Origin of the sequence: Pseudomonas sp. MN1F (assembly GCF_009391885.1) — a bacterium.
Classification (GTDB): Bacteria; Pseudomonadota; Gammaproteobacteria; order Pseudomonadales; family Pseudomonadaceae; genus Aquipseudomonas.
Genome location: NZ_VZII01000003.1, coordinates 56,031 through 110,177 on the forward strand (window position 1 = coordinate 56,031; position 54,147 = coordinate 110,177).

Sequence of the window (54,147 nt, forward strand, 5' to 3'; positions counted from 1 at the left end):
GCTGGACGGCAATGTGCTACGTGGCGAGGTGCAGGGGCCGGCGTCGAGCCTGTTGCGCATCGAGGTGTTTGGCAATGCCCAGGCGGGTGGGACCGAGGCAGAGCAATACCTGGGGGATGTGCTGGTGAACAGTGATGGCCAGGGGCAGGCGCGGTTTGCCCAGGTGTTGGAGCACATCGGTGAGTTCAAGAGCTTTACTGCGACGGTGACCACTGCGGACGGGGCCACTTCCGAGTTGAGCCTGCCGATCAGTCGTTAAGGCTACTGGCCTCTTCGCGGGTAAACCGGCGAAGAGGCCCTGAAACCTTGCTAGGCCCGGTGCCACCCCTCACAATGCAGCCCTAATCAAGCGTCAACCCGCAGGAACCTGCATGAAACTCGACAAACCCACCGCCATCGCCCGCCGCAACCAGGCCCTGGCCAACCCGGTGCTGACCAGCGCCAACACCCTGTTCGCCATCCTCGACCGCAAGCGCAACCTGTGGTGGTTCGAAGTGCCGGTGGCACTGCTGCGCAAGGGCCAGCCCGACTGGGTCAACCTGCTGCTGCACACCCCGGAAAGCGACGAGCTGCAGCACCTGAAGGTGCCGGTCAACTTCCTCCGTGCTCACCAGGAACAGATGGAAGTGCGCAACCCCGGCAAGCGCCGCTCGACCATCAGCCTGGCCCTGAGCGCCGACCGTGACTCGCTGCTGCGCGACACCCGCCCGGGTGGCGAGCAGCTGGACTTCCGGACCTTCGTGCAGGCCTGATCAGGCTTTTACGATGCGATCGTCATGGATGACGATGCGGCCCTGCTTGAACAACCCGCCAATGGCCTTCTTGAAGTTGCCCTTGCTGACGTTGAACATCTGGCTGATCACTTCCGGGGCGCTCTTGTCGCTCACCGCCAGCACCCCGCCTTCGGCCTCCAGGCGTGCCATGATGCGCTCTTGCAGGTCGTCGCCCAGCGCCTGGCCCACCGGCTGCAGGCTCAAGGCGATCTTGCCGTCATGGCGCACTTCCTTGATGAAGCCATCCACGTGCATGCCCGAACGCAGGAACTTGAACACCTCGTTCTTGTGGATCAAGCCCCAGTGGCGGTTGTTGATGATCGCCTTGAAGCCCATCGGCGTTTCGCCGGCCACCAGCAGTTCGACCGGCTGGCCAACCTGGTATTGAGCCGGGGTAACGTCCAGGTAGCGGTCCAGGCGTGAAGTGGCGGTGATGCGGCGGGTGCGTTTGTCGAGGTAGACATGCACCACGCAGTAATCGCCGATTTTCAGCTGCCGGGCTTCTTCGGAATACGGCATCAGCAAGTCCTTGGGCAGCCCCCAGTCCAGGAAGATACCGGCACCGTTGATGTCCTTGACCTTGAGGCTGGCGAACTCGCCCACCTGCACCTTGGGTTTCTCCGTGGTGGCAATGAGCTTGTCATCGCTATCCAGGTAGAGGAATACGTTCAGCCAGTCGTCGACCTCGGTTTCGGCGTTCTTCGGGATGTAACGCCCTGGCAGCAGGATCTCACCGTCGGAGCCGCCATCCAGGTACAGGCCGAATTCCACGTGTTTCACGATTTGCAAACTGTTGTAACGCCCAAGTAGAGCCATTTCCGATGTTCCTCAAGACAAGGCGGCTATTCTACACCTGAAGCCACTGCGCTGCCCGATCGCTGATGCGGCGGAACCGCGCCGGCTCGCGCTACGTCTATTGAATGTCCGCCACAACCAGGTCCTGAACATGCCGGTACGCCTGTCCAAAGCCCTGCTCATCGCCATCGCCTGCACCGTGACACTGGCGGCCTGCAGCCGCATCGACCTGGCCTATCGCAACCTCGACCGCCTGGTGCCCTGGTCGCTGGGCGACTACCTGGCGATGAACCGTGAACAGAAGGCGTTGCTTGACGAACGGCTCAAGGAGCACCTGGCTTGGCACTGCCAGACCCAGTTGCCCGGCTACCTCGACTGGCTCGACCGCGTGCGCGACATGGTCGCCGAGGATCAGGTGACCGACCAGGCGCTGCAGCAACGCACGGTCGAAGCACGTCAGGCGATTGGCCGGGTGGCCGAAGAGATCACCCCTTCGGCCACCGAATTGCTACGCGGCATGAGCGATGCGCAAGTGGCGGAAATGCGCGATGCCTTCCGCGACGATATCAACCAGCGGCAAAGGGAATATGTCGACACCCCCATGGCCAAGCAAGTCGCCCGGCGTACCGAGCGAATGGAAAAGCGCCTGAGCAACTGGTTCGGCGAACTCAATGCGGCCCAGCGCCAACGTGTGCAGGCCTGGTCGCAGGCGCTGGGTGACCAGAACCGCCAGTGGATCGCCAACCGTCAGCACTGGCAGCAACAGTTGATGTTGGCCATGGCCCAGCGCAACGACGCCAGCTTCGAACCGCGCCTGGCGACCTTGCTGCAACGCAAAGAGAGCCTGTGGACGCCGGAGTACCGTGCGGCCTACCAGAATACCGAGCAGCAGGCGCGCAGCCTGTTGGTCGACCTGGTGCACCTCAGTACGCCGGTGCAACGCCAATACCTGCAAGAGCGGCTGGCCAAGGTGCGCACCGACTTCAGTGAGCTGAAGTGCCTGAAGGCCCGGGCCTGACGAACCACAATCACCGAGCCTTGCGCCGATACGGAAACACGTCGATCACCTTGCCTTCGCGAATCGCCGCCTGCAGCCCCTTCCAGTAATCCGCGTCATACAACTCCCCGTGCAACCGGCTGAACAGTCGGCGCTGGCCGATATCGGCAAACAGGAACGGCGGGAACTCCTCGGGGAACACATCGTGCGGCCCGATCGAATACCACGGCTCACCGGACATCTCATCCTCCGGGTAGCGCGGTGGCGGGATGTGCCTGAAGTTCACCTCGGTCAGGAAGCTGATCTCGTCATAGTCGTAGAACACCACCCGCCCATGCCGGGTAACGCCAAAATTCTTCAGCAGCATGTCCCCCGGGAAGATGTTTGCCGCCGCCAGTTGCTTGATGGCCAGCCCGTAGTCCTCCAGCGCTTCGAGCACCTGCCCTTCGCTGGCGTGCTCCAGGTACAGGTTGAGCGGGGTCATGCGCCGCTCGGTCCAGCAGTGGCGCACCAGCACCGTGTCGCCTTCAAGCGCCACGGTCGAGGGGGCGACCTCCAATAGCTCGGCCAGGCATTCAGGCTCGAACTTGCCAAGCGGGAAGCGGAAATCGGCGAACTCCTGGGTATCGGCCATGCGCCCCACCCGGTCGACACTCTTCACCAGCCGGTATTTGTCGATCACCGTGGCGCGGTCCACGGTCTTGGACGGCGAGAAGCGGTCCTTGATGATCTTGAACACGGTATTGAAGCCCGGCAGGGTGAACACGCTCATGACCATGCCGCGCACCCCCGGCGCCATGACGAAGCGGTCGTCGCTGCTGGCCAGGTGGTTGATCAAGGCTCGGTAGAACTCCGACTTGCCCTGTTTGTAGAAACCGATCGAGGTGTACAGCTCGGCAATGTGCTTGCCCGGCAGGATGCGCTTGAGGAAATTGACGAACTCCGCCGGTACCGGCACATCGGCCATGAAGTACGAACGGGTGAACGAGAAGATGATCGACACCTCGGCCTCGTCGGTGATCAACGCATCGGCCTCGATGCCATGGCCTTCACGGTGCAGCAACGCGATCACCAACGGCCACTGCTCGTCGCTGTTGTACAGGCGGCCGACCAGGTAGGCGCCCTTGTTGCGGTACAGCACCGGCACGAACAGCTCCACGGCGAGGGCCGGGTCCTTGCACACCCAGTCCGGCAGGCATTCACGCAATTGCTCCTCGAGGCGGGCGAGGTCGCCTTCCAGGTCGCCATAGGGGGCGTCGAACGGGTAATCGGCGAAGATCGCCCGCAGCAGGCTCTTCAGGCCGGCCGCGAGCGTATAGGTGCGGGTCTGCGCCGCGCGCTCATGGGCGCGGATCGATGGCCGGGTGGTGTGGATGAACATGCAGCCGTCGCTGATCTGGTCGTGGCTGAACAGGCTGCAGAACAGCGAGTTGTACCAGGTCTCCGCCAGCTCGTCGTCCAGGCGCGGGTCGATCAGGCGGATGTAGGCGTTTTTCACCAGCGGCCACTGTTCCACATCCAGCAACACCGGCTCCGGGAAGGCCTGGCGCAGCCAGCCGTTGACCTCGGCGACTTTCTCTTCATAGAGGTTGATGCGCGCAGCCGAGGCACGCTGGATGTCCTGCCAGCGCGCCTGCTCGAAGCGCTCGCGGGCGCCCAGGGTGATCTGCTGGAAATGTTCGCGGTAGCTGTCGAAACCGTCGAGGATTGTCCGGGCAATGTCGGCTGCGGGCCAGGGCTGGGGCATGCGAGGGTCCTCGGGCTTGATGAGATAAAGAGCTTAGCCTGTACCGGCCTCTTCGCCGGCGCGCCGGCGAAGAGGCCGGTACAGGTATACACCGCAAGAAAGCACAAGAATCGCCCAAGCGAGTCACGTACACTCGCGCCCTGCCCTGTACCCGGAGACCGTTGTGAGCCCCATCGCCCTAGCCCGCCTGCTGACCCTTGCCGCTGTCTGGGGGGCGAGTTTCCTGTTCATGCGCATCATCGCGCCGGAGTTGGGCACCCTCCCCACCGCATTCTTCCGTGTCGCCATCGCCTGCCTGGGCCTGATCGCCATCCTCGCCGCCACCCGGGTGCGCTGGAACTTCGACGGCAAACTCGGTGCCTGCCTGGTGCTGGGCATGATCAACTCGGGTATCCCGGCCACCTTCTACTCTGTAGCTGCGCAAGTGCTGCCCGCTGGCTATTCGGCCATTTTCAACGCCACCACCCCGCTGATGGGCGTATTGATCGGCGCGCTGTTCTTCCGCGAGGCCATGACGCTGCCCAAGCTTGGCGGCATTTTCCTGGGCCTGCTCGGTGTCGGCATCCTCAGCGGCGCCGGCCCGGTAGCCCTGGACATGGCCTTGGTGCAAGGTGCCCTGGCCTGCCTGGCGGCCACCACCTGCTACGGCTTTGCCGGCTTTCTCGCACGGCGCTGGATCAGCGGCCTGGACAGCCGCCTGTCGGCCCTGGGCAGCATGCTTGGCGCCACCTTGCTGCTGAGCCCGCTGTTCGCCTGGAGCGCCCTGATCCAGCCACCGGCAAGCTGGGGCGGCTGGCAGGTGTGGCTGTCGCTGCTGGGCCTGGGCCTGCTGTGCACCGCCTTCGCCTACATCCTGTACTTCCGCCTGCTGGCCGAGATCGGCCCGGTCAAGGCCAGCACCGTGACCTTCCTGATCCCGGTGTTCGGTGTATTGTGGGGGGCATGGCTGCTCGACGAACCCTTGTCGATGGCCCATCTGTATGGCGGTGTGCTGATTGCCCTGGCGCTGTGGCTGGTGCTGCGCCCGGCGCGCACGTGAGGCGGTGCGGACCATGAGTGACACATTCAAGAAGGTGCTGTTCCGCCTGGAGCAGGACGCGAGCGGCTACCCGCCAGCCTCGGTGGAAGGCTTGTGGACACAGGCGGTCGCGGGTGGCTATCGGGTCGACAGCATCCCCTTCCACGTCTACGGCATCGCCCCCGGCGACATCATCAGCCTTCGCCACGAGGGCGACCAGGCCTGGTTCGACGCCCTGCAGCAGAGCGCCGGGGCGTCGGTGTTCCGGGTCGTCGTCAAACCACCAGAAACCCTGGAGCAGGTGCACGCGGCCCTGGCCGAGTTCGGCTGCACCTGCGAGGTGGAAAAGGCGGTCAGGATGCTGGCCGTCGAAGTGCCGGCAAGGCAATCGGCCGACACCCTGCTCTACTACCTGCTGACCCAGCGCGAGGCCGGCACCCTGGACTTCGAGGAAGGCGTGTTGCGCCACGCCATCCCCGAAGAGTTGCGCTAGGCCTTACGCCTCGGCCAGCCGCGCCGCCGGCTTGCGGAACACGAACAGAAGGCCGACCACGATCAGCCCCATGCCCAGCAGGCTCAACGGTGCCAGGCGGTTGCCGAAGATCATGAAGTCCATCACCGCGGTCACGGCCGGCACCAGGTAGAACAGGCTGGTGACGTTGACCAGGTTACCCTTGGCGATCAGCCGGTACAGCAGCAGGGTCGCCAGCAGCGACACCACCAGCCCCATCCACAGCAGCGCACCGACAAATCCGCCGGTCCATTCCACCTGCAGCGGTTGCAGCGGGGCGAACACCGCGCACAGGGCGAAGCCGGCGATGTATTGCAACGGCAGCGTGCCCATCGGGTTGTCGGTGATGCGCTTCTGCAGGATCGAGCCGAAGGTCATGCTGGCCAGCGCCAGCAGGGCGAACAGCATGCCGAGCAGCGACACCCCGCCGAGGTTGATGCCCTGATAGACCACCATCACCAGCCCGCCAAGCCCAAGGCCCAGGCCGAACAGGCGGCTCCAGGAGCGCTGGCGCTCCATCAGCACCACGGTGAGGATCGGTTGCACGCCCATCACCGTGGCCATCACGCCGGGGGTGACATGGGTGTTGAGCGCCAACAGGTAGAAGATCTGATAGGCGCCAAGCAGCACGCAGCCGGTGCCGAGGGCACGCAGGATCGCCCCCCGTGTACGCGGCCAGCGCAGGCCGAGCAACGGGCCAATCAGCAGCAGGCCGGTGAGCGCCAGCGCCGAGCGCAGCAGCAGGAAGGCAAAGGGGCTGGCATGGGCCAGGCCGAGTTTGGAAACGATCGCGCCACTGCTCCAGAGCAGGACGAACAGGCTGGTGGTGGCCGCCGAGGCCACGGATGCTTTGTTGAAGACAGACATGTATTGCCACCTGATATAAGGCAAATAAGCCAGACGGCGGGCGTGAACTTCAGCGAGGGAAGGTGCCGACCGTGTTCAGTAGGTTGCGAGTGCGAAGGGATGCGGCCAGAAGCCGATCAGCCCAGTACGACCACGCAAGGAGGCGGAGCTACGCCGCCTACGACGCCACTGACAGGTGGTGGTGGGTAGTGACTGATCATGACCGGCTGCTGGCTGCCACGCACGACCATGCCCGCGACTGGCGCGCTGGCAAAGCGAGTGGTGGAAGGGATGGCTGGCATGATCGGGTCTTCAGGGAAGAGAAGTGTTCGGAATATAGCGGTGAATCAGAGGATGAGCAAGCCTGACCGGGCCCCTTCGCGGGACAAGCCCGCTCCTACAGGAATCGCATATCCCTATAGGAGCGGGCTTGCCCGCGAAAGGGCCGGCCCTGCTATCAGAAGAGCCAGCGGTACAGGAAGTACGCCACCACCACTGCCAGCACCGGCCGCAGGATGCGGTAGGCCTTGGGGTTGGCGCGCTTGAACTGCTTGACGCGGGTGCTGATCTTGTTGCTGAAGCGCTTGCTCCAGGCATACGCCTGGTTGATCCCGCCTACCCGCTCGTCATCGGTATTCTGCGGCGCGGTGGCGCGGCCGAGGAAGGCACTGACCTTGCGGTTGATGCGGGTCATCAGCGGGCTGCTCAGCGGACGTTCGATATCGCAGAACAGGATCACCCGAGTCACGTCGGTTTCGTTCTTGACCCAGTGCACGTAAGTCTCATCGAACATCACGTCCTCGCCGTCACGCCAGGCATATTCCTCACCATCGACGTAGATGCGGCAGGCGTCGGAGTTGGGAGTCGACAGGCCCAGGTGGTAGCGCAGGGAGCCGGCAAACGGGTCGCGGTGCGGGTTCAGGTGGCTGCCACCGGGCAGCAGGGCGAACATCGCCCCTTTCACGTTGGGAATACTGCTGACCAGCTCGACGGTTTTCGGGCACAGGGCTTCGGCAGACGGCAGCGGCTTGTCGTACCACTTCAGGTAGAAGCGCTTCCAGCCTTTCTTGAAGAACGAACCGAAGCCGGCATCGTTGTCCTTTTCGGCGGCACGGATGTAACCCTCGTCGAACAGGCGCATGGCCTCCTCGCGGATCACCTGCCAGTTGTCCTTGAGCACGTCCAGCTCGGGAAAGCGCTGGCGGTCCAGGTAAGGCTTGGACGGCACGCCGGAGAACAGGTACATCAGGCTGTTATAAGGTGCAAACAGCGCCGAATGGTTGACGAACTGGCGCAGTACCGGCAGGCGCGCCTTGCCGCGCAGGTGCACATACAGCACGCTGCCGAAGAACACCAGCAGCACACCTGCCTTGGCGAGGAAGGAAAAGGTCATGCAACACTCCTTGGAGTGGAAGCAGGCCAGCGCTGCCTGCTCCCAGAAAAATCATCCGGCCATCATAAACCCATCCCGCCCCGGTAAAAACAACCAGGGCGGGATCTCACTCATGAAGATTTTGCAATAAACCACGCCGCCGAATGTTGCGCCGGATCAGCGGCAAGGCTGATTACTGCTGGTTTTCCTGCTCGCTGAACAGGTCGCTGAACAGCATGCTGGACAGGTAGCGCTCGCCCGAGTCGGGCAGAATTACGACGATGGTCTTACCCTGCATTTCCGGCTTCTCGGCAAGGCGCACCGCGGCAGCCATCGCCGCGCCACAGGAAATACCGCAAAGGATGCCTTCTTCCTGCATCAGGCGGATGGCCATGGCCTTGGACTCTTCGTCGGTCACGGTCTCGACCTGGTCGACGATCGACAGGTCGAGGTTCTTGGGCACGAAACCGGCGCCGATGCCCTGGATCTTGTGCGGGCTGGGCTTGAGCTCTTCACCGGCCAGAGTCTGGCTGATCAACGGCGAAGCCACCGGCTCTACCGCCACCGAGAGGATCGACTTGCCCTGGGTGTGCTTGATGTAGCGCGACACGCCGGTAATGGTGCCGCCGGTGCCAACACCTGCAACCAGCACGTCGACCGCGCCGTCGGTGTCGTTCCAGATTTCCGGCCCAGTGGTCTTTTCATGGATGGCCGGGTTGGCCGGGTTGTCGAACTGGCCCGGCAGGAAGTACTGGGCAGGGTCGGAGGCGACGATTTCGTTGGCCTTCTCGATGGCGCCCTTCATGCCCTTGGCCGGCTCGGTCAGCACCAGCTCTGCACCCAGCGCCTTGAGCACCTTGCGGCGCTCCAGGCTCATCGAGGCCGGCATGGTCAGGATCAGCTTGTAGCCACGGGCGGCGGCGACGAACGCCAGGCCGATACCGGTGTTGCCCGATGTCGGCTCGACGATGGTCATGCCCGGTTTGAGTTTGCCGCTGCTCTCGGCGTCCCAGACCATGTTCGCGCCGATCCGGCACTTGACCGAGTAGCCTGGGTTGCGCCCTTCGATCTTGGCCAGGATGGTCACCCCACGCGGGGCGATGCGGTTGATCTGCACCAGCGGCGTATTGCCAATGGAGTGGGCGTTGTCTGCAAAGATACGGCTCATGGCAGGGTCCTTGAACATGAGAAACAGCATGGAAAGACTTAAAGGGTAAGCCCGCCCCGATGGCCAGTAAAGCCTGTTCGAACTCCCAGGCGCTGCCTGCGGTCAACCGTGCAACCCGCTGCGGAGAGCCCTACAATGAAAGCTCGCTATCGCTGGCCGATGATTGGCCTGGGCAGCCTGATCGTGGTGCTGGTGGCCTTGCAGCTGGCCCTGCCCTACCTGGTGCGCGATTACCTGAACGACAAGCTGGCCCACATGGGCGAGTACCGCGGCCAGGTGACCGACGTCGACCTGGCCTGGTGGCGCGGCGCCTACCAGATCAACGGCCTGAAGATCGTCAAGGTCACTGGCAAGGTACCGGTGCCGTTGCTGGATGCGCCGCTGATCGACCTGTCGGTGAGCTGGCACTCGCTGATCTACGACAAGGCCGTGGTGGCCAAGGTGACCTTCAAGCGCCCCGAGTTCAACTTCGTCGACGGCGGCAGCAAGCAAGCTTCGCAGACTGGCCGGGGGACCGACTGGCGCCAGCAGCTGGAAAAACTGCTGCCGATCACCCTCAATGAAGTGCAGATCGAAAATGGCACGCTGACCTTTCGCAACTTCACCTCCAAGCCAGCGGTCGACCTCAAGGCCACGCAACTTGAGGCCAACATCCGCAACCTGACCAACGTGCGCGACGAAAAAGGCCGGCGCGATGCCAGCTTCGACGCCAGCGCTCTGCTGCTGGGCGATGCCAAGGTCGAAAGCCGCGCCACCTTCGACCCGTTCAGCGATTTTGACGACTTCGAATTCCGCCTGCGTGCGACCGGCATCGAGCTGCGCAAGCTCAACGACTTCTCCAGCGCCTACGGCAAGTTCGATTTCAAAGCCGGGCACGGCGACCTGGTGATCGAAGCCCAGGCCGAAGACGGCCGGCTGCACGGTTACATCAAGCCGTTATTGCGCGATGTCGATGTGTTCGACTGGCAGCAGGACGTGGAGAACAAGAACAAGAACATCTTCCGCTCGGTCTGGGAGGCGCTGGTGGGGGCCAGCGAGACGGTGCTGAAGAACCAGCCGAAAAACCAGTTCGCCACCCGCGTCGAGCTCAATGGCAGCGTGCACAAGCAGGACATCAGTGCCTTGGAGGCGTTTTTGCAGATCCTGCGCAACGGTTTCATCCAGGCGTTCAATGCACGCTACGAGCAGCCCCCACCCAAGACTGACTGAATTTTTGTGACGGGCCATTCAGGGACTGAATACCCGGTCTGCGTTTCCAGCTGCCTGGGCCCGCGTTATAGTCGTTGGCAAACTATAGGCACCCTGCAGAGGACAGACCCATGAAGTTCGAAGGCACCCGCGACTACGTTGCCACAGACGACCTGAAACTGGCGGTCAACGCGGCCATCACCCTCGAACGCCCGCTGCTGGTCAAGGGCGAGCCCGGCACCGGCAAGACCATGCTCGCCGAGCAGCTCGCGGCCTCGTTCGGCGCACGCCTGATCACCTGGCACATCAAGTCCACCACCAAGGCCCACCAGGGCCTCTACGAATACGACGCAGTCAGCCGCCTGCGCGACTCGCAGCTGGGCGTGGACAAAGTCCACGACGTGCGCAACTACCTGAAGAAAGGCAAGCTGTGGGAGGCCTTCGAGGCCGACGAGCGGGTGATCCTGCTGATCGACGAGATCGACAAGGCCGACATCGAGTTCCCCAACGACCTGCTGCAGGAACTCGACAAGATGGAGTTCTACGTCTACGAAATCGACGAGACCATCAAGGCCAAGCAGCGCCCGATCATCATCATCACCTCCAACAACGAAAAGGAGCTGCCCGACGCCTTCCTGCGCCGCTGCTTCTTCCATTACATCGCCTTCCCTGACCGCGGCACCCTGCAGCAGATCGTCGACGTGCACTACCCGAACATCAGCCAGTCGCTGGTCAGCGAGGCACTCGACGTGTTCTTCGATGTGCGCAAGGTACCGGGCCTGAAGAAAAAACCATCCACCTCCGAGCTGGTCGACTGGCTCAAGCTGCTGATGGCCGACAACATCGGCGAAGCCGTGCTGCGCGAACGCGACCCGACCAAAGCCATCCCGCCGCTGGCGGGCGCCCTGGTGAAGAACGAGCAGGACGTGCAACTGCTGGAGCGCCTGGCCTTCATGAGCCGGCGCGGCAACCGCTGACAGGAGCCGGGCCATGCTGCTCAACCTGTTCAATGAAATGCGCGCGGCCAAGGTGCCGGTTTCGGTGCGCGAACTGCTCGACCTGCACCACGCCCTGCAAAAAGGCGTGGTGTTTGCCGACATGGACGCCTTCTACTACCTCGCCCGCGCCATCCTGGTGAAGGACGAGCGCCACTTCGACAAGTTCGACCGCGCGTTCGCCGCCTACTTCAAGGGCCTGGAAAACCTCGACCGGCACATCGAGGCACTGATCCCCGATGAATGGCTGCGCAAGGAATTCGAACGCTCGCTGACCGACGAGGAACGTGCGCAGATCCAGTCGCTGGGTGGCCTGGACAAGCTCATCGAGGAGTTCAAGAAGCGCCTCGAAGAGCAGAAGGAACGCCACGCCGGTGGCAACAAGTGGATCGGCACCGGTGGCACCAGCCCGTTCGGCTCGGGCGGCTTCAACCCCGAAGGCATCCGCGTCGGCGAGGCCGGCAAGCGTCAGGGCAAGGCCGTCAAGGTCTGGGACCAGCGCGAGTACAAGAACCTCGACGACCAGGTCGAACTGGGCACGCGTAACATCAAGCTGGCCCTGCGTCGCCTGCGCAAGTTCGCCCGCGAAGGCGCCGCCGAAGAGCTCGATATCGACGGCACCATCGACCACACCGCGCGTGACGCCGGGCTGCTGAACATCCAGATGCGCCCGGAACGGCGCAACACGGTGAAGCTGCTGTTGCTGTTCGACATCGGCGGCTCGATGGACGCCCACGTCAAGGTCTGCGAAGAGCTGTTCTCGGCCTGCAAGACCGAGTTCAAGCACCTGGAGTACTACTACTTCCACAACTTCGTGTACGAGTCGGTGTGGAAGAACAACCTGCGCCGCACCTCGGAGCGCTACTCCACCTTCGACCTGCTGCACAAGTACGGCGACGACTACAAGGTGGTGTTCGTCGGCGATGCGGCCATGGCACCGTACGAGATCACCCAGCCGGGTGGTAGCGTCGAGCACTGGAACGAAGAGGCCGGGTACGTGTGGATGCAGCGCTTCATGGAGAAATTCAGGAAGATCATCTGGATCAACCCGTATCCCAAGCAGGCCTGGGACTACACCGCTTCGACGCACCTGGTGCGGGATTTGATCGAGGACAAGATGTATCCGCTGACCCTGCAGGGGTTGGAAGACGGGATGCGTTACCTGTCCAAATAGCTAAAGCCCTGGGGCCGCTCTACGGCCCCAGAATCTCAACGCCAACGCCGCCCATAAGCCTGCTGCTCCCGCCAGGCCTCGTCCTGCACCACCGCCCTGAACCGCACAGCCGCCCCCGGCATGCATTGCGCCAGCTGCGCCAACGCCAACGGCGTCAACGCCCCCAACCGCGGATAGCCACCAATGGTCTGCCGGTCATTGAGCAACACGATCGGTTGCCCGTCCGGTGGCACCTGCACGGCCCCCAGCGCAATCCCTTCGGAAATCATCGGTGCCCCTTGGTAGGCCAGCTCTGGGCCCAACAAGCGAATACCCATGCGGTCGGCGCGGGTGTCCAGCGTCCAGTCACGGTTGAACGCTTCAAACAGGCTGGTCCCGCTGAAGTCACCGATTTGCGCGCCCATCACCAGGTCGAGCACGGGCTTTGCCACATGACGCGGACACAGGGCCGTGGGCACTTCGCGCAAGGCCGGCGAATCACCGGCAAAAGTGAGCATCTGCCCTTTCCCCAGTGCTGATCCTCGCCCATCGATACCACCCAGCGCCTCGCGCACGACCGTTGCACAACTGCCCAGCACCTCCTCACCGAGAAACCCGCCCGGCGCCGCCAGATACGCCCGCACGCCTTGCTTCGGCTGCTTCAGGGTCAAGCGCTGCCCTTTGCCCAGGACGAAGCTGCGCCATGGCAGCAGTGGCTGATCATCCACCCGTGCATCCAGGTCGGCCCCGGCCAGCGCCAGCACGCAATCCTGCTCGGCCACCAGCGCAAAACCACCCAGCGCCACCTCGACCACCGGCGCCCCCAGCGCGTTACCCAGCAACCAGTTGGCCCAGTGCATCGCCACCCAATCCAGCGCCCCGCCCTGGGTAACGCCCAGGTGACGCACGCCAAAGCGCCCGGCGTCCTGCAACTGGCACAGGGCGGTACTGGCCTCGATCTGCAACTGCTTCATCCTTGTGCCTCCACATCGCCGCCCAGGGCCAGGAACTGGTCACGCGATACCGCCACGAAGCGCACCCGGTCGCCCGGCTGCAGCAGGCTGTAGCCCTGGCGTTCGCGGTCGAACAGGCGCACCGGCGTGCGCCCGATCAGGTTCCAGCCACCCGGCGACACGGCGGGGTATGCCGCAGTCTGGCGTTCGGCAATACCCACGCTGCCTGCTGCCACGCGCTTGCGCGGGGTGCTCAGGCGCGGGCTGGCCAGGCGTTCGTCGACCAGCCCCATGAAACCGAAGCCGGGCGCGAAGCCAAGGGCGAATACCGGGTACTCGCGTTCGCTGTGCAGGCGGATCACTTCGGCTTCGCTCAGCCCGCTGCGCGCGGCCAGCACGGGCAGTTCAGGGCCGACGCTGGCGTGGTACCACACTGGGATTTCATGGCGCCGGCCACCACTGCCGGTGTCCGGTTGCAAGCCGAACAGCGCCTGGGTGATCAGCGCCCGCGCCTCCCCCGGTGGCAGATCAAACTGCACCATCAACGTGGTGTAGGACGGCACCAGATCCACCAGGTGCTTGCCGAACGCCACGTTCAGGCGCTGGCTGGCGGCGAGCATCCACGGCATGTTGGCTTCGTCGATACGGTCGAACAGGCGCACCATCAGGCTGTCGATGGCCGCCACTTCGATACGCAGCTTCATTGCGCCTCCAGCGCATCAAGGGCCTGGCGGATCTGCCGCACGGCCGCCACCGAACTGTCGTTGTCGCCATGCACGCAGAGGGTGCTGGCCACCAACTGCAGCGCGCTGCCGTCAGCCGCCACCAGAGTTTCGCCGCGGGCCAGGCGCAAGGCCTGCTCGACCACCAGGGCCGGCTCATGGTGCACCGCGCCCGGCAGGCGCCGCGACACCAGGTGGCCGCTGGCGGTGTAGGCGCGGTCGGCGAAGGCTTCGAACCACAGCGGCACGCCGACTTCATCGCCCAGGGCCTGGGCCGCACGGTTATCGGCAGTGGCCATGAGCATCAGCGGCAGGCCGCTGTCATAGGCCGCCACGGCTTCCAGCACGGTGCGCAGCGTGTGCGGGTCGGCCATCATGTCGTTGTACAGCGCGCCGTGGGGCTTCACATAGGCAACGCGGCCGCCGAGCACTTTGCAAATGCCGTCCAGGGCACCGATCTGGTAATGCAAGAGGTCGCGGATTTCTTCCGGGCTGCAGGCCATGGAGCGGCGGCCGAAGCCGACCAGGTCCGGGTAGGCCGGGTGTGCGCCGATGGTCACGCCGTGTTCCAGCGCCATGGCCACGGTGCGGCGCATGATGCTCGGGTCGCCGGCGTGGTAGCCGCAGGCGATGTTGGCGCAGTCGATGTAGGGCATCACTTCGGCATCCAGGCCCATGCGCCAGCTGCCGTAACTCTCGCCCATGTCGCAATTGAGTAGCAGGGGTTTCACCTGACGTGCTCCCGTGTCGATGTTCATAGGCCTACCTTAACGCGCCTGAAGTTGTTTGCCGCGTGTTTCCGGCAAGCTCAGCGCCGCCACGATCACCACGCCATAGGACACTGCAGAGAACACGCCGATGCCCAGGCCCAGGGGGATCTTCTCGCCGAGCAGGCCGATCAGCAGCGGGAACAGCGCGGCGATGACCTTGCCGATGTTGTAGCAGAAGCCCTGCCCCGAGCCACGTACCCGGGTCGGGAACAGTTCGGTCAGGAACGCGCCCATGCCGCTGAAGATGCCCGAGGCGAAGAAGCCCAGCGGGAAACCGAGCCACAGCATCACGCCATCGCTCACAGGCATTTGCGTGTACAGCAGCACGATGATGAACGAGCCCACGGCGAACAGGATGAAGTTCTTCTTGCGCCCCAGCAGGTCGGACAGGTATGCGCTGACTACATAACCGATATAGGAACCGACGATCACCATCGCCAGGTAGCCGCCGGTGCCCAGCACGCTAAGGCCACGTTCGTTCTTGAGGAAGGTCGGCAACCACGAGGTGATGGCGTAGTAGCCACCCAGCGCACCGGTGGTCAGCAACGAGGCGCGCACGGTGGTCCAGAGCATGCCGGGGGCGAAGATCTCGTAGAAGTGCGACGGCGCTTCGGCGCTTTCCCCGGCCTTGGCCTGGCGATATACCTCCGGGTCCTTGACCAGGCGGCGGACGAAGATCACGAAGATCGCCGGCACCAGCCCCAGCAGGAACAACGCACGCCAGGCCTGCTCCGCTGGCAGCCAGGAGAACAGCAGCGCATACAGGATCGCCGTCAGCCCCCAGCCAATGGCCCAGCCCGACTGCACCATACCCACCGCCTTGCCGCGGTCCTGAGCCCGGATTACCTCGCCGATCAGCACAGCGCCGGCAGTCCACTCGCCGCCGAAACCGAAGCCCATCAAGGTGCGCGCGATCAGCAGCTGCTCGTAGCTTTGGGCAAAACCGCAGAGGAAGGTGAAGAAGGCGAACCACAACACCGTCAGCTGCAGGGTGCGCACGCGGCCGATGCGGTCGGAGAGGATGCCGGCGATCCAGCCACCGATGGCCGAGGCGATCAGCGTGCTGGTGTGGATCAGCCCGGCTTCTGCAGTGCTGATGCCCCACAGCATGATCAGTGTCGGGATGACGAAGCTGAGCATCTGCGTGTCCATGCCGTCCAGGCCATAGCCGATCTTGCAGCTCCAGAAGGTGCGCCGTTGCTGTTGGTCGATGTCGCGGTACCAGGCGAACGGCCCGGTCGAAGGAGGGGATTGCACCTGCTGCTGCACGCCGCTTGGGTTCATGCTTGCCTCGGCTTGTTGGTATTGTTTTATGGGCGACGTCGAGCGTCGCGGCCTGGGCGTCATGTTCAGAGGCCGTGCTGCCTGAGTCCAACGAGAAAAACCGCCGGTCTGGAACAAGAAAAACTGATCATGAACCTTCGCTTCCTCGAAACCTTCGTCTGGGTCGCCCGACTCAAGAGCTTCCGCCTTACCGCCGAGAAGCTGTTCACCACCCAGGCCTCGGTGTCCAGCCGCATCGCCGCGCTGGAGGCCGACCTTGGGGTGAAACTGCTGCTGCGTGACTCCCGCGGCGTCAGCCTGACGCCGGAAGGCAGCAAGGTGCTGGAGTACGCCGAGCGTATGCTCGACACGGCCAAGGCCATGAAGCAGTCGCTGGACAGCGACCGGGCCAAGGTCGGGCGCATTCGCATCGGGGTGATGGACACGGTGATCCACACCTGGATGAGCGCGCTGGTGGCGGAGTTGACCGAGCGCTACCCGCAGGTGGAGATCGAACTGGTCGCCGACACCGCGCTGAACCTGCGTGAGCAGCTGCAGAAGGGTTTTCTCGACGTAATCCTGCAAACCGACCTGCTGCGCGAGCCATCGATCCGCAGCCAGGACCTGGCGCGCTACCCGATGGGTTGGGTGGTAGCGGCCGGCTCCGTGTACCAGCGCGACTTCGCCTCGCTGGCCGAACTGGGCCGCGAGCGGATAGTGACCTTTTCCAAAAACTCACGGCCGCACCAGGAGGTGCTCAGCCTGCTGCAAAGTGCCGGGGCCGAAGCGCCGCGGTTGAACTGCGTGAACTCGGTGGCAGCGATTACCCGGTTGCTGCGTGATGGTTTCGGGATTGGCGCCTTGCCACCGGCGTTGGTGGATGCCGAATTGAGCCGGGGTGAGCTGGTGCTGCTGCAGGGTTTGCAGCCACCGCCGAGCCTTGAGCTGGTGGTGGCCTGGCAGACCGGGGTGGCATTGGTCGATGAGGTGGTCGGCGTGTGCCGGCAGGTGCTGGAGCGCTATGCGCGTGATGTGGGTGGGCAGCGGATTGTGCTGGTCTGAAAAATCAGCGCCAGCTCTCTTTCACCGCCCCACGCCGCCCGCCAAGGATCACCCAGCCAATCCCCAGCAACAGGCTCTCGACCACGAAGGCCAGCACAAACCCGGCCCCGACGCCCCAGCCGATCGCCTCGGGCACCAGCAGAATCTGATAGCTGTAGCCCTTGAGCGTCTCTTCGCGCAGCTGCGGGTCCGGTTGCACCAGCACATGCCAGGTGCGGCTCAGCCACGACCCTTGCAGCGCCTGCCATTCGTCTTCCAGCAACTGATTGCGAATCAGCAGGCTTTCGATACTGTTGGCATCACTGAGGAACACCGGGTCGTCGCTGGTCCGGTAATGCCGTATCAGCGCCTGCAGGTCACCGTTGAAGAAGCGCTCGGCGGTCTGCTTGAAGCCATCCAGCGCCTGACGCGATTCGAACAGGTGCGCCTCAGCCCGCTGGCTGTAGTCCTTGACCAGCCCGGGCACCTGGATACCGGCCAGCAGGCCGAAGGTGAACAGCAGCAACCGCAGGTAACTTCTGAACATGCCGCGTCCTTAGCTCTGGCCTTGCGAAACGCACTCGCCGTGCCGCCACAGGCCCCATTGGCCGGGCTCGTAGCGCCGCCAGGTCTCGTTCTCGGTCAAGGCCTCGGTGGCGATGACCGTGACCACGTCGTTGGGCGTGGTTTCGGTGTGAAAATCGACGATCAGGTCGACATCCTTCAAGCGTGCCGCACCAAACGGCGCACGCCGGGTAATGTGTACCAGCTTGGTCGAGCAGAAGCAGAACAACCAGTCGCCGTCGCTGAGCAGGCAGTTGAACACGCCCTTGCCGCGATACTCGGCACAGGCTTCGACCAGCACGGGCAGCAGCTGTTCCACCTCGACCGGCTCGGGGAACGCCGCACGAATGCGGTTGAGCAGGTCGCAGAAGGCCGCCTCGCTGTCGGTATCGCCCACCGGCCGATAGAAGGTCGCTTCGCCCTTGAACTCACCGAGCTGGCCGTTGTGCGCAAAGCACCAGTTGCGGCCCCACATTTCGCGGACGAACGGGTGGGTGTTGGACAGGCACACCCGCCCGACGTTGGCCTGGCGGATATGGCCGATCACCACTTCACTCTTGATCGGGTAGCGCTGCACCAGGTTGGCGACTTCCGACTCACTGCTCGCGGCCGGGTCCTGGAACAGGCGCAGGCCGCGCCCTTCGTAAAAGCCGATGCCCCAGCCATCGCGGTGCGGGCCGGTACGCCCGCCGCGCTGCATCAGGCCGGTGAAGCTGAAGACGATGTCGGTGGGGACGTTGGCACTCATGCCCAGCAATTCGCACATGATGGTGTCTCCGCTTACAGGCGTGGCTCGACCCGACCGCGGCCACCGCTCGGTGCAGCCGGTGGCGGGTCATTGCGGTAGCGATCATTGCGCTCGGCGGCCATGGGCGCAGCCGCCATGACTGCGTTGTCCTCGGCTGCGCGACGCTGGGCGGCGGCTTCGGCCTGCGCACGGCTCTCACGGGCGCGCTTTTCCAGCGGCCAGCGGATCAGCACAAAGACGATGTACAAGGCGAAGGCGATCATGCCGTACATGGCGAAATCGGAAATCGCCCGCCAGGCGTTGTTGCCGACCTTGAACGCAAGGTCCAGGGCGGTGATGGCGATCGCCGGGGCAAAGCTGTCCTTGACCGGATCGACGATGGTCGGGGTCAGCAGCAGCACCGCCAGGATCACCCGCAGCGGTTCACGCAGCCAGCGCCACATCCAGCCGGTGAGTTTGAAGCCCACCAGCAGGCAACCCAGGGCGGCAACAGCGTAGAGGCCCCAGGCGAAGGTGTAGTCGTTCTCGATCATGGTGTTCGTGCAAGCCAGGCAAAGAGATGCCTATGATAAACACTTTTCAGGGCGCAGACAGCGTCTCCCTGTCCCGGTCAAGAGATCCCCGATGCCAAGCAAGCCTCAGCCCCCCATTGCCCGCCAGGACCAGGCCACTGATCCCTACGCCTGGCTGCAACAGCGCGACACCCAGGAAGTGCTCGATTACCTGCAGGCGGAAAACGCCTATCAGGAGGCCTGCCTGGCCGACCAGGCACCGCTGCGCGAGCAGTTGTTCGAGGAGATCAAGGGCCGCATCCTCGAAACCGACCTGTCGCTGCCCTCGCCCTGGGGCCCATACCTCTACTACACCCGCACCACCGCAGGCGACGAATACCCGCGCCACTACCGCTGCCCACGCCCGGCGGACGATTCCAACACGGTCGATGAAGGCCAGGAACAACTGCTGCTCGACCCCAACGCCCTGGCCAATGGCGGCTTCCTGTCGCTGGGCGCATTCAGTGTCAGCCCCGACCACCGCCTGCTGGCCTACAGCCTCGACACCAGCGGCGACGAAATCTACACCCTCTACGTCAAGGACCTGACCAGCGGCAACCTGACCACCCTGCCCTTCGACGACTGTGACGGCAGCATGACCTGGGCCAACGACAGCCAGACGCTGTTCTTCGCCGAGCTGGACGACACCCACCGCCCCTGGCGCCTGCGCCGCCACACCCTCGGCGAGGCCGACGCGAGCACGGTGTTCGATGAGCCCGACGGGCGCTTCTTCCTGCACTGCTACCGCACCAGCTCCGAGCGCCAACTGGTGCTGCTGCTCAACAGCAAGACCACCAGCGAGGCCTGGGTGCTCGACGCCGAAACGCCACAGGCGGCATTTACCTGCCTGGCGCCACGGGTCGAAGGCCATGAGTACTTCCCAGACCACGGCCAGCTCGACGGCCAGTGGCGCTGGTTTATCCGCACCAATCAGGACGGTATCAACTTCGCCCTCTACCACGCGCCAGCCACTGCGGTACCCAGCCGCGACCAATGGCAGGTACTGGTGGCGCACCGCGACGACATCATGCTCGAAGGCCTGAGCCTGAATGCCGACGCGCTGACCCTGAGCCTGCGTGAAGGCGGCCTGCCGGTCATCGAAGTGCGCCCGCAGGGGCTGGCCCCCTACCGGGTCGAATTGCCCGATGCGGCCTACAGCCTGTACGTGCAGGACAGCCTGGAGTTCGCCAGCCGCCGCGTGCGCCTGCGTTATGAAGCGCTCAACCGGCCGGCCCAGGTGCGCCAGCTGGAGCTGGCCACGGGTGCCCAGGAAGTCCTCAAGCAGACCCCGGTACTCGGCCAGTTCGACGCCGACGACTACGTCAGCCAGCGCCTGTGGGCCACCGCGCCGGACGGCACTCAGGTACCGATCAGCCTGGTGCGCCGCCGCGAAGACCTGGGCAAGACCGTGCCCCTTTACCTGTATGGCTATGGTGCCTACGGCGAGAGCCTCGACCCGTGGTTCTCCCACGCCCGCCTGAGCCTGCTGCAACGCGGCGTGGCCTTCGCCATCGCTCACGTGCGCGGCGGCGGTGAGCTGGGTGAAGCCTGGTACCGCGCCGGCAAGCAGGAACACAAGCACAACACCTTCAGCGACTTCATCGCCTGTGCCGAACACCTGATCGCCGAGGGTGTGACCGCCCCAGAGCGCCTGGCCATCAGCGGCGGCAGTGCCGGCGGCCTGCTGATGGGCGCAGTGCTCAACCTGCGCCCGGAGCTGTTCCGCTGCGCCATCGCCGAAGTACCGTTCGTCGACGTGCTCAATACCATGCTCGACCCCGAGCTGCCGTTGACCGTCACCGAGTACGACGAATGGGGCAACCCCGAGGAGCCCGAGGTGTACGCGCGCATCAAGGCCTATGCGCCCTATGAGAATGTCAGCGCCCAGGCCTACCCGGCCATGCTGGTGGTGGCCGGCTACAACGACAGCCGCGTGCAGTACTGGGAGGCGGCCAAGTGGGTGGCGCGCCTGCGCACGCGCAAGACCGACGACAACCTGCTGCTGCTCAAGACCGAGATGGGGGCCGGGCATGGCGGGATGAGCGGGCGGTACCAGGGGTTGCGCGATGTGGCGCTGGAATACGCGTTCGTGTTTGGCGAGTTGGGTATTGCTTGAGAATGACGGGGCGCGCTGCACCCCTTTCAGTCAATCATCCTGCGCAGGCGGTTTCGTCGGCTCCTGATGCAGGCCAGGCAAATCCTGATCTTTCGGCGGCCCTGGCACCGGCATCGGCGGCAGCAGCGGTGCCCCCGGCGTGCTGTCGTAGGCCTTGGGCGGCGTGCTCGGGGTGATCTGCGGGTAAGGTGTGGGCGTCGGCGTGCCCGGCGCACCGGGTACCGGGGTATTCAGCCGGGGTGGCGTGCCTGCCGCTTCGGCCAGGGGCATGGCGGCGATGAGCAGCGCGGCGAGGATCGCATGGAACATCAGCAACCTCCTGTCGGGAACCTCTCTACAGGCTACGCCGATATTCGAGTTTTCGCCTGTCCGCCTGCCCTGCAAGCGCGCTAGACTCAATGGCATAACCGTCATCTGCCTGATCAGAACAAAGGAAACACCATGAGTTCGGCTTCCACCTCCGCCGCCACCGCCCGCCTCGATCGCATCCTCGCCGACGCCAAGCGCGACAAGGAGATGGGCTACCGCGACAAGGCCCTGAAAATGTACCCGCACGTGTGCGGCCGCTGCGCCCGCGAATTCGCCGGCAAGCGCCTGAGCGAGCTGACCGTGCACCACCGTGACCACAACCACGACAACAACCCGCAGGACGGCTCCAACTGGGAGCTGCTGTGCCTGTACTGCCACGACAACGAGCACTCGCGCTACACCGACCAGCAGTACTTCAGCGAAGGCTCGACCAGCACCCCAAGCATCGCCAAGGCCACCCACAACCCGTTCGCCGGGCTGGCGGGCATGCTCAAGAAAGACTGACCGTCACTGCAACCCCCGCTGCGGCCGGCAAGCCCGTATAATCGCGCTCTTTTTTTCGCGAAGGGCCCCGGCACGTGGCAAACAAACGGTACAGCTGCATCGGCCTGTTCAACCCCAAGTCTGCGGAGAACGTCGGTTCGGTGATGCGCGCAGCGGGTTGCTACGGCGTCAACTCGGTGTTCTACACCGGCAAGCGCTATGAACGCGCGCGCGACTTCGTCACCGATACCAAGCGGGTGCACTACGACATTCCGCTGATCGGAATCGACGACCTGCAACGCATCATTCCCCTGGGCTGCACGCCAGTGGCAGTGGAACTGGTGGACGGCGCACGGCCGCTGCCTGAATACACCCACCCGGACCGGGCGATCTATATCTTCGGGCCTGAAGATGGCTCGTTGAGCGAGGACGTGCGGGGGTGGTGCGAGGAGACCATCTACATTCCTACCGAAGGCTGCATGAACCTGGCAGCGACGGTGAATGTAGTGCTGTATGACCGCATGGCCAAAGGGCTGAATACCCGTTCCGGGCCCAAGTTCAAATAGCCAACCGCCCGTGAAACGCCTGCGCGAGCCGGCCGGGCAAACCAAGTGAACGGTCGTTCATGGCTGCTGGTCAGCTGTTAACACTTCACACGGAGGGTTTGCCATGCTCGATATTCATTCCACCCGGGCTCCACGGGAGCACAACGTCCAGGGCCTGGAACGCGCCGGCTCGCTGGCTGGCGGCGCATTGATGTTCACCAAGGGCATGCGCCATGGGGGCCTGATCGGGCTGCTGCAGATGGTGGCGGGCGGCCTGGCGGTAGCCCGCGGAGTCAGCGGCCATTGCTCGACCAAGGCCTGGTGGCAGCGGCATCGCCAGGAGTATCACCGCCTGCGTTCGGATATCGAGCGCAGTGCAGCAGAGCTGCAGGCGCTCAGGGCCAGTGCCGCGGCAGCAACTGACGGGGTGACAGTGACCGGCAAGGATCCGTTGCCTGGCAGTTGAGTCTCGTGTTGCCGGTGCAGGCTAGCGCAAGGCCTTGCTCTGCAGCACGTCGGACCGACGCCCCAGGACATTCTCGCTGATCTGCACGAACTCCTCGGTGCTCACGCTGGGCAGACGCATCAGCGCCCGGGTCACGTCATCCAGCGAGCGCTTGGCCTGGGTATGGATGCGGATTTCCTTGTCCAGCGCCTGCAACAGCAGCACCCCACGTGCCACCTGCGCCGGGCTGGCGTGCTCGGCGCGCAGCTGGCTGACCTGGGCACCCTGCTTCTGCAAGCGTGCCTGCCATACCTCGTAACGGTCGTCGCTGATGCCACCAGCACGGCGCAACAGTTCGGTGGCGTAGTAGTCGGTCAGGCCTTGGGCCAGCCAGTCGCTATTGTCGCGCACACGAATCTGCGCAAACAGCTGCACCAGTTCACGCAGCAGCGGGCTGCTGCCATTCTCGCTGACCATTGGCCGGCTGCTGTGCAGGTAGATCGAGCCTTGCGCCGCCGTCGCCCCGCGCCACATGCCATCACGGGCGCCAACCAGCAGCAGCTTGGCCGGGTTGCGCGGGAATACCGCCTGCAATTGCGGCCAGACGAAGGTCAGCAGGGTCAGGTTGTCCATCCGCCGCATGCCCTGCCCTACTGGCGCGGCCACGGTAACGTCGGTGTCGCCGAGGCGGGCGCGACGGCTGCCAAGGTCGCCCGCGAGCATCCAGCCGGTCGGGCGGTCGAACAGGCGGGACACGTTGTCGATACGGAACTTGTCCTTGCCGATGCGTGGCCAGGACGTTTCGATGCTTTTCCAGCCTTCAGGCAAGTCGACCGTCAGGCGTGCCACCAACTCGGTACCGTCCTGCTGGTCGAGGCGTGCAGACGGCACCAGCTGATCGCCGAGGAACAGCGCCCAATGCGGGGTGATGCGTGAAGAGTAGGCGCCGCTGCGCAGCTTCTGGTCCAGTTTCACCCGGTAGCTGAGGCTGGTCTTGCCACTCGCCGGGTGCCATACACCGCGCTCGCCCTGCTGTTGCCACTGGCCATCGGCCTGGAAACCGCTGTAGGCACCGGCCTTGCCCAGGTCAAAATCCAGGCTGCGCACGGCACTGCCTTCGGCCAGGGTCAGGCGCACTTCGGCCTGGCCATTGGCAGGCAACAGGCGCACCTGGTAATCGAGGTCGACTTTTTTTGCCCAGGCCGGCGAACAGGCCACAAGCCCGAGGAGCAACAACAACTGGCAACGCATGGCGAAACTCCTTGTTCCTCAGAGGCGACGGGGTGCGCCGTTCAACTGGCGCGGAAAATCAGGTGGTCTTCCCAGTCGTCTTCGTCTACATCATGTTCACTGAGCATACGCCCCGATTGCGAGATGCGCTGTTCATGCACCTGCTTACGGTCACCGCACACCAGGTGGTGCCAGTCGGGCAGGTCCTTGCCCTCGCTGACCAGGCGGTAACCACAGGTGCTCGGCAGCCATTTGAACTGGTCGGCCTTGCCCGGGGTGAGCTGGATGCAATCGGGCACATGGGCAAAGCGATTGGGGTAGTCGCTGCACTGGCAGGTGTCGCGATCGAGCAGTTTGCAGGCGATGCGCGTGTAATAGACGCTATTGTCGTCTTCATCCTCGAGCTTTTGCAGGCAGCACAGGCCGCAGCCGTCACACAGCGACTCCCACTCTTGCGGGCTGAGTTGTTCGAGGGTCTTGTGCCGCCAGAACGGCGCGCTGTCAGCGATCATCACACGGGTTTCCTGCAGTCTTGTTCAGGCCGCGGCGCGCGGCGGCGCCAGTCTAGAGCCTGGCCTTCGGCAACGCCAGACCGCTTGTCAGTGCCAGGCGGACGCAGTAGCGTGCGTGCTTTGCCATCCACTTGCAGGAGCCGCCATGAGCGCCACCCCCCGCATTGCCGATTACGCCATCAACGAGCAGTTCATCAACCGCTGGTCACCGCGCGCCTTCACCGCCGAACCGATCAGCGAAGAGACCCTGCTGAGCTTCCTCGAAGCGGCACGCTGGGCGCCGTCGGCCTATAACTCGCAGCCTTGGCGCTTCCTGTATGCACGCCGCGACACGCCGAGCTGGGAGCGTTACCTGAGCTTGCTGGTGCCGTTCAACCGCAGCTGGGCGCAGCAGGCATCGGCGCTGGTGCTGATCATTTCCAAGACCACGTTTGCGGCGCCTGGCGCCACGGAAGAAAAGCCGGCGCTGTGGCACACCTTCGACACCGGTTCCGCTTGGGGCCACCTGGCGCTGCAGGCCAGCATCAGCGGCTGGCACACCCACGGCATGGCCGGGTTCGACCAGGCACTGGCGCGCCAGGAGCTGAAGATTCCGCAAGGTTATGAGCTGCATGCCATGGTGGCGATCGGCAAGCTGGGCGACAAGGCCAGCCTGGACGAAGCGCTGCAGGCGCGTGAAGTGCCGAGCCCGCGTCGGCCGTTGAGCGAGCTGGCGGCTGAGGGTGATTTCAGCCTGTAAGGCGTGTGTTGCCTGTGCTGGCCTCTCGCGGCCAGCACAGGCGATTAGAGATCAGTAACCCCGGGCGAAATCGACTTCGCCACGCAACCCCTGCCCCTCTGCATACGCCCGCACATTCCCGGCAAACAACCGCACCATTGCCGCCGGCGAGGTGGGCGCCGAGCTGTGTCCGGTCAGCAACAAGCCCCAGGCAGTCCAGAACGGATGCCGTTGCGGCAGCGGCTCCTGCCGGCACACGTCGATCACCGCCCCGGCCAGATGCCCCTGCTTCAGCGCCTCGACCAGGTCAGCATCGACCACCGCCGCGCCACGCCCAGCGTTGATGAACAGCGCCGTGGGCTGGAAGCACTGGAACAGCGCCGCGTCATACAGGTCATGGGTTGCCGGCGTGTCCGGCAGCAGGTTGAGCACGTAATCCACTTGCCCGACCAGGCGCGGCAAATCCGCCAGCGCCGCCACTTCGACAAACGGCGCCTGCTCGCGGGCGCTGCTGGCAATGCCGTAAAGGCTCACGCCAAACGGCGCGAGGAACTCGGCCACCCGCTGGCCGATATCGCCGGTACCGACGATCAGCACCTTGCGCCCTTCCAGGGTGCGCCCCGGGCGGTCATCCCAACGTCGCTCGACCTGGCTGACCAGGCGCGACAACACTTCGCGCTCATGGCCGAGCATGTAGGTCAGCATGTACTCGGCCATCACCTGGCCGAAGATGCCTACGGCGCGGGTCAGGCGGTAGTCTCGCGGCAGCCCTTCGGCCAGCAATGGCGTGATGCCGGCCCAGGTGGACTGCATCCACTGCGGTTTGTGGCCCTGGCGCAGCAGGCTCGCCAGCAGATCCGGCTGGCCCAGCCAGACCGGGCACTGCGGTGCCTGGCGGGCCAGTTCGGCGGAATCGTCGCTGGTCAGGACTTGCAGCTGCGGCATAGCTTCGCGCAACAGTTCGGCATATCGAGCATGATCATGCTCAGCAATCAGTACCCGCATGATCAGACCGGGTCGTTACGGCGCAGCAGCTCTTCGGGCAAGTGCTCGATGTACTCGTCCTCGGCCGGTGGCATCTGCAGGTGATAACCCTGGGTCTCGAGGTTTTCCAGCACCTTGGCGATGTCCTCGCGGGCCAGCTGGCGCTCCGGCGTCAACACCAGGTCGAAGGCGTGCACAGGCTTGCCAAAGAAGGGCAACAGCGCCTCAGGCACGCGCTCCAGGCCTTCGGCCTTGAGCACGTAGAGGTACATTTCGTTCTTGCGTGGGCTCTTGTAGATCGAACAGATACGTTTCATTGCTTGTCTCCGGCACCTGCCAGGTCGTCCAGCAGGGCCTGGCCCATCCGCTCACGGCGCCAGCCGCGCAGCGAATCGGGCAGTTGATAAGGGCCGTTCGGGTAGCCGCTCTTGAGCAGGGCTTCCAGGGCTTTCTTGCGCAGCATCAGCTCCGGGGCGATCCCCAGGCGCTCGCCTTCGGCCTGGCCGATGGCACGCAGGCGCTTGAGGATACCGGCGGCTTCGATCGGCAGCGGCTCAGGCAGCGGCTGTGGCCATTGCTCGGGCGGCAGGTTGCCGGCGCGCTTGATCAGCTCGAGCAGGAGGGCGCCGTCCTGGCGGATGGTGCGCGGGTGCATTTCGTCAATCTTGGCCAGGGCCGACAGGTTGTCCGGCTGGCTCTTGGCCATGGGCCACAGCGAGTGTTCCTTGAGGATGCGGTTGCGCGGCACATCACGGCTGCGCGCTTCACGCTCGCGCCAGGCGCACAGTTCGCGCAGCACCGCCAGTTGCTGGCGGCCCAGCTTCCAGGCGAGCTTGACGTCGCGGTACAAGGTCTCGGGTTCGACTTCACGGCGCAGCGCGGCCACCAGTTCGGCGCCGTCGTCCAGCACCCAGGCGTACTTGTCGCCGGACAGGCGTGGCTGCAGGGCGGCGAACAGTTCGGCCAGGTGCACGGCATCTTCGGCGGCGTAGCTGACCTGGGTTTCCGACAGCGGGCGCTGCAGCCAGTCAGAGCGGGTTTCGCCCTTGGGCAGCTCGATGCCCAGCACTTCCTGCACCAGGCGCGAATAGCCCATGGAGAAGCCCAGGTTCAGGTAACCGGCTGCCAGCTGGGTGTCGAACAACGGTTGCGGCAGCTTGCCGGTCAGGCGCAGCAGCACTTCGAGGTCTTCGCTGCAGGCGTGCAGCACCTTGACCACGTTGCTGTCGTCGAGCAGTTCGCCCAGCGGCTGCCAGTCGCCGATCAGCAGCGGGTCGATGAGGAAAGCCCGCTGCCCGTCGCCAACCTGGACCAGGCCGGCTTTCGGGTAGAAGGTGTCGACCCGCATGAACTCGGTGTCGAGCGCCACGAAGGGCAGTTCGCGCCACTTGCGGCAGTGTTCGGCCAGGGTCTGGTCGTCACGGATCCAGTGTATTTCGATGGCCACAAGGCTCTCCCACAAACATTGGCGCGCAGTATATACGGCGCGGGCCCTGCTGGTGAAACCTGCGCCATCCCTGGATTAGATGAACGGCCTCAACGCTGGGCGGCCAACCACGGCCGGCAGCTGGCAAACATGTCCAGCGACTGCTGGTAGACCTCGGTGTGCACCTGCAGCAGGCCCAGCATCGAGTGGAACAGGTTGTCCTGCGACAGCGGCGCATCGCTGAGCTTGGCCATGCAGTCGGTGTCGATGCCGAAGTCCTCCTTGTAGCTGTCGGAGAACCAGGTCAGCAGTGGCACATGCTTCTGTTGTTCCGGGGCAATGGCATACGGGGTGCCGTGCAGGAACAGGTTGTACTCGCCCAGCGACTCGCCATGGTCGGACAGGTAGATCATCGCCGTATCGACCTTGTCCTGCTTGCTGCGCAGGGTATCGATCAGCGAGGACAACACCTTGTCAGTGTAGGCCAGGGTGTTGTCGTAGCCGTTGATGATTTCCTGCTCGCTGCACTGGTTCAGCGCGTTGCTCTGGCACACCGGGGTGAAACGCTCGCCGTCTTTGGGGTAGCGCTTGAAATACTCGGGGCCGTGGCTGCCCATCTGGTGCAGCACCAGCACGGTGTCCTTGTCGAGGTTGTCGATCAGCTCGCCCAGGCCTTGCAGGAGGATTTCGTCATGGCACTCACCGCCAGCGCACAGCTGCGGGTCCTTGAGGTTGCTGACATCGATGAACTGCACGCGGTCGCAGGTGCCCTTGCAGCCCGACTGGTTGTCGCGCCACTGCACGGCCAGGCCGGCACGCTGGAGGATGTCCAGCAGCCCTTCACGGTTCTTCGCCACGCGGGCGTCGTAATCCTTGCGTTTCATGCCGGAGAACATGCACGGCACAGAGACGGCGGTTTCAGTACCGCAGGAATGCACATCGGAGAAACTCAGCAGGCCCTGTTCCTTGGCCAGGTTCGGGGTGGTATCGCGCGGATAGCCGAGCACGCCAAAGTGATCGGCACGGGCACTTTCACCCACTACCAGCACGGTCAGCGATTTGCGCTCGTGCTTCTGCCAGGCCACATCGCGCTTGGCATCTTCGCCATAGCTCTGGAACGGGCGCGCTGCCGTACCCACGCGCTCGTTGACATAACCGATGGTCGCGCCAACGACATTGCTCGGAGTTAGCATCAGGCGCAGTTCGTGATGGTTGCGAAACAGCGACGACAGCCCTTGATAATTGACCAGCGCCACCGAGCCCAAAGCCACCACGCAGGCGCCGCTGACCACCAGCTTGCCGAGCAATTCGCGGTGCCACGGGCGGTAGGCGATCTGCGCTTTCCACAGCACTACCGACGGCAATACGCCGAGCAGCAGAATATAGGCCGCGAACTTCAACGACATCAGATCGCGCACTTCCGAAACATTGGTCTCGGCCATGTTGCGGAACATGCCAGCGTCAATAAGCACGCCGTATTGGTTCATGAAGTAAGCGGCGCTCGCACCACTCACGAACAACACGATCAATAACGGCTTCAATACATAACGGAAGGCGAACAGCGTCAACACCAGGTTGAACGCGAACAACATCAGCACGGCGAACGCCAGGCTCAGCCAAAGCCCCGACATCCCGGCCGGCACCACCTCTTGCAGGTGCCCCCAAAGGAACATGTTGAGACCGACCAGCAGGTAAACGCTGGCCAACAGCGTGACCCATTCAGTCCGCAGGGATTTGAAGTTGAGCATCGGCATTCGCAATCAAGAGTAATTATCACCCCCAGGCCGGATGGCACTGTGGGGAAGTCGGGCGAACTCTAGAAAGCGCACCATCAATTTTTCGTGAAAAAGACGGTAACAAATTCGTAAGCCGATGCATTTTTTTACATTAAATTAACTTCATTCAGCATCCGTTCAGCCGGGCAGACGCGCCTTGGCGTAGGGTTCCCGGTCGATATCGAGCACTTCGACGCACAGCTGGATATCCACACCGACCTTGGCCGGGATGGCTTCGCGCAATACCTCGAGCAAGCCGTTAGACAGTTGCTGCTTCACCTCGGGCGAACGCCCGCTGAGGATGGCCAGGCGCACATGGGCGAAGGCCCGCTCACCCGGCGCGATGCCGACCCGGTACTGGCTGAAGGCCTGGGCCCGGCTCTTGATGTCGGCCTCGTCGGCAAACTGGCCGCTGCCGACCAGGGCGTGGTTCAGGCGCAACAGCAGCACATCAACATTGAGCTCGCGCAGGTTGTCGCTGTATTCCAGGTTCAGATGAGGCATGGCGCAGGTTCCAGGCACGGGGAAGGATGCGACAGCCTACCCCAGTCCCCCACCTGCGCAAAGGCGGCTATCCTCAAAGGTCAGGACCTTACCGACAACCCTGACAGAGGTGAAGAAATGCCAGTTCCGCATGATCTGCTCGCTGACCTGCACGTTACCGCTGACGCATTCCAGGCGCTCATAGACAAGGACCAGAACCTTCACAAGCTGCACAAGGAATACAACACCAAGGACAAGGAGGTGCTGGCCGCCGAGGCCAACGGCACCAACGACGAGGCGGTCAACCGCCTGCGCAAGGAAAGGCTGCTGCTCAAGGACAAGATCGAACGGATCATTCATCCGCCGAAGTCCTGACAACCCTTTATTGAATTCACTGGCCTCATCGCGAGCTGCGCTCGCTCCTACAGGATTACACATGCCCCGTAGGAGCGAGCGCAGCTCGCGATAGCGCCAGCAGCCCTTACACGGCAGCCGAAGCCTTCAACGCGCCATCGAGGTCTTCGATCAGGTCGCGGTAATCCTCGATCCCCACCGACAACCGCAGCAGGTTCTCGCTGATGCCCATCTCGCCCTTCTGCGCCGGGCTCAACGAGTTGTGCGACATGCTCCAGGAGTGGTTGATCATGCTCTCCACCCCGCCCAGCGAGTCGGCCAGCACAAAGATCTGCAGGGCCTCGACCAGCCGGTTGAGCGCCGCCCGGTCACCGCCTTTGACCTTCATCGCCACCACCGCCCCGCCACTGCGCATCTGCCGCTGGCACAGCGCATGCTGCGGGTGGCTTTCCAGCCCTGGGTAGAACACCTGCTCGATCTGCGGGTGGCCTTCGAGGAAGCGCGCCACCTGCAGCGCGTTGGCGCACTGGCGCTCCATGCGCACATCGAGGGTCTTCAGCCCGCGCAGGGCCAGGTAGCAGTCGAACGGCCCCTGGATCGCCCCGACCGCCATGCTGATCTTGCGCAGCCGCGCCAGCAGCTCGTCATTGGCTGCGACTACCACGCCACCGGTGAGATCGGAATGGCCGCCGATGTACTTGCTCGCCGAGTGCATCACCAGGTCCACACCGAGGGTGATCGGGCGCTGGTTCCACGGCGAACAGAAGGTGTTGTCGATGCAGGTGAGGATGCCGCGGGCACGGGCCAGGTCGCACACCGCCTTGATGTCCACCAGGTGCAGCAGCGGGTTGGTGGGCGATTCGATCCAGATCAGCTGGGTCTCGGGCTTGATCGCGGCCGCCACCGCCTCGACGTCATTGAGGTCGACATAGGTGGTGGTCAGGCCCGAAGTGCGCCCGCGGTAATCTTCAAGGATGCGGAAGGTGCCGCCATAAACGCCATTCATCACCACCACGTGGGCGTCCTTGGGCAGCAGCTCCAGCACCGTGGCGGTGGCGTTCACACCCGAGGCACAGGCCACCGCACCGACGCCCTCCTCCAGCGCGGCTACACAGCTTTCATAGGCATGCCGGGTCGGGTTGCCGACACGGCTGTAGGCGTACTCGGGGTTATCGTCGAGGCTGCGCTTGATATAGGAGCTGGCGGTATAGATGGGCGGGAAGATGGCGTTATCGGCAACGCTGGATTGCTCGCCGGCGTGGATGGTACGGGTGGCGAAATTACGCGGCTTGTCGGACATGGTCGGGCCCATTGGCAGGATTCAAGCCTGCAACTATGGCAACAACCTGGCGCGGCGGCAATGCCAGGCCGATGCAGGAAATTTTCCTAGGCCTGGGGTAATCTGGGGAAAATTTTTCTCGATGGTTTTGCCCTGCCATGGACAGTTTCGACCAACACATCCTCACCCTGCTGCAGCGGGACGCCTCGATCTCGCTCAAGGACCTGGCCGAAGCGGTCAACCTGTCGACCACGCCATGCTGGAAGCGGGTCAAACGGCTGGAGGAAGACGGTTACATCCTCGGCCGTGTCGCCCTGCTCGACCCCGAACGCCTGGGGCTGGGGCTGACCGTGTTCGTCCAGCTCAAGACCCAGCGCCACGACAGCGCCTGGCTGGAGCAGTTCGCGGCGACGGTGAAGGGGTTCGAAGAGGTGATGGAGTTCTACCGCATGTCAGGCGATTGGGACTACATGCTGCGGGTGGTGGTGGGCGACATCGCAGCGTACGACCGCTTCTACAAGAAGCTGATAACCAGTACCGATGGGCTGTCGAACATCACCTCCAGTTTTGCCATGGAGCAGATGAAGTACACCACGGCCTATCCGGTGCATCGGTAGCCGGGGGCCGTAACGCGGCCCCGGCAAAATCCACTCAATCAGCGGTGAGCACCGCCTCGATCCGGTTCCCGGCCTTGGCCTTCTCCAGCTTGATCGCGACAAACTTGGACGTCGGCGTGTAAGTCCCCTCGCCATAACTCTCCAGCGGCACCAGCGGGTTGGTCTCGGGGTAATACGCCGCCGCCTGCCCATCCGGAATGTCGTAGGGCACAAGACGGAAGCCCGACACCCGCCGCTCGACGCCATCCTCCCACAACGACACCAGGTCCACCTGCTCGCCCGGCTCGAAGCCCAGGCGGCAGATGTCCGCCTCGCTGACGAACACCACTTCACGCAGGCCGAATACCCCGCGATAACGGTCATCCAGGCCGTACAGCGTGGTGTTGTACTGGTCGTGCGAACGCAGGGTCTGCAGGATCAGGTCCGGCTTGTCGCCGCGCGCCAGCACCTTGGCGTTGACCAGCTCGGCCGGTAGCGCATGAGGCATGAAGCGTGCCTTGCCGGTGGCCGTGCGGAAGTTGCGATCAGCCGCATGGTTGCCCAGGTGGAAACCGCCCGGGTGCTGCAAGCGCTCATTGAAGTTGGCGAAGCCTGGGATAACGTCGGCGATCATGCTGCGAATGCGGCTGTAGTCGGCAACCGCGTACTCCCAGTCGATCGGCTGGTTGCCCAAGGTGGCCTTGGCCATGCCGGCGATGATCCACGGCTCCGAACGCATGTGCGGCGAGCGCGGGCGCAGCTGGCCATTGGAAAGATGCACCATGCTGAAGGTGTCCTCCACGGTCACGCCTTGCGGCCCCTGGGCTTGCATGTCGATCTCGGTACGGCCCAGGCAGGGCAAAATCAGCGCATCGCGCCCGGTGACCAGGTGCGAACGGTTGAGCTTGGTGGAGATCTGCACCGTCAGCGCGCAGTTGCGCAGCGCCGCGTGGGTACGCGGGGTATCCGGCGTAGCTTGGGCAAAGTTGCCGCCCAAGGCGATGAACACCTTGGCCAGCCCCTCTTCCATGGCCTTGATCGCCAGCACTGCGTTATGCCCGTGGGCACGCGGCACACGGAACTTGAAGCGTTTTTCAATGGCATCGAGCAGCGCCGCCTTGGGCTTCTCGTCGATGCCCATGGTGCGGTCGCCCTGCACGTTGCTGTGGCCACGCACCGGCGACAGGCCGGCACCGGGTTTGCCGACGTTGCCGCGCAGCAGCTGCAGGTTGACGATTTCCTGCACGGTCGGCACTGAATGGCGATGCTGGGTGACGCCCATGGCCCAGCACATGATCACGCGCTCGGCCTTTCGGTACATGCGCGCAGCCAGCTCGATCTCGGCCAGGGTCAGGCCCGACTGCGTGACGATGTGCTCCCACGAGGTGGCATCCACCGCCGCCAGGTAGTCGTCCAGGCCACTGGTGTGTGCGGCGATGAAGGCATGGTCGAACACCGCCGGCTCGCCGTTGGCCTGGGCCTCACGCTCCCACTGCAAGAGGAACTTGGCGATACCGCGCATGGCCGCCATGTCGCCGCCCAGGGCCGGGCGGAAGTAGGCACTGGTGGTCGGCTCGGAGCCGTTGCTGAGCATCTCGAACGGGTGCTGTGGGTGCTGGAAGCGCTCCAGGCCACGCTCCTTGAGCGGGTTGAAACACACCACCTGGGCGCCGCGCTTGACCGCCTCGCGCAGCGGTTCGAGCATGCGCGGGTGGTTGGTGCCGGGGTTCTGGCCGATGACGAAGATCGCGTCGGCCAGCTCCAGGTCGTGGAACACCACGGTGCCCTTGCCCACCCCGAGGGTTTCCGACATGCCGGTGCCGCTGGCTTCGTGGCACATGTTCGAGCAGTCAGGGAAGTTGTTGGTGCCGTAGGCACGGACGAACAGCTGGTAGAGGAACGCTGCCTCGTTGCTGGCCCGGCCCGAGGTATAGAACTCGGCCTGGTCGGCCGAGTCGAGCGCGTGCAGATGCCGGGCGATCAGCTCGAAGGCTTCTTGCCAGCTGGTTTCGACATAGTGGTCGGTGGCCGCGTCGTAGCGCATCGGGTGGGTCAGGCGGCCTTGATACTCGAGCCAGTAGTCGGTCTGCTCGAGCAACGCGCTGACGCTGTACCGGGCGAAGAACGCCGGGTCCACCGAGCGGCCGGTAGCTTCCCAGTTCACTGCCTTGGCGCCGTTCTCGCAAAACTTGACCATGTCGCCTTCCGGCGACTCGCCCCAGGCACAGCCCGGGCAGTCGAAGCCACCGTTCTGGTTGGTCTTGAGCATGGCCCGCAGGTTCTTGAAGGCGTTGTCGCTACCCAGCCAGCTCTTGGTCACGCTCTTCAGCGCGCCCCAGCCGGCGGCAGGGCCCTTGTAGTCCCTGATGTGTTGGTCCTGGCTCATGCGGTCAAATCCTCACGCGGCATGGAAATGTTCACCGAATCGATCTGCCCGGTGTTTTTTCCAGCCTATGGAGCCCGCCCCAGAGCCGTCCAATCGAAATACCTTACGGCACGATAAGCGCTCTCGATCATGCCCCTCAACCCTTGCCGCGCTTGGCCTGCAGCCGTGATAGAGGGCATTGATCAAGCAGTCAGGGAAAGCGATTTGACGGGGCTGGCCACAGGCTATAGCTTGGATCCTGTAGCCCCCATTTCCTTTCGAGCGCCAACGTGGAACAGAACAGCCGGGCCCTGATCGACGGCTTCAACCGGAAAATCGACTACCTGCGGATGTCGGTCACAGACCGCTGCGACTTCCGTTGCGTCTACTGCATGGCCGAAGACATGCAATTCCTGCCGCGCCAGCAGATCCTCAGCCTGGAAGAACTGTTCCAGGTCGCCGAGCGCTTCGTCGCCCTCGGCACCCGCAAGATCCGCCTGACCGGTGGCGAGCCGTTGGTACGCCAGGGCATCGTCGACCTGTGCGGGCGCATTGCCGCCCTGCCCGGCCTGCGCGAACTGTGCATGACCAGCAACGGCTCACAGCTCGGGCGCCTGGCCCAGCCGCTGTTCGACGCTGGCGTCACCCGCCTGAACATCAGCCTCGACAGCCTCGACGCCGAGCGCTTCAAGCAGCTCACCCGTACCGGCGACCTCCACCAGGTGATCGCCGGCATCGACGCGGCACGCCAGGCCGGCTTCCGGCGCACCAAACTCAATTGCGTGGTGCTCAAGGGCCGCAACGACCACGAGCTGGTCGACCTGGTGCGCTTTGCCATCGACCGCGAGCTGGACATCACCTTCATCGAAGAGATGCCGCTGGGGGAGATAAACGAACATGAACGCGGTGAGTCGTTCTGCTCCAGCGATGAAGTGCGTGAGCGCCTGGCCGAGCACTTCACCCTGATCGAATCCACCGAATCTTCCCAGGGCCCGGCGCGCTACTGGCGCCTGGCCGAAGCCGCCAATACCCGGGTCGGTTTCATTTCGCCGCACAGCCACAACTTCTGCGCCACCTGCAACCGCGTGCGCCTGACAGTCGAGGGCCGCCTGCTGCTGTGCCTGGGCAACGAACATTCGATGGACCTCAAGCAGGTATTGCGCGCCCACCCCGGCGACGCGGCACGGCTGGAGAAGGCCATCCGCGACTCACTGCACCTCAAACCCTACCGCCATCACTTCGAAGTCGGTGGCGAGGTGCAGATCCTGCGCTTCATGAACATGACCGGCGGCTGATCGGCCGCCTCTGGATTTCCATGATCGTCCACCCCCGCCCCGATGTGCTGCGCGTGCTGTTCACCCTCAAGGGGTCGATCGTCAAGCGCATTGCCCTGCGCTGCCTGATGGTCACCTTGCTGGCCGCGCTGATCGTGCTGGTCGAGCGGCACTTTCCGGCGTTCTTCTACCCGGTCAGCGCCACGCCGTTCACCTTGCTGGGCCTGTCGCTGTCGATCTTCATGAGCTTTCGCAACAACGCCTGCTACGACCGCTGGTGGGAGGGGCGCAAGGCCTGGGGCAAGCTGATCATCGAAACCCGCTCGTTCATACGCGAGAGCGTGGTGATCGCCGACGAAAAACTGCGCGCCGAGCTGCTGCGCAGCCTGTGCGGGTTTGCCCATGGGCTGAATGCGCGGTTGCGTAACGAAAACGAAGTGAACGCCACCCGCCCATGGCTCAACGAGGCTACCCCGGTGGCCGCGCACAATGTGTGCGATGGCATCCTGCGCGATATCGGCATGCACTGTTCACGGCTGGCTGAGCAAGGGCAGATCAGCGAATGGCGCTACACCCTGCTGGAGCAGCGCCTGGCCGGGCTGACCGAGGTGCAGGCCACCTGCGAGCGGATCAAGGGCTCGCCGCTGCCGTTCCCCTATACCTTGCTGCTGCACCGCACCATCTACATCTTCTGCCTGCTGCTGCCGTTCGCCCTGGCCGAGCCGCTGGGCTGGCTGGCGCCGCTGTTCACCACCATCGTCGGGTACACCTTCTTCGGCCTGGATGCGATCGGCAACGAGCTGGAGGACCCGTTCGGGCGCGATGAGAACGACCTGCCGATGGATGCCATGGTGCGCACGGTGGAGCGGGATGTGCTGGGGGCCTTGGGCGTCGAGCCGCTGCCACCGGTGTTGCTGCCTGTGGATTATGTACTGAGCTGACCGCGGCTTTCGCAGGCGTCGATAGGCTTCAGGTGCTTTACAAAGTTACAGGGCCGATGCCGCGCATCCAGCTGCTCCACCAGGATGCCTTCCCAGGCCGTCCGACAAGCGCCGGTCGAGCCAGGCAGGCAGCACACCAGCGTGCCGTTGGAAACCCCCGCCAGCGCCCTGCTCTGCACGGTCGAGCTGCCGATATCGAGAATGGACAAGGCGCGGAACAGCTCACCAAAGCCATCGACGGTCCGATCCAGCAGGCACTGCACCGCCTCCGGCGTGCTGTCACGCCCGGTAAAGCCGGTGCCACCCGTGATCAGCACCACCTGCACGTCGTCATCGGCAATCCAGCTCGCTACCTGGGCGCGGATCTTGTACAGGTCATCCTTGAGCAGCGCCCGCGCCACCAGGCGATGGCCGACCTCCACCGAGCGGCTGGCCAGCAGCTCGCCGGAGGTGTCGTTGGCGTAGGTACGGGTGTCGCTGACGGTCAGCACAGCGATATTCAGCGGTATGAAAACCGCATCGGGTTGAACACGCACGGTGAAGCTCCTTGAATGGCATTGCGTCACGCTAGAGACAAGCCCGACAAGCGTCCAATCGAAATGGCGAACCGGCCGATCAATGACATCTATCGCAGACGTGGGTTAAGGTCTGCACAACCAGACGCCAGGCACTTCCATGGACATCAAGCAGCTCAAGTTCCTCATCGCCCTCGACCAGACCCGCCACTTCGGCCAGGCTGCGGCGCTGTGCCATATCACTCAGCCGACCCTGTCCATGCGCCTGCGCAACCTGGAGGACGAACTGGACCTGGTACTGGTCAAGCGCGGCCAACGCTTCGAGGGCTTCACCGAAGCGGGCGAACGCATCCTGGCCTGGGCCCGCACCCTGCTCGCCGCCCATGACGGCCTGCAGGCCGAGGCCGCCAGTTGCCGTGGCCAGGTGGTCGGCAGCCTGCGCCTGGGCACCGTGCCGCTGGCCAGCTTCAACCCCATGCACCTGCTGCTGCCGCTGCGCGAGAAGTACCCCGAGCTGCAGTTCCAGCTCAGCTCGCACAGCACCGAGCAGATCATGGACGGCCTGAGCCGCAACCAGCTCGACCTGGGCATCTGCTACCTCGACCAGGTCAACGCCAACTTCTTCGAAGTGTTCGAACTGGGCACCACCACCATGGGCCTGCTGTTCGACACCCAGCACTTCCAGTTCGATACCGACAGCCTGCGCTGGGACGAGCTCGGCGACATTCCCCTGGGCCTGCTGAGCAAGGGCATGCACTACCGCCAGTCACTGGACCTGAGCTTGCGCAGCCGTGGCCTCGAGCCCAATGCCGTGCTGGAAAGCGACTCGACCTTCCAGCTGGTGCAGGCCATCAACACCGGCGTGTGCTGCGCGATCATGCCGCTGGGCTGCGGCCTGGAAGACCTCAGCGAACACATGCGCATCATCCCCATCGCCGACGCCAGCATCCACAGCCCGGTCGGCCTGCTGCTGCGCCGCAGCGAGCCGCGTTCGGCAATTGCCGAGCAGTGCTTCGACGAAGCGAAGCTGCTGTTTCAACCCCGCTGATCCGCCGTTGCCTGGCGATATTGCCGGGGCGTGAAGCCGGTCAGCTGCTTGAACTGGCGGCTGAAGGCGCTGTGGTCGGTGTAACCGCAGCGCAGCGCTACTTCGGTGATCGGCAAATCAGAGTGCAGCAGCCGGTGGGCGTGCTCCAGGCGTGCCTTGTGGATCATCTGCCGCGGCGTGAGGTGGAATACCCGCTTGCAGTAACGCTCCAGCTGCGCCACGGAAATCCCGGCGATGCGGGTCAACTCATGCATGCTGATCGGCTGGTGGAAATGCTGGCGGATGTGCTCGTCCACGGCAGCCAGGCGCTGGTAGGCGGGGTGAGTGTCGGCGGCTGACTGCAGGTCGACGGAAATGCCCACCAGGCCGATGATCTCGCCGGCCGGGTTGCGTAGCGGGCGCTTGTGGGTCAGGCACCAGCCCGGTTCACGGCTGCCGTACAGGTGCAGTTCGAGCTGGTCTTCCAGCACCAGCCCATCCTTGAGCACGCGGCGGTCCTGCTCGGTGTAGCCAGGGCCCAGTTGCGCCGGGAACACTTCGGCACTGGTCTTGCCCAGCAGCGGCTGCAGGCGCTTGAGGCCGCAGCGCTGGACCAGGGTGGTGTTGGCCAGCACGTAGCGGGCGGCCGGGTCCTTGATGAAGATCGCCGCGTTGGGGATGGCGTCGAGGATCGGCAGCAGCAGCGACACTCCGGCCAGCAGGGCTTCGAGGGTGGCCGGGCGGTGCTGGTCGAGAGACTGGTACAGGGTGGTCAGGTTCGAGCGTGTCATCTGTTCTCTACAGCCCTTATGCAGCGTGGCTTCCAGCCTACCCATCGACCCTGCACAGTCACCAGCACTTTTTTCAATTGTGCCGATTTCGTCATTCACCCTGCAGAAAACCATCAAGAACCCCCGCCCCGTTCGGGTCCACTCTATCCCCACGCAAGCCGCCCAAGAGCTACAAGAGCGCGGCCGTAAAAAGCCGCATCACGTGACATCAGACCTGCCTATCCAAAACCTACAAAAAGGCGCACCCATGTCAGGCAAATTCAAGAAACAGCTGTCATTGCTCGACCTCACCTTCATCGGCCTCGGCGCCATCTTCGGCTCCGGCTGGCTATTCGCCGCCAGCCATGTCTCGGCCATCGCCGGCCCGGCCGGTATCCTCTCCTGGTTCCTCGGCGGTTTCGCCGTGCTGCTGCTGGGTATCGTCTACTGCGAACTTGGCGCCGCCCTGCCGCGAGCCGGTGGCGTGGTGCGCTACCCGGTGTACTCGCACGGCCCGCTGCTCGGCTACCTGATGGGCTTCATCACGCTGATCGCCTTCTCCAGCCTGATCGCCATCGAAGTGGTCGCCTCGCGCCAGTACGCTGCGGCCTGGTTCCCCGGGCTGACCAAGGCCGGCTCCAGCGACCCGACGGTGCTCGGCTGGCTGGTGCAGTTCGCCTTGCTGGGGCTGTTCTTCTTCCTCAACTACCGCAGCGTGAAGACCTTCGCCAAGGCCAACAACCTGGTCAGCGTGTTCAAGTTCATCGTGCCGCTGCTGGTGATCGGCGTGCTGTTCAGCTTCTTCAAGCCGGAGAACTTCGAGGTCCAGGGCTTCGCCCCGTTCGGCCTGTCTGGCGTGGAAATGGCGGTGTCGGCCGGTGGCATCATCTTCGCCTACCTGGGGCTGACGCCGATCATCTCGGTGGCCAGCGAGGTGAAGAACCCGCAGCGCACCATCCCGATCGCGCTGATCCTCTCGGTGCTGCTGTCCACCGCGATCTACGCCCTGCTGCAACTGGCCTTCCTCGGCAGCGTGCCGACCGAAATGCTGAGCAACGGCTGGGCCGCAGTGACCAAGGAACTGGCCCTGCCCTACCGTGACATCGCCCTGGCCCTGGGCGTTGGCTGGCTGGCCTATCTGGTGGTGGCCGATGCGGTGATCTCGCCCAGCGGCTGCGGCAACATCTACATGAACGCCACCCCACGCGTGGTCTATGGCTGGGCGCAGACCGGCACCTTCTTCAAGTACTTCACCCGCATCGACGCCGAGTCCGGTATCCCACGCCCGGCACTGTGGCTGACCTTCGGCCTGTCGGTGTTCTGGACCCTGCCATTCCCCTCCTGGGAAGCGCTGATCAACGTGGTGTCCGCCGCCCTGGTGCTGAGCTACGCCGTGGCCCCGGTCACCGTCGCCGCCCTGCGCCGCAATGCGCCGAACATGCCACGCCCATTCCGGGTCAAGGGCATGGGCGTGCTCGGCCCGCTGTCGTTCATCATCGCTGCACTGATCGTCTACTGGTCGGGCTGGAGCACCGTGTCGTGGCTACTGGCCCTGCAGATCGTGATGTTCGTGCTGTACCTGCTGTGCGGCCGCTTCGTCCCCACCCAGCACCTGTCGCTGGCCCAGCAAGTACGTTCGTCGGCCTGGCTGATCGGCTTCTACGCCGTGACCATCCTGCTGTCCTGGCTGGGTAGCTTCGGCGGACTGGGTGTGCTCGGCCACCCGTTCGACACCGTGGCCGTGGCCGCCTGCGCCCTGGGCATCTACTACTGGGGCGCGGCCACCGGCGTGCCGGCTCACCTGGTGCACCTGGAAGGCGACGACGAAAGTGAAGCCAGCGCTGAAACCTATACCGGCCGCCCCGCCGCCGTCGCCTCCTGATCCTTCAAGCAATGGACAAGCCCATGAAACAGATTCACGTCATCGACTCGCATACCGGCGGCGAACCGACCCGCCTGGTGATGAAAGGCTTCCCGCAGCTGCAGGGGCGCAGCATGGCCGAGCAGCGCGACGAACTGCGCGAGCTGCACGATCAATGGCGCCGTGCCTGCCTGCTGGAGCCACGCGGCAACGATGTGCTGGTCGGCGCGCTGTATTGCCCACCGGTGTCGGCCGATGCCACCTGCGGGGTGATCTTCTTCAACAACGCCGGCTACCTGAACATGTGCGGCCACGGCACCATCGGCCTGGTCGCCTCGCTGCAGCACCTGGGCCTGATCGAGCCGGGCGTGCACAAGATCGACACCCCGGTCGGCCAGGTCAGCGCCACCCTGCATGAAGACGGCGCGGTTACCGTCGGCAACGTGCCGTCCTACCGCTACCGCCAGCAGGTGGCGGTGGAGGTGCCCGGGCATGGCGTGGTGCGCGGCGACATCGCCTGGGGCGGCAACTGGTTCTTCCTGGTCTCCGAACACGGCCAGCGCATCGAACTGGACAACCGCGAAGCCCTCACCGAGTACACCTGGGCCATGCTCAAGGCCCTCGAAGCCCAGGGCATCACCGGCGAAAACGGCGCGCCGATCGACCATGTCGAGCTGTTTGCCGACGACGCCAATGCCGACAGCCGCAACTTCGTCATGTGCCCCGGCAAGGCCTACGACCGCTCGCCCTGCGGCACCGGCACCAGCGCCAAGCTGGCGTGCCTTGCCGCCGACGGCAAGCTTGAAGCAGGCCAGACCTGGGTGCAGGCCAGCATCACCGGCAGCCAGTTCCACGGCCGCTACGAGCGCGACGGCGAGCGCATTCGCCCGTTCATCACCGGCCGCGCCTACATGACCGCCGACAGCACCCTGCTGATCGACGAACAGGATCCATTCGCCTGGGGCATCTGAACCCGGCTTTTTAAACAACTGAATATCGCCAGGAGTGACAACAATGACTGACAACATCTTCACCGGCACCATGCCTGCCCTGATGACCCCGTGCACCGCCGAGCGCAAGCCGGACTTTGACGCCCTGGTGCGCAAGGGCCGCGAACTGATCGAGGCCGGCATGAGCGCCGTGGTCTACTGCGGCTCGATGGGCGACTGGCCGCTGCTGACCGAAGCCGAGCGCCAGGAGGGCGTGGCCCGCCTGGTGGCCGCTGGCATCCCGACCATTGTCGGCACCGGTGCGGTGAACACCCGTGAAGCGGTGGCCCATGCGGCCCACGCGGCCAAGGTCGGTGCCGCTGGCCTGATGGTCATTCCGCGCGTGCTCAGCCGCGGTGCTTCGCTGATCGCCCAGAAGCACCACTTCTCGGCCATTCTCGCCGCTGCGCCGAAGCTGCCGGCGGTGATCTACAACAGCCCCTACTACGGCTTTGCCACCCGCGCCGACCTGTTCTTCGAACTGCGCCGTGAATTCCCTAACCTGATCGGCTTCAAGGAATTCGGCGGTGGCGCCGACCTGCGCTACGCCGCCGAGCACATCACCTCCCAGGATAACGACGTGACCCTGATGGTCGGCGTTGACACCCAGGTGGTGCATGGCTTCGTCAACTGCGCCGCCACCGGCGCCATCACCGGCATCGGCAACGCCCTGCCACGTGAAGTGCTGCAACTGGTGAGCCTGAGCAAGCAGGCCGCCAAGGGCGACGCCAAGGCCCGCCGCCTGGCACGTGAACTGGAAGCGGCGCTGGCGGTGCTGTCGTCGTTCGATGAAGGCTGCGACCTGGTGCTGTACTACAAGCACCTGATGGTGCTCAACGGCGACACCGAATACAGCCTGCACTTCAACGAAACCGACGTGCTCACCGATGCCCAGCGCAACTACGCCGAGCAGCAGTACGCGCTGTTCCGCAAGTGGTACGCCAACTGGTCGGCCGAGCAGAACCTGGCCTGATCCCAAGACGCACCGCGGCCCCTGTAGGGGCGCGGTGCACCTTGATACTGAATTCAATTTCAAAGGACGCCCCATGACCCTGACAGGCAACCTGCTGATCGGCCAATCTGCCGTACCCGGCAGCCGCGACGCGATCCGCGCCATCGACCCGGCCACCAACCAGGCCCTCGAACCCGCCTACGCCGGCGGCACCGGCGAACACGTGGCCCAGGCCTGCGCACTGGCTTGGGCGGCGTTCGACGGTTACCGCGAAACCTCGCTGGAACAACGCGCCCATTTCCTCGAAACCATCGCCAGCGAAATCGAAGCGCTCGGCGATGCCCTGATCGACCGCGCCGTGGCCGAAAGCGGCCTGCCGAAGGCGCGCATCCAGGGCGAACGTGGCCGCACTTGCACGCAGCTGCGCACCTTCGCCCGGGTGGTCCGCAGCGGTGAATGGCTGGATGTGCGGGTCGACAACGCCCTGCCCGAACGCCAGCCGCTGCCCCGCGCCGACCTGCGCCAACGCCAGGTGGCCCTGGGCCCGGTGGCGGTGTTCGGCGCCAGCAACTTCCCCCTGGCCTTCTCGGTAGCTGGCGGCGACACCGCCTCGGCGCTGGCCGCCGGTTGCCCGGTAGTGGTCAAGGCCCACGCCGCGCACCCCGGCACCAGCGAACTGGTCGGCCAGGCCGTGGCCCGCGCAGTCAAACATTGCGGCCTGCCCGAAGGCGTGTTCTCGCTGCTGTACGGCGCCGGCCGTGAAGTCGGCATCGCCCTGGTCAGCGACCCGCGCATCAAGGCAGTCGGTTTCACCGGTTCGCGCAGCGGTGGCATGGCCCTGTGCCAGGCAGCCCAGGCCCGCCCTGAGCCGATTCCGGTGTACGCCGAGATGAGCTCGATCAACCCGGTGTTCCTCTTCGACGCCGCCTTGCAGGCCCGTGGCGAAACACTGGCGCAACCCTTCGTTGCCTCACTGACCCAGGGCGCCGGGCAATTCTGCACCAACCCCGGGCTGGTCATCGCCCGCCAGGGGCCAGCGCTGCAGCGCTTCATCGCGGCTGCCAGCGAGCATGTACGCCAGGCCGCCGCGCAGACCATGCTCACGCCAGGTATTGCCAGCGCCTATGCCGCTGGCGTCGGCGCCCTGGCCAACAACACCAACGCTACGGTTGCCGCCAGCGGCCTGGCACAACAAGGGCCGAACCAGTGCCAGGCGCAGCTGTTCGTGACCCAGGCCGAAGCGTTTCTCAGCGACCCGGCATTGCAGGCCGAAGTGTTCGGTGCCGCTTCGCTGGTGGTGGCCTGCACCAGCGATGAGCAGGTCCGCCAGGTGGCCGAACACCTCGAAGGCCAGTTGACCGCCACGCTGCAACTGGACGCTGCCGACATCGACACTGCCCGCGCCCTGCTGCCAACCCTGGAGCGCAAGGCCGGGCGCATTCTGGTCAACGGCTGGCCGACCGGTGTCGAGGTGTGCGACGCGATGGTCCACGGCGGGCCGTTCCCGGCCACCTCCGATGCCCGCACCACCTCGGTGGGTACCGCGGCGATCCTGCGCTTCCTGCGCCCGGTGTGCTACCAGGACTTCCCCGATGCCCTGCTGCCGCAGGCGCTCAAGCACGGCAACCCGCTGCAACTGCGGCGCTTGCTCGACGGCAAACGGGAAGGGTGAGCATGGTCGACGCCCCTGAAACCGATATCGCCGTGGTCGGTGCCGGCATCGTCGGCGTGGCCTGCGCCCTGCAACTGGCCCGCCAGGGCCGTCGGGTGCTGCTGCTCGACCAGCAGGCACCCGGCCATGGCGCGTCCTATGGCAACGCCGGGCACCTGGCCACCGAGCAGGTGTTCCCGATCGCCGACCTGTCGATCCTCAAGCGCCTGCCGCGCATGCTGCTCGACCCGATGGGCCCGTTGCGCCTGGACTGGAAGTACCTGCCCAAGGCCATGCCGTGGTTCACCCGGCTGCTGCTCAACCTGCGCCCGGCACCGTTCCAGCGCAGCGTGGCCGGTATCCGGGCGCTGAACGAAGGCAGCCTGGGAGCCTGGCAGCGCTTGCTCGGCTCGATCGGGCGCAGCGAGCTGTTCAAGGAAGATGGCTCGTTGCTGGTGTTCGAACGGCCCGAGTCGCGCCAGGCGCTGCAGGCCTTGCAGGCGCGCATGCAGCAGCAGAACGTGGCGGTGGATTACTGGTCTGCAGACACCGTGCGCGAGGCAGCACCGCAGCTGACCCCTGCGCTGCTGGGGGGGTTGTTCTTCCCGCATACCGGGCACTTCGTCGATCCGTACCGGGTGGTCTGCGCGCTGTTCGAGGCAGCCAAGGCCAGCGGCGTGCGTTTCGTCCAGGCGCGGGTTGCGGGTGGGCAATTGCACGGCGACGGCGTCAGCCTGGCCAGTGACCAGGGGACGTTCAAGGCGCGCCAGGTGCTGCTCAGTTGCGGCGCGCATTCTGCGCAGCTTACGGCCGCGCTCACCGGCAAACGCGTACCGCTGGACACCGAGCGCGGCTATCACCTGATGCTGCCGCAGGAGCAGCAACGCCTGCCGTTTGCGGTCACCTCGCTGGAGCGCAAGTTCATCATGACGCCCATGGCTGACGGGCTACGCCTGGCCGGCACGGTGGAGTTCGCCGGGCTCGATGCGCCACCTAGCATGCAGCGAGCGTGGCAGTTGCACCGGTTGAGCAAGGGGTTGTTCCAGCAGGAGCTGAGTGCTGAAGGGGCGACGCCGTGGATGGGCTTCAGGCCATCGTTGCCCGACTCGTTGCCGGTGATCGACCGGGTGTGTGATGGGCGGGTGCTGCTGGCGTTTGGGCATCAGCATCTGGGGTTGACCCAGGCGGCGGTGACGGCGGAATGGGTGGGGCGCTTGGCTAAACAAGCCGACGTCCGCGAAATGGGGGCTTATCGCCTGGATCGCTTCTGATCGACCTCGTACAAGGGCACGCTCAGCATTCATGGGTGCTGAGGATCGTGCCCCAACGATTGCAGGAACAGCGAAAACAACTCCGGCTGCGACGAGATATCGAGCTTGGTATACAAGTGCCGGCGATGGACCTTGATCGTCTCCGGTGAAATCGCCAGGCGCTCGGCCATGGCCTTCGAGGAGAACCCGCGCAATATCAACCTGGCAATCTCCAGCTCGCGCTCGGACAACACGCCCGCGCCAAACTGGCTCAGGGCATCACGCACCTGCACCGCCACTGGCTCGTCCTGCGCCAGCAAGCGTGTGCTGGCGGCTTGCCAATGCTGCTGCATCAGCGCCAGTACCCACGGGCAGATCATCGCCAGCAAGCCGCACTGCTCGGCATCGAATGCCTGCCCGCGGCCCAGCGACAAGCTCAGCGCCCCCTGGCCCGGGAGCTGCAGGATGAACTGCACCTCGTCCGTCAGGACATGCGCCTGGAACCAGCTGAGGTAGTACTCGCTCTGGTGAAAGTGATCCGGCGCCAGCTCATCCAGCCGATACAAACCACTGCCCACACCCTCCTGGCAGGCCAGGTAGAACGGGTCGAGCTGGTACAGCCCGCTCAGGTACAGGGACATTGCCACCGGCCCTGCCTGCGGCGTTGCATCGTGCTCTTCCAGTACCACCGGCGTACCGCTGACGGGGTAGTGCGCCGCGAGAGCGTTATCGAACGGCAACCAGCGATGCAGCAACAGGATCAGTTGCTTCCAGAAGCGTGGCTGACCGATCTGTTCAATGGTGCGGCCGAGATTGGCATGCATGCCGACTTCATGAAAAACGTTGTGCACCGTGTCGGCTCCCCTGAGAAGGTCATGCGATTTCCCGCCTTTGCTACGCCCACGTCAAGGGGCGTACCCCCAAATGGTAATTGGCTGCGCCCTGCCCCACGCCTAGATTGCAGCCCATGCAGCACCCCATCCGCAGGGTGTTCGCGGGTTCCGTCACTGCCTCAATCCCCAATAACAATTCGAGGAGAACGACATGCACGACAGTGCGCTCAAGCCCAGCCTGGGCATGCTCGATGTGGTCGCAATCACCGTTTCGGCGGTTACCCCGGCCAGTTCCGTGTTCGTGATTGCGCCATTCGCCATTGCCCAGGCCGGCAGCGGCGCGGTGCTGGCCTTCGTGCTGGCGGCAGTGCTGGCGCTGATGTTCGCCTGGTGCTATGCCGAACTGGGCCGTGCCCACAGCTCTGCCGGCGGCGAATATGTGTATGCCAAGCGGGTGTTCGGCGGCATGGCCGGCTACGCCACCTTCCTCACGGTGCTGGTCTCGCTGTTGTTCATTCCACCGGTGCTGGCCACCGGGGCCGCCACCTATCTGAACAACGCCCTTGGTACAGCCTTCGATACCCAGGCCGTGGCCCTGGCGATCGTCGCCGGCAGCTATGCCCTCGGCATCCTCAATATCCGCCTCAACGCCTGGGTCACGGGCGTGTTCCTGTTGTGCGAAATGGCTGCTGTGCTGGTCATCGTAGCGCTGGGCCTGGGTAACGTGAGCCAGCCGCTGAGCGTGTTGATCACGCCCCAGCATATCGACCACGGGCTACTCAGCGCCGCCCCCTGGGCACTGGTGTTCGCCTCGATCGGCACGGCGCTGTTTGCCTACAACGGCTTCGGCGCCGCCGTGGTGCTGGCCGAAGACATGAAAGACGGCGGCCGCAGTACCCATCGGGCGGTGCTCTGGTCACTGGCTTTGGTGGTGGCCATCGAGCTGGTGCCCATCTGCGCGCTGTTGCTGGGCGCGCCCTCGCTGGAAGCAATGCTGGCCAGCAGCGACCCGATTGGCTACCTGCTCAACGCCCACGGTAACCCGATGCTGTCACGGCTGGTGAGCGCTGGCATTTTCCTTTCGGTATTCAATGCCATCATCGCCATCGTCATCCAGTCCGGCCGGGTGATCTTCAGCAGCGGCCGCGATCAATTGTGGACGCCAACGCTGAACCGCCTGTTCACCCGTATCCACCCGCGCTTGGATTCGCCTTGGCTGGCCACCTTGCTGCTGGCCATACCGTCTGCCGCTCTGAGCTTCAGCTCCAACCTGGAAGAAATGACCTCCTTCACCGTGCTGCTACTTCTGATGGTGTACCTGGCGGTAGCGCTGTGCGGTCTGTTCAGCCGGGTGCTGCGCAGCGACCGCGAACACCCCTATCGCATGCCCCTGTGGCCGTTGCCCGCGTTGCTGGCGGTGGTTGGCGCAGGTTACCTGCTGCTCAGCGGCCTGCTTGGCGCGCCCCTGCGCGACATCCTCATCATCCTCATGCTGCTGGCCGTTTCGGTGATGCTCTACAGCACCTACGGCAAGTTCAGCCCAGCCTTCCAGAAACTCTGACCCACAGGAGTCCCTATGCGCGCTCGTCAACTTGGTATCACCCTGGGCCTTGGCCAACCGGGTGAATTCAACGCCATCACCGATGTACCCGGCATCCGCGTCGGCCACAGCACCATGATTACCAACAGTGCCGACAAACAGGTGCGTACCGGGGTGACGGTGATCCAGCCGCGCCCGCTGGCGGCCCGCCTGGCGCCTTGCTTTGCCGGGGTCCACGTGCTCAATGGCAACGGTGATGCCACCGGCCTCGAGTGGATTCGCGAAGCCGGCCTGTTGACCACCCCGATTGCCATCACCAATACCCACAGTGTCGGGGTAGTGCGCGATGCGCTGATCGCTGCAGAACGCGACACCCTGGGCGACCCGTCAGTGTACTGGTGCATGCCCGTGGTACTGGAGACCTACGATGGCCTGCTCAATGATATCTGGGGCCAGCATATAGGGCCCGATCAGGTGAACGAAGCGCTGGCACGCGCCGAATCCGGGCCGGTTGCCGAAGGTGGGGTGGGTGGTGGGACCGGCATGATCTGCCATGAATTCAAGGGTGGTATTGGCACTGCTTCACGGCGCCTTCCTCCTGACCAGGGCGGCTGGACGGTGGGGGTGTTGTTACAGGCCAACCACGGCCAGCGACAGGAGCTGCGGGTCGATGGCTACCCGGTCGGCCGGGTGCTCGACGATATCCCCTCGCCCTTCGCCGAACGTGGCGAACCCGGCATGGGCTCGATCGTGGTGATCATTGCCACCGATGCGCCGTTGCTCCCCCACCAGTGCCAGCGTCTGGCGCAGCGGGCATCGATCGGTATCGCCCGGACCGGGGGCGGTACCGAGGATGCCAGTGGCGACCTGTTCGTGGCGTTCTCCACCGCCGACCAGCAACTGCCGCCTGCAGCGTATGGGCGCAAAGGGGTACCCTTCAGCCAGCCGGTGCAGATGCTTGCCAACGACCACATCACGCCGCTGTTCATGGCGGCGGCAGAGGCGGTGGAAGAAGCGATCGTCAACGCGCTGGTTGCTGGTAAAGACATGCGGACAGCGGAGGGGGGGCTGGTGCCGGGGCTGGATGGGCAACGCTTGCTGAGCGCAATGCGCAAGGTTGGCTGGCGCTGCGGTAGGTAACTGGCGCCCCACAGGTACCGCAGTGCCTGTGGGGCCAGCTCATGGCTCAGCGATAGCGCTCGAGCCAGTGTGCATACGGCGCCGGCAAGGTCCAGGAGGCCTTGTCCACGCCCAACTCCTTCGCCGCGAAGTACGCCCAGTGCGGATCGGCCAGGTGCGCACGCCCCACCGACACCAGGTCCAGCTGGTTGGCCTGCAATGCCTCCTCGGCCAGTTGCGGCGTACCAAAGCCCCACGCCGAGGTCACCGGCAAGCCCGCCTCACGACGCACACGCTCGGCAATCGGCCCCATGAATGCCGGGCCCCACGGGATGTTGGTGTCGGGGATGGTGAAGCCCACGCTGACGCTCAGCAGGTCCAGCCCGCCAGCCTTGAACCGGCGCGCCAGTTCGATCGACTCTTCCAGGGTCTGCTCGTCGCGGCCGTCATACTCAAGCACACCAAAGCGAGCGGTCAGTGGCAGGTTTTCCGGCCACACCTCACGCACGGCGGCCAGGGTTTCCAGGAGGAAGCGGCTGCGGTTGTCGAAGCTGCCACCGTAGGCATCGGTGCGCTGGTTGGAATGCTCGGAGAAGAAGCTCTGCCCCAGGTAGCCATGGGCGAAGTGCAGCTCGATCCACTCGAAGCCGGCATCACGCGCACGGCGCGCGGCATCGACGAAATCCTGTTTGACCCGGGCGATGTCGTCCAGGGTCATCTCGCGCGGCACTTTCGGCAAGTGCGCGCCGAAGGCGATGGCCGACGGGGCGATGGTGTCCCAGCCATTGGCATCGTCAGCCGCGATGTGGTCATCGCCTTCCCATGGGCGGTTGGCGCTGGCCTTGCGCCCGGCGTGGGCAATCTGGATGCCCGGCACCGAGCCTGCCGCCTTGATCGCCTGCACCACCGGCACGAAGGCCTGGGCATGGGCGTCGCTCCAGATCCCGGCACAACCGGGGGTGATGCGCCCTTCCGGCGCCACGGCAGTGGCCTCGACCACCAGCAGGCCGGCACCGCCACGGGCCAGGCCGGCCAGGTGCACATGGTGCCAGTCGTTGATCATGCCGTCCTCGGCCATGTACTGGCACATCGGCGGGATGGCGATACGGTTGCGCAACGTGACGTCTTTGAGGGTGTAAGGTTGGAACAGGGCAGACATGGGCAAGCTCCTGGCTTATCTGAATACGATAGTTCGATCATAATCGAACTATGGCAATTAGTGAAACCCCCGTTATCATGTCGGCCATGCGAGCCTACCAACACCCCAACCCTGAAGACCTGATTCTCGAGCGTGTGCTCTATGCACTGAGCGACCCGGTGCGCCTGGGCATCGTCCGCCACCTGGCCGGCGTGGCCGAGGCCAGCTGCGGCGAGCTCGATGGCGGGCGGCCGAAGTCGAGCATGTCGCACCATTTTCGCGTGTTGCGTGATGCGGGGTTGGTGCATACCCGCAATGTCGGGACCACCCACATGAATTCGCTGCGCAGCGAGATGCTGGGCGAGCGCTTTCCCGGGTTGCTGGACTGCATCTTGAGGCAGAACTGATTTCAGCCTGTACCGGCTGCGCCTCGGCCAGATGATGAACACGCAGTAGTTGTGCACGCCAACTGCGAGTTTTCGATCAATGCATTTTCAGCTGAAGACGCAAAGCCACGGGTCTCCCGCGGCGTCTGGCCCTGTCCGACTCAGGCGCTGATGGCGTCCAAGCTGCGCAGCGGGGTGGGTACCGCGCCGAACAGCGGGAACTCTTCTTCGATGATCCAGGGCTCTTTCATGACCAGGTACACATCGAGAAAATCGGAGAAGCCAGGCCAGATGAACAGGTCATTGGCCTCGGCAACGGCACGCGACAGCACGCCCACGCCACCAAAGCTCTTGATCATGGAAACACTGACGATCTCGCTGCCGGAGTGAAACACGGTTGTGGCGTCCAGCATACCGGGCCGGCGCTCGGCGAAGCGGGAAAAGATCGAATGATAGGGGCACTCGGGCAACGGTTTGATCACCGCGCAGGGCGCTGAACGGTCATTGCTAGACGACGAGGCAACGACTTCGATGCGCAACCCCTTGAGCGGCACCGAATGATAGTTTTCCGGAACGCTGTCGCCCAGCACCACCACCATGTCCGCTTCGTCCTTGGCCAGCTTGGTCAGGTTGTCGGGCGATTCCGAGCAACTGAAGATCGGGCTGTAGCCTGACAACTTGCTGACCACCCCGCCCATGATCTGCTGGTTGATTTCCATGGACAGCGTGCTGTTCAAGGCAACGCGCAAAGGCAGGCGCTGATTGCGGCTCTGACGCAACTGATTGATCTTCAGCTGCATGCGCTCGGAGGAACGTACGATTTCCAGAACATGCGGCAGGATGCCCACGCCTTCCTGGGTCAGCGATACCCCTTTGTTGGTCCGGTCGAACAACTTGAAGCCGCAATGGTCTTCGAGCTTTTTCAACTGAGCGGCCAAGGCCTGGACCGTGACGTGAACCTGTTCGGCCGCATCGGTGATCGACCCCGTTCGGGCCACGTTCACGATGTTTTTGAGCACCTTGATGTCCATTCAATCTCCCCTCCCGATCCTTTGACGCAGACCGTCAAACACGGCAAGAGGATAACGCACAAGGCACTGCACTGTCTGCACGCTTACGGTGCACGCCGGCCGGGTAGCAAGCAACGCTTGAGGCACCTCAAAAAAAAGTGAAGTTTCTGCGCGCAAACCAACTGTTAGATTTTTGCCAGTTTTTAGATAACAAGAGATGGCCATGCTGACACTGAACAAAAACATCGCTACTGCCCTGCGACAAAACAAGACGGTCAATGTCATGGGCAGCGATTATGCCCTGACCGGGGGGTTCAAAGAGTTTGTCGAGTTTTCCAAAAGTTGGGAGACCATGGGCGTCGACCGTTATTACGGTCAGGCTGACAAGGGCACGCGTTACCGCCGTTACAGTGACTTCGACTTCAACCCGGTCACCGGTGAACTGTGCCAACTCAATCACCGTGCCTACGAACAATCCGAGGCGCACAACAACTACGTCGGCGGTATGGCGCGTCATTTTGATGACATTTCCGCCGACGTCTTCAACTCGCCGATACTACGGGCACTGATTCGGCTGGATTTCGACGTGTACAAGGCCGTGCTGCCAGAAGAATTGCACACGGTCACCTGGCAGTGCCAGGTTCACCAGATTCGTATCGAAATCAAACCCGGGGCGCAGATCGAAATCACTCCCGAAGGTATTCACTGCGACGGTTATCCGTTCAGCGGCGTGCACTTCTGGGGCCGCCACAACGTCGAGGGTGCCACCAGCAACATCTACGACAAACAGTCGAATGTGATCGACTCCGGCACTTACCTGAATATTCTCGACACCACTTACTTCCTCGATCGTGAACTGCAGCACTACGTGACGCCGGCCACCAACCCCAGCAACGCTGAAATGGGCTACCGGCAGATCATCGCCATTTCCTTCTCTCGGCCGGGTAGCGAGCATGACATTATCGACTAGTTGCATCGGCACGGCGCCGAAACTGTTCCCGGCCGAACACATCAATGGCCTGAGCATCAAGAAAGCCACTCCTTTCCATGCTCGCAAGATCGTCGACTTCTTCCGCCGTTTCGAAGAAACCTCGTTCTGCGACTGGCAGGACGAAGGCCTGCTCAAAGGCCTGCTCGGCACCGAGCACACCTATTGCTACGTGGCCGAGAACCAGACCGGGGCCATCGTCGGCGCGGTCGCGGGGGGCCTGATGGGGACACGGGGTACCATCAACCACATGGCAGTGGCGCCGGACTATCGCCAGAGCAGGATTGGCACCTCATTGGCCAATTCGATTCTCAGCGATTTCCGCCAGCACGGCATTCGTCGGGTGTTTCTGTTCGTCGAGCATGACAACACCAACGCATTGAGCTTCTGGCAGAAACAAGGCTTCCTGCAAACCCGGGGTGAAATTACCTGCGAGGTCGACCTGTGACCTCGTCGGTGCTGCTATCCACCTCGCGCAAGGAGAGCCTGGTCGACGCCCTGCCGATCGTTACCGGCTACTTCGTCGTCAGCTTCGTGTTTGGTGTCATGTGCATCAATGCCGGCCTGCCCTTGTGGCTGCCGGCCGCCATGTGCCTGTTCGTCTATGCCGGGGCGGCGCAGTTTGCCGCACTGGCACTGATGACCAGCAGCGCGCCGCTGATCACCATTGCCTTGTCGACCTTGCTGATCAATTCGCGGCACATGCTGATGGCGATGTACATGTCCAAACGCAGCGCGCAACTGCCGATCAGCAAGCCGCAGAAGTTGCTGTACGCATTCGGCCTGACCGATGAGTCCTTTGCCTTTCACAGCCAACGCCTGGAGAACGGCAGGCCGACCTCCCCTGGCTATCTGCTGCAGTTCAATACCTATTGCCATGCCAGCTGGATCGCCGGCGCGGTGTTTGGCGCGGTGGCCTCGGATGCGTTGAACCGGTTTTCCCAGTTCAAGCTGGACTATGCCCTGACGGCCATGATGATCTTTGTGCTGATTTCGCTGTGCAGCACCTTCAACAAGGCCGTCATCGCCCTGGTGGTGATCGTCACCACCTGCCTGCTGAACATGTTTGCACCCTCGCCCTTGAACGTATTCATCGCAACCGCCGTTG

Annotated in this window: 58 protein-coding genes (2 of these 58 running past the window's edge); 30 read left to right on the forward strand and 28 right to left on the reverse strand. The window is 64.1% G+C overall.

Annotated elements, in window-relative coordinates:
* On the forward strand, nucleotides 1-259 hold the 3' end of the coding sequence (locus F6X59_RS00955; protein ID WP_152953978.1) for a nitrous oxide reductase family maturation protein NosD. 1,211 nt of this gene lie to the left of the window's left edge; the window shows 259 of its 1,470 coding nt (coding positions 1,212-1,470); its start codon lies off the left edge, out of view; the stop codon is at nucleotides 257-259.
* A 112-nt stretch (nucleotides 260-371) separates the two neighbouring features.
* Complete coding sequence (locus tag F6X59_RS00960) at nucleotides 372-752, forward strand: hypothetical protein (protein WP_099815538.1); 381 nt, start codon at nucleotides 372-374, stop codon at nucleotides 750-752.
* On the opposite strand, the gene F6X59_RS00965 is transcribed toward F6X59_RS00960, so the two are convergent.
* Nucleotides 753-1,589, reverse strand: a complete 837-nt coding sequence (locus tag F6X59_RS00965; protein WP_152953979.1) for a S1 RNA-binding domain-containing protein — start codon at nucleotides 1,587-1,589, stop codon at nucleotides 753-755.
* Nucleotides 1,590-1,719: 130 nt separating this feature from the next.
* Between F6X59_RS00965 and F6X59_RS00970 the strand changes: the two genes are divergently transcribed.
* Nucleotides 1,720-2,586 carry a DUF6279 family lipoprotein gene (locus F6X59_RS00970; protein WP_152953980.1) on the forward strand — a complete coding sequence of 289 codons (867 nt, stop codon included), beginning with the start codon at nucleotides 1,720-1,722 and terminating at the stop codon, nucleotides 2,584-2,586.
* 10 nt (nucleotides 2,587-2,596) lie between these two features.
* Here the strand turns inward: F6X59_RS00970 and aceK are convergent, their stop codons facing one another.
* Nucleotides 2,597-4,312: a bifunctional isocitrate dehydrogenase kinase/phosphatase gene (aceK, locus tag F6X59_RS00975; protein ID WP_152953981.1), complete on the reverse strand. Its 1,716-nt coding sequence runs from the start codon at nucleotides 4,310-4,312 to the stop codon at nucleotides 2,597-2,599.
* Nucleotides 4,313-4,475: 163 nt separating this feature from the next.
* Between aceK and F6X59_RS00980 the strand changes: the two genes are divergently transcribed.
* The gene (locus F6X59_RS00980; RefSeq protein ID WP_372240270.1) at nucleotides 4,476-5,351 is read left to right on the forward strand and encodes a DMT family transporter; all 876 of its coding nucleotides are present in this window, start codon (nucleotides 4,476-4,478) and stop codon (nucleotides 5,349-5,351) included.
* A 13-nt stretch (nucleotides 5,352-5,364) separates the two neighbouring features.
* Entirely contained in the window at nucleotides 5,365-5,823 is a 459-nt protein-coding gene (locus tag F6X59_RS00985; protein ID WP_152953983.1) for a DUF4265 domain-containing protein, read from the forward strand.
* 3 nt (nucleotides 5,824-5,826) lie between these two features.
* Here F6X59_RS00985 and F6X59_RS00990 read toward each other — a convergent pair whose 3' ends face one another.
* The 4 genes from F6X59_RS00990 to cysK form a co-directional block, all read right to left on the reverse strand.
* Nucleotides 5,827-6,708, reverse strand: a complete 882-nt coding sequence (locus F6X59_RS00990; RefSeq protein WP_152953984.1) for a DMT family transporter — start codon at nucleotides 6,706-6,708, stop codon at nucleotides 5,827-5,829.
* A gap of 116 nt (nucleotides 6,709-6,824) precedes the next feature.
* Nucleotides 6,825-6,989 (reverse strand): hypothetical protein, encoded by a 165-nt coding sequence (locus F6X59_RS28520; protein ID WP_152953985.1) that lies wholly within the window; start codon nucleotides 6,987-6,989, stop codon nucleotides 6,825-6,827.
* Nucleotides 6,990-7,144: 155 nt separating this feature from the next.
* Nucleotides 7,145-8,080 carry an aspartyl/asparaginyl beta-hydroxylase domain-containing protein gene (locus F6X59_RS01000; protein WP_152953986.1) on the reverse strand — a complete coding sequence of 312 codons (936 nt, stop codon included), beginning with the start codon at nucleotides 8,078-8,080 and terminating at the stop codon, nucleotides 7,145-7,147.
* A 172-nt stretch (nucleotides 8,081-8,252) separates the two neighbouring features.
* Entirely contained in the window at nucleotides 8,253-9,227 is a 975-nt protein-coding gene (cysK, locus tag F6X59_RS01005; protein WP_152953987.1) for a cysteine synthase A, read from the reverse strand.
* A 135-nt stretch (nucleotides 9,228-9,362) separates the two neighbouring features.
* Between cysK and F6X59_RS01010 the strand changes: the two genes are divergently transcribed.
* From F6X59_RS01010 to F6X59_RS01020, 3 genes are all read left to right on the forward strand, one after another.
* On the forward strand, nucleotides 9,363-10,436 hold the full coding sequence (locus tag F6X59_RS01010) for a DUF748 domain-containing protein (protein ID WP_152953988.1): 1,074 nt from the start codon (nucleotides 9,363-9,365) through the stop codon (nucleotides 10,434-10,436).
* Nucleotides 10,437-10,546: 110 nt separating this feature from the next.
* Nucleotides 10,547-11,392 (forward strand): MoxR family ATPase, encoded by an 846-nt coding sequence (locus F6X59_RS01015; RefSeq protein ID WP_152953989.1) that lies wholly within the window; start codon nucleotides 10,547-10,549, stop codon nucleotides 11,390-11,392.
* A 13-nt stretch (nucleotides 11,393-11,405) separates the two neighbouring features.
* On the forward strand, nucleotides 11,406-12,584 hold the full coding sequence (locus F6X59_RS01020) for a VWA domain-containing protein (protein WP_152953990.1): 1,179 nt from the start codon (nucleotides 11,406-11,408) through the stop codon (nucleotides 12,582-12,584).
* Between the two features lie 35 nt (nucleotides 12,585-12,619).
* Here F6X59_RS01020 and F6X59_RS01025 read toward each other — a convergent pair whose 3' ends face one another.
* The 4 genes from F6X59_RS01025 to F6X59_RS01040 are packed head-to-tail and all read right to left on the reverse strand — an operon-like array spanning nucleotide 12,620 to nucleotide 16,292.
* Nucleotides 12,620-13,537, reverse strand: a complete 918-nt coding sequence (locus F6X59_RS01025) for a biotin-dependent carboxyltransferase family protein (RefSeq protein WP_152953991.1) — start codon at nucleotides 13,535-13,537, stop codon at nucleotides 12,620-12,622.
* Nucleotides 13,534-14,220 (reverse strand): 5-oxoprolinase subunit PxpB, encoded by a 687-nt coding sequence (gene pxpB / locus F6X59_RS01030; RefSeq protein ID WP_152953992.1) that lies wholly within the window; start codon nucleotides 14,218-14,220, stop codon nucleotides 13,534-13,536. The genes F6X59_RS01025 and pxpB overlap by 4 nt, the downstream gene beginning before the upstream one ends.
* Entirely contained in the window at nucleotides 14,217-14,996 is a 780-nt protein-coding gene (locus tag F6X59_RS01035) for a 5-oxoprolinase subunit PxpA (RefSeq protein WP_152953993.1), read from the reverse strand. Before F6X59_RS01035 ends, pxpB begins: the two co-directional genes overlap by 4 nt.
* Before the next feature lie 9 nt (nucleotides 14,997-15,005).
* Entirely contained in the window at nucleotides 15,006-16,292 is a 1,287-nt protein-coding gene (locus tag F6X59_RS01040; RefSeq protein ID WP_152953994.1) for an MFS transporter, read from the reverse strand.
* 129 nt (nucleotides 16,293-16,421) lie between these two features.
* On the opposite strand from F6X59_RS01040, the gene F6X59_RS01045 reads away from it, so the two are divergent.
* On the forward strand, nucleotides 16,422-17,333 hold the full coding sequence (locus F6X59_RS01045) for a LysR family transcriptional regulator (RefSeq protein WP_152953995.1): 912 nt from the start codon (nucleotides 16,422-16,424) through the stop codon (nucleotides 17,331-17,333).
* 4 nt (nucleotides 17,334-17,337) lie between these two features.
* Here F6X59_RS01045 and F6X59_RS01050 read toward each other — a convergent pair whose 3' ends face one another.
* Genes F6X59_RS01050 through F6X59_RS01060 form a run of 3 tightly spaced genes read right to left on the reverse strand, consistent with a single transcriptional unit; the run spans nucleotide 17,338 to nucleotide 19,157 of the window.
* Entirely contained in the window at nucleotides 17,338-17,859 is a 522-nt protein-coding gene (locus F6X59_RS01050; protein ID WP_152953996.1) for a DUF2937 family protein, read from the reverse strand.
* A gap of 9 nt (nucleotides 17,860-17,868) precedes the next feature.
* A complete protein-coding gene (locus F6X59_RS01055; protein ID WP_060510337.1) occupies nucleotides 17,869-18,642 on the reverse strand; it encodes a class II glutamine amidotransferase in 774 nt (257 codons plus the stop codon).
* Between the two features lie 14 nt (nucleotides 18,643-18,656).
* Nucleotides 18,657-19,157: an MFS transporter gene (locus F6X59_RS01060; protein WP_152953997.1), complete on the reverse strand. Its 501-nt coding sequence runs from the start codon at nucleotides 19,155-19,157 to the stop codon at nucleotides 18,657-18,659.
* 91 nt (nucleotides 19,158-19,248) lie between these two features.
* On the opposite strand from F6X59_RS01060, the gene F6X59_RS01065 reads away from it, so the two are divergent.
* Entirely contained in the window at nucleotides 19,249-21,291 is a 2,043-nt protein-coding gene (locus F6X59_RS01065; protein WP_152953998.1) for a S9 family peptidase, read from the forward strand.
* A gap of 30 nt (nucleotides 21,292-21,321) precedes the next feature.
* Here the strand turns inward: F6X59_RS01065 and F6X59_RS01070 are convergent, their stop codons facing one another.
* Nucleotides 21,322-21,600, reverse strand: coding sequence for a hypothetical protein (locus F6X59_RS01070; protein ID WP_152953999.1), 279 nt, complete (start codon nucleotides 21,598-21,600; stop codon nucleotides 21,322-21,324).
* A gap of 132 nt (nucleotides 21,601-21,732) precedes the next feature.
* Between F6X59_RS01070 and F6X59_RS01075 the strand changes: the two genes are divergently transcribed.
* The 3 genes from F6X59_RS01075 (at nucleotide 21,733) to F6X59_RS01085 (ending at nucleotide 23,094) form a co-directional block, all read left to right on the forward strand.
* Nucleotides 21,733-22,104: a YajD family HNH nuclease gene (locus F6X59_RS01075; RefSeq protein ID WP_060510327.1), complete on the forward strand. Its 372-nt coding sequence runs from the start codon at nucleotides 21,733-21,735 to the stop codon at nucleotides 22,102-22,104.
* Nucleotides 22,105-22,178: 74 nt separating this feature from the next.
* Complete coding sequence (locus F6X59_RS01080) at nucleotides 22,179-22,649, forward strand: RNA methyltransferase (protein WP_085675738.1); 471 nt, start codon at nucleotides 22,179-22,181, stop codon at nucleotides 22,647-22,649.
* A 103-nt stretch (nucleotides 22,650-22,752) separates the two neighbouring features.
* Nucleotides 22,753-23,094, forward strand: coding sequence for a DUF2892 domain-containing protein (locus F6X59_RS01085; protein WP_152954000.1), 342 nt, complete (start codon nucleotides 22,753-22,755; stop codon nucleotides 23,092-23,094).
* Between the two features lie 21 nt (nucleotides 23,095-23,115).
* On the opposite strand, the gene F6X59_RS01090 is transcribed toward F6X59_RS01085, so the two are convergent.
* Together F6X59_RS01090 and F6X59_RS01095 are read right to left on the reverse strand one after the other, a co-directional pair.
* Complete coding sequence (locus tag F6X59_RS01090) at nucleotides 23,116-24,324, reverse strand: hypothetical protein (RefSeq protein WP_152954001.1); 1,209 nt, start codon at nucleotides 24,322-24,324, stop codon at nucleotides 23,116-23,118.
* Between the two features lie 41 nt (nucleotides 24,325-24,365).
* Nucleotides 24,366-24,815, reverse strand: coding sequence for a YcgN family cysteine cluster protein (locus tag F6X59_RS01095; RefSeq protein ID WP_152954002.1), 450 nt, complete (start codon nucleotides 24,813-24,815; stop codon nucleotides 24,366-24,368).
* A gap of 145 nt (nucleotides 24,816-24,960) precedes the next feature.
* On the opposite strand from F6X59_RS01095, the gene F6X59_RS01100 reads away from it, so the two are divergent.
* Entirely contained in the window at nucleotides 24,961-25,554 is a 594-nt protein-coding gene (locus F6X59_RS01100) for a nitroreductase family protein (protein ID WP_152954003.1), read from the forward strand.
* Nucleotides 25,555-25,605: 51 nt separating this feature from the next.
* On the opposite strand, the gene F6X59_RS01105 is transcribed toward F6X59_RS01100, so the two are convergent.
* The 5 genes from F6X59_RS01105 to F6X59_RS01125 form a co-directional block, all read right to left on the reverse strand.
* Nucleotides 25,606-26,538, reverse strand: coding sequence for a D-2-hydroxyacid dehydrogenase (locus F6X59_RS01105; protein WP_152954004.1), 933 nt, complete (start codon nucleotides 26,536-26,538; stop codon nucleotides 25,606-25,608).
* A gap of 2 nt (nucleotides 26,539-26,540) precedes the next feature.
* Nucleotides 26,541-26,834 (reverse strand): YcgL domain-containing protein, encoded by a 294-nt coding sequence (locus F6X59_RS01110; RefSeq protein ID WP_103446328.1) that lies wholly within the window; start codon nucleotides 26,832-26,834, stop codon nucleotides 26,541-26,543.
* Nucleotides 26,831-27,964: a ribonuclease D gene (gene rnd / locus F6X59_RS01115; protein ID WP_346653234.1), complete on the reverse strand. Its 1,134-nt coding sequence runs from the start codon at nucleotides 27,962-27,964 to the stop codon at nucleotides 26,831-26,833. Before rnd ends, F6X59_RS01110 begins: the two co-directional genes overlap by 4 nt.
* 89 nt (nucleotides 27,965-28,053) lie before the next feature.
* A complete protein-coding gene (locus F6X59_RS01120) occupies nucleotides 28,054-29,691 on the reverse strand; it encodes a phosphoethanolamine transferase (RefSeq protein WP_152954006.1) in 1,638 nt (545 codons plus the stop codon).
* Between the two features lie 165 nt (nucleotides 29,692-29,856).
* The gene (locus F6X59_RS01125; protein WP_152954007.1) at nucleotides 29,857-30,222 is read right to left on the reverse strand and encodes a 5-carboxymethyl-2-hydroxymuconate Delta-isomerase; all 366 of its coding nucleotides are present in this window, start codon (nucleotides 30,220-30,222) and stop codon (nucleotides 29,857-29,859) included.
* Between the two features lie 117 nt (nucleotides 30,223-30,339).
* Here F6X59_RS01125 and F6X59_RS01130 point away from each other — a divergent pair, with 117 nt between their 5' ends.
* A complete protein-coding gene (locus F6X59_RS01130) occupies nucleotides 30,340-30,576 on the forward strand; it encodes a YdcH family protein (protein ID WP_152954008.1) in 237 nt (78 codons plus the stop codon).
* 106 nt (nucleotides 30,577-30,682) lie between these two features.
* Here F6X59_RS01130 and F6X59_RS01135 read toward each other — a convergent pair whose 3' ends face one another.
* On the reverse strand, nucleotides 30,683-31,867 hold the full coding sequence (locus F6X59_RS01135; protein ID WP_152954009.1) for a PLP-dependent aspartate aminotransferase family protein: 1,185 nt from the start codon (nucleotides 31,865-31,867) through the stop codon (nucleotides 30,683-30,685).
* 125 nt (nucleotides 31,868-31,992) lie between these two features.
* Here F6X59_RS01135 and F6X59_RS01140 point away from each other — a divergent pair, with 125 nt between their 5' ends.
* Entirely contained in the window at nucleotides 31,993-32,451 is a 459-nt protein-coding gene (locus F6X59_RS01140; RefSeq protein WP_152954010.1) for an Lrp/AsnC family transcriptional regulator, read from the forward strand.
* 34 nt (nucleotides 32,452-32,485) lie between these two features.
* On the opposite strand, the gene F6X59_RS01145 is transcribed toward F6X59_RS01140, so the two are convergent.
* Nucleotides 32,486-34,816, reverse strand: coding sequence for an FdhF/YdeP family oxidoreductase (locus tag F6X59_RS01145; RefSeq protein ID WP_152954011.1), 2,331 nt, complete (start codon nucleotides 34,814-34,816; stop codon nucleotides 32,486-32,488).
* 269 nt (nucleotides 34,817-35,085) lie between these two features.
* Here F6X59_RS01145 and moaA point away from each other — a divergent pair, with 269 nt between their 5' ends.
* Together moaA and F6X59_RS01155 are read left to right on the forward strand one after the other, a co-directional pair.
* Nucleotides 35,086-36,090, forward strand: coding sequence for a GTP 3',8-cyclase MoaA (gene moaA, locus F6X59_RS01150; protein WP_346653231.1), 1,005 nt, complete (start codon nucleotides 35,086-35,088; stop codon nucleotides 36,088-36,090).
* Nucleotides 36,091-36,110: 20 nt separating this feature from the next.
* Nucleotides 36,111-37,010 carry a bestrophin family protein gene (locus F6X59_RS01155; protein ID WP_152954012.1) on the forward strand — a complete coding sequence of 300 codons (900 nt, stop codon included), beginning with the start codon at nucleotides 36,111-36,113 and terminating at the stop codon, nucleotides 37,008-37,010.
* Here F6X59_RS01155 and moaB read toward each other — a convergent pair.
* Complete coding sequence (gene moaB / locus F6X59_RS01160; RefSeq protein ID WP_346653229.1) at nucleotides 36,995-37,546, reverse strand: molybdenum cofactor biosynthesis protein B; 552 nt, start codon at nucleotides 37,544-37,546, stop codon at nucleotides 36,995-36,997. The genes F6X59_RS01155 and moaB overlap by 16 nt on opposite strands.
* Before the next feature lie 139 nt (nucleotides 37,547-37,685).
* Here moaB and F6X59_RS01165 point away from each other — a divergent pair, with 139 nt between their 5' ends.
* Complete coding sequence (locus F6X59_RS01165) at nucleotides 37,686-38,573, forward strand: LysR family transcriptional regulator (RefSeq protein WP_152954013.1); 888 nt, start codon at nucleotides 37,686-37,688, stop codon at nucleotides 38,571-38,573.
* Here the strand turns inward: F6X59_RS01165 and F6X59_RS01170 are convergent.
* Nucleotides 38,561-39,343: an AraC family transcriptional regulator gene (locus tag F6X59_RS01170; protein ID WP_152954014.1), complete on the reverse strand. Its 783-nt coding sequence runs from the start codon at nucleotides 39,341-39,343 to the stop codon at nucleotides 38,561-38,563. The genes F6X59_RS01165 and F6X59_RS01170 overlap by 13 nt on opposite strands.
* A gap of 247 nt (nucleotides 39,344-39,590) precedes the next feature.
* Here F6X59_RS01170 and F6X59_RS01175 point away from each other — a divergent pair, with 247 nt between their 5' ends.
* The 5 genes from F6X59_RS01175 to F6X59_RS01195 all read left to right on the forward strand — a co-directional run bounded on the left by F6X59_RS01175 (nucleotide 39,591) and on the right by F6X59_RS01195 (nucleotide 46,046).
* Entirely contained in the window at nucleotides 39,591-41,204 is a 1,614-nt protein-coding gene (locus F6X59_RS01175) for an APC family permease (RefSeq protein WP_152954015.1), read from the forward strand.
* Between the two features lie 23 nt (nucleotides 41,205-41,227).
* A complete protein-coding gene (locus tag F6X59_RS01180) occupies nucleotides 41,228-42,154 on the forward strand; it encodes a 4-hydroxyproline epimerase (RefSeq protein WP_152954016.1) in 927 nt (308 codons plus the stop codon).
* A gap of 43 nt (nucleotides 42,155-42,197) precedes the next feature.
* Complete coding sequence (locus F6X59_RS01185) at nucleotides 42,198-43,145, forward strand: dihydrodipicolinate synthase family protein (protein ID WP_152954017.1); 948 nt, start codon at nucleotides 42,198-42,200, stop codon at nucleotides 43,143-43,145.
* A 73-nt stretch (nucleotides 43,146-43,218) separates the two neighbouring features.
* Nucleotides 43,219-44,796, forward strand: coding sequence for an aldehyde dehydrogenase (NADP(+)) (locus tag F6X59_RS01190; protein ID WP_152954018.1), 1,578 nt, complete (start codon nucleotides 43,219-43,221; stop codon nucleotides 44,794-44,796).
* Nucleotides 44,797-44,798: 2 nt separating this feature from the next.
* Nucleotides 44,799-46,046 carry an FAD-binding oxidoreductase gene (locus tag F6X59_RS01195; RefSeq protein WP_152954019.1) on the forward strand — a complete coding sequence of 416 codons (1,248 nt, stop codon included), beginning with the start codon at nucleotides 44,799-44,801 and terminating at the stop codon, nucleotides 46,044-46,046.
* A gap of 29 nt (nucleotides 46,047-46,075) precedes the next feature.
* Here the strand turns inward: F6X59_RS01195 and F6X59_RS01200 are convergent, their stop codons facing one another.
* On the reverse strand, nucleotides 46,076-46,849 hold the full coding sequence (locus tag F6X59_RS01200) for a helix-turn-helix transcriptional regulator (protein ID WP_152954020.1): 774 nt from the start codon (nucleotides 46,847-46,849) through the stop codon (nucleotides 46,076-46,078).
* Between the two features lie 220 nt (nucleotides 46,850-47,069).
* On the opposite strand from F6X59_RS01200, the gene F6X59_RS01205 reads away from it, so the two are divergent.
* On the forward strand, nucleotides 47,070-48,419 hold the full coding sequence (locus F6X59_RS01205) for an APC family permease (protein WP_152954021.1): 1,350 nt from the start codon (nucleotides 47,070-47,072) through the stop codon (nucleotides 48,417-48,419).
* A 15-nt stretch (nucleotides 48,420-48,434) separates the two neighbouring features.
* Nucleotides 48,435-49,538, forward strand: coding sequence for a P1 family peptidase (locus tag F6X59_RS01210; RefSeq protein ID WP_152954022.1), 1,104 nt, complete (start codon nucleotides 48,435-48,437; stop codon nucleotides 49,536-49,538).
* A gap of 46 nt (nucleotides 49,539-49,584) precedes the next feature.
* Here F6X59_RS01210 and xenA read toward each other — a convergent pair whose 3' ends face one another.
* The gene (gene xenA / locus F6X59_RS01215; protein WP_152954023.1) at nucleotides 49,585-50,676 is read right to left on the reverse strand and encodes a xenobiotic reductase XenA; all 1,092 of its coding nucleotides are present in this window, start codon (nucleotides 50,674-50,676) and stop codon (nucleotides 49,585-49,587) included.
* Nucleotides 50,677-50,726: 50 nt separating this feature from the next.
* On the opposite strand from xenA, the gene F6X59_RS01220 reads away from it, so the two are divergent.
* Nucleotides 50,727-51,062: a helix-turn-helix transcriptional regulator gene (locus F6X59_RS01220; RefSeq protein ID WP_152954024.1), complete on the forward strand. Its 336-nt coding sequence runs from the start codon at nucleotides 50,727-50,729 to the stop codon at nucleotides 51,060-51,062.
* 140 nt (nucleotides 51,063-51,202) lie between these two features.
* Here the strand turns inward: F6X59_RS01220 and F6X59_RS01225 are convergent, their stop codons facing one another.
* The gene (locus tag F6X59_RS01225) at nucleotides 51,203-52,072 is read right to left on the reverse strand and encodes a LysR family transcriptional regulator (protein ID WP_152954025.1); all 870 of its coding nucleotides are present in this window, start codon (nucleotides 52,070-52,072) and stop codon (nucleotides 51,203-51,205) included.
* Between the two features lie 202 nt (nucleotides 52,073-52,274).
* Here F6X59_RS01225 and F6X59_RS01230 point away from each other — a divergent pair, with 202 nt between their 5' ends.
* The 3 genes in view from F6X59_RS01230 to F6X59_RS01240 are tightly spaced (each overlapping or abutting the next) and all read left to right on the forward strand, a layout consistent with a single transcriptional unit that may run on beyond the window.
* Entirely contained in the window at nucleotides 52,275-53,021 is a 747-nt protein-coding gene (locus F6X59_RS01230) for a 2OG-Fe dioxygenase family protein (RefSeq protein WP_152954026.1), read from the forward strand.
* On the forward strand, nucleotides 53,005-53,487 hold the full coding sequence (locus F6X59_RS01235) for a GNAT family N-acetyltransferase (RefSeq protein ID WP_152954027.1): 483 nt from the start codon (nucleotides 53,005-53,007) through the stop codon (nucleotides 53,485-53,487). The genes F6X59_RS01230 and F6X59_RS01235 overlap by 17 nt, the downstream gene beginning before the upstream one ends.
* A protein-coding gene (locus F6X59_RS01240; RefSeq protein ID WP_346653219.1) for an AzlC family ABC transporter permease crosses the window boundary here: on the forward strand, nucleotides 53,484-54,147 show its 5' portion. The gene runs 38 nt beyond the window's last position; the window shows 664 of its 702 coding nt (coding positions 1-664); it begins with the start codon at nucleotides 53,484-53,486; its stop codon lies beyond the right edge, outside the window. Before F6X59_RS01235 ends, F6X59_RS01240 begins: the two co-directional genes overlap by 4 nt.

Coding starts and splice junctions, on each gene's coding strand:
- F6X59_RS00960 (WP_099815538.1), top strand. CDS start 372: ATGAAACTCGACAAACCCACCGCCATCGCCCGCCGCAACCAGGCCCTG.
- F6X59_RS00965 (WP_152953979.1), bottom strand. CDS start 1,589: ATGGCTCTACTTGGGCGTTACAACAGTTTGCAAATCGTGAAACACGTG.
- F6X59_RS00970 (WP_152953980.1), top strand. CDS start 1,720: ATGCCGGTACGCCTGTCCAAAGCCCTGCTCATCGCCATCGCCTGCACC.
- aceK (WP_152953981.1), bottom strand. CDS start 4,312: ATGCCCCAGCCCTGGCCCGCAGCCGACATTGCCCGGACAATCCTCGAC.
- F6X59_RS00985 (WP_152953983.1), top strand. CDS start 5,365: ATGAGTGACACATTCAAGAAGGTGCTGTTCCGCCTGGAGCAGGACGCG.
- F6X59_RS00990 (WP_152953984.1), bottom strand. CDS start 6,708: ATGTCTGTCTTCAACAAAGCATCCGTGGCCTCGGCGGCCACCACCAGC.
- F6X59_RS28520 (WP_152953985.1), bottom strand. CDS start 6,989: ATGCCAGCCATCCCTTCCACCACTCGCTTTGCCAGCGCGCCAGTCGCG.
- F6X59_RS01000 (WP_152953986.1), bottom strand. CDS start 8,080: ATGACCTTTTCCTTCCTCGCCAAGGCAGGTGTGCTGCTGGTGTTCTTC.
- cysK (WP_152953987.1), bottom strand. CDS start 9,227: ATGAGCCGTATCTTTGCAGACAACGCCCACTCCATTGGCAATACGCCG.
- F6X59_RS01010 (WP_152953988.1), top strand. CDS start 9,363: ATGAAAGCTCGCTATCGCTGGCCGATGATTGGCCTGGGCAGCCTGATC.
- F6X59_RS01015 (WP_152953989.1), top strand. CDS start 10,547: ATGAAGTTCGAAGGCACCCGCGACTACGTTGCCACAGACGACCTGAAA.
- F6X59_RS01020 (WP_152953990.1), top strand. CDS start 11,406: ATGCTGCTCAACCTGTTCAATGAAATGCGCGCGGCCAAGGTGCCGGTT.
- F6X59_RS01025 (WP_152953991.1), bottom strand. CDS start 13,537: ATGAAGCAGTTGCAGATCGAGGCCAGTACCGCCCTGTGCCAGTTGCAG.
- pxpB (WP_152953992.1), bottom strand. CDS start 14,220: ATGAAGCTGCGTATCGAAGTGGCGGCCATCGACAGCCTGATGGTGCGC.
- F6X59_RS01035 (WP_152953993.1), bottom strand. CDS start 14,996: ATGAACATCGACACGGGAGCACGTCAGGTGAAACCCCTGCTACTCAAT.
- F6X59_RS01040 (WP_152953994.1), bottom strand. CDS start 16,292: ATGAACCCAAGCGGCGTGCAGCAGCAGGTGCAATCCCCTCCTTCGACC.
- F6X59_RS01045 (WP_152953995.1), top strand. CDS start 16,422: ATGAACCTTCGCTTCCTCGAAACCTTCGTCTGGGTCGCCCGACTCAAG.
- F6X59_RS01050 (WP_152953996.1), bottom strand. CDS start 17,859: ATGTTCAGAAGTTACCTGCGGTTGCTGCTGTTCACCTTCGGCCTGCTG.
- F6X59_RS01055 (WP_060510337.1), bottom strand. CDS start 18,642: ATGTGCGAATTGCTGGGCATGAGTGCCAACGTCCCCACCGACATCGTC.
- F6X59_RS01060 (WP_152953997.1), bottom strand. CDS start 19,157: ATGATCGAGAACGACTACACCTTCGCCTGGGGCCTCTACGCTGTTGCC.
- F6X59_RS01065 (WP_152953998.1), top strand. CDS start 19,249: ATGCCAAGCAAGCCTCAGCCCCCCATTGCCCGCCAGGACCAGGCCACT.
- F6X59_RS01070 (WP_152953999.1), bottom strand. CDS start 21,600: ATGTTCCATGCGATCCTCGCCGCGCTGCTCATCGCCGCCATGCCCCTG.
- F6X59_RS01075 (WP_060510327.1), top strand. CDS start 21,733: ATGAGTTCGGCTTCCACCTCCGCCGCCACCGCCCGCCTCGATCGCATC.
- F6X59_RS01085 (WP_152954000.1), top strand. CDS start 22,753: ATGCTCGATATTCATTCCACCCGGGCTCCACGGGAGCACAACGTCCAG.
- F6X59_RS01090 (WP_152954001.1), bottom strand. CDS start 24,324: ATGCGTTGCCAGTTGTTGTTGCTCCTCGGGCTTGTGGCCTGTTCGCCG.
- F6X59_RS01095 (WP_152954002.1), bottom strand. CDS start 24,815: ATGATCGCTGACAGCGCGCCGTTCTGGCGGCACAAGACCCTCGAACAA.
- F6X59_RS01100 (WP_152954003.1), top strand. CDS start 24,961: ATGAGCGCCACCCCCCGCATTGCCGATTACGCCATCAACGAGCAGTTC.
- F6X59_RS01105 (WP_152954004.1), bottom strand. CDS start 26,538: ATGCGGGTACTGATTGCTGAGCATGATCATGCTCGATATGCCGAACTG.
- F6X59_RS01110 (WP_103446328.1), bottom strand. CDS start 26,834: ATGAAACGTATCTGTTCGATCTACAAGAGCCCACGCAAGAACGAAATG.
- F6X59_RS01120 (WP_152954006.1), bottom strand. CDS start 29,691: ATGCTCAACTTCAAATCCCTGCGGACTGAATGGGTCACGCTGTTGGCC.
- F6X59_RS01125 (WP_152954007.1), bottom strand. CDS start 30,222: ATGCCTCATCTGAACCTGGAATACAGCGACAACCTGCGCGAGCTCAAT.
- F6X59_RS01130 (WP_152954008.1), top strand. CDS start 30,340: ATGCCAGTTCCGCATGATCTGCTCGCTGACCTGCACGTTACCGCTGAC.
- F6X59_RS01135 (WP_152954009.1), bottom strand. CDS start 31,867: ATGGGCCCGACCATGTCCGACAAGCCGCGTAATTTCGCCACCCGTACC.
- F6X59_RS01140 (WP_152954010.1), top strand. CDS start 31,993: ATGGACAGTTTCGACCAACACATCCTCACCCTGCTGCAGCGGGACGCC.
- F6X59_RS01145 (WP_152954011.1), bottom strand. CDS start 34,816: ATGAGCCAGGACCAACACATCAGGGACTACAAGGGCCCTGCCGCCGGC.
- F6X59_RS01155 (WP_152954012.1), top strand. CDS start 36,111: ATGATCGTCCACCCCCGCCCCGATGTGCTGCGCGTGCTGTTCACCCTC.
- F6X59_RS01165 (WP_152954013.1), top strand. CDS start 37,686: ATGGACATCAAGCAGCTCAAGTTCCTCATCGCCCTCGACCAGACCCGC.
- F6X59_RS01170 (WP_152954014.1), bottom strand. CDS start 39,343: ATGACACGCTCGAACCTGACCACCCTGTACCAGTCTCTCGACCAGCAC.
- F6X59_RS01175 (WP_152954015.1), top strand. CDS start 39,591: ATGTCAGGCAAATTCAAGAAACAGCTGTCATTGCTCGACCTCACCTTC.
- F6X59_RS01180 (WP_152954016.1), top strand. CDS start 41,228: ATGAAACAGATTCACGTCATCGACTCGCATACCGGCGGCGAACCGACC.
- F6X59_RS01185 (WP_152954017.1), top strand. CDS start 42,198: ATGACTGACAACATCTTCACCGGCACCATGCCTGCCCTGATGACCCCG.
- F6X59_RS01190 (WP_152954018.1), top strand. CDS start 43,219: ATGACCCTGACAGGCAACCTGCTGATCGGCCAATCTGCCGTACCCGGC.
- F6X59_RS01195 (WP_152954019.1), top strand. CDS start 44,799: ATGGTCGACGCCCCTGAAACCGATATCGCCGTGGTCGGTGCCGGCATC.
- F6X59_RS01200 (WP_152954020.1), bottom strand. CDS start 46,849: ATGCATGCCAATCTCGGCCGCACCATTGAACAGATCGGTCAGCCACGC.
- F6X59_RS01205 (WP_152954021.1), top strand. CDS start 47,070: ATGCACGACAGTGCGCTCAAGCCCAGCCTGGGCATGCTCGATGTGGTC.
- F6X59_RS01210 (WP_152954022.1), top strand. CDS start 48,435: ATGCGCGCTCGTCAACTTGGTATCACCCTGGGCCTTGGCCAACCGGGT.
- xenA (WP_152954023.1), bottom strand. CDS start 50,676: ATGTCTGCCCTGTTCCAACCTTACACCCTCAAAGACGTCACGTTGCGC.
- F6X59_RS01220 (WP_152954024.1), top strand. CDS start 50,727: ATGGCAATTAGTGAAACCCCCGTTATCATGTCGGCCATGCGAGCCTAC.
- F6X59_RS01225 (WP_152954025.1), bottom strand. CDS start 52,072: ATGGACATCAAGGTGCTCAAAAACATCGTGAACGTGGCCCGAACGGGG.
- F6X59_RS01230 (WP_152954026.1), top strand. CDS start 52,275: ATGCTGACACTGAACAAAAACATCGCTACTGCCCTGCGACAAAACAAG.
- F6X59_RS01235 (WP_152954027.1), top strand. CDS start 53,005: ATGACATTATCGACTAGTTGCATCGGCACGGCGCCGAAACTGTTCCCG.